Genomic DNA, 57,153 nt, shown 5'->3' on the forward strand with positions numbered 1-57,153 from the left:
GTGGCACACGCTGGACCCGACCATAGGCAGACGGGATTTCTCAAGCATGACCCATTTGTTTCGCCCAAGTTAACCGGGGCGGGGCGCGCCGGCGGCGCCGACGAGCCCGGGGGGGGGCGCCCCCCGCCCGCGCCGGCGCCCCCCCGGCAGACCCCCGTACCTCAGGATTCACCGAGGTACGGGACTGGCTCCAGGCGCATCGCTTTCGCCGGATGGTGTGCCGGCGGAGGAAAGAGGAGCCGAGGGGCGGAGGGTTTCGGCCGCCGCTGCCGCCACGTTCCGTGCGTGATCGCGGGCGACGGCGGCCAGGGCGGCGTCGCCCAGGCCATCGGCCAGGCTGGCTTGCGCCGACCAGTTGTAGGAGCTGTCCGGCCGGAGCCCGATCCGTTCGCTGATGAGCGCACGGGCCAGTTCATGACGTCCGGACGTGAGCGCGGAGTCGAGAAGGGTCTTCTGGAGGGCGTCGCGCTGTGCGTGACTGCCTCCGAACTCGTGGAACCGGCGGCGCAGCGGCCACAGCAGGTCGACGACGGTGGTGTGCTTGCCTTGGGCGTGCGCGAGAAGCGCCTCACACGTGGGCAGGCCGATCTCCACGGTCATCCGGCGGTTGCTGACCGTGTCGGTACTCCCCTGGGTAAGCCACCGCCGCCGGTCGGCGATGAGCCGCGTCGCCTCCCCGAACCGCCCGGCGCCGGCATAGGACATGACGGCGTGTACGTCGTTGAACGCGTAGAAGGGGGGATCGGCTCGCGTGGCCCACGCGTCGGCCAGTGCCTCCCAGCGGGCGGTCGGCTCCGCTCCCGCGAGCCGGATCCGCCACAACAGCGCTGCGGCGTCCAGCAGTTCCATGGCCGTCCCGGCCGAATCGTCGTTGTGCAGGGCGGCGTCGTAGATGCTCAAGGCGGTGTCGGTGTCTCCGGCCTCCAGCGCGTAGAGGGCGTAGTGCCACCAGTTGTGGACGTTGAGGTAGTTGCCCCGCGCCCAGTCGTCACGGCGGGAGTCGAGATAGCGGATCCCTTCGGACACGCGTCCCTGCATCTCGTAGGTGTGGACGACGGCGTGGATCGCCCAGACGTCACGGGGGTTCTGCTCGACCGCGGCGAGACCCGCCTCCTCGGCAAGGCGGTAGTGGCCCGACTCTTCCAGCCCGAACGCGTACATGCCCAGCATCAGACCCCGGTGGTGTTCGTCGGCGTCCCAGGCGCCGAGGGCTCCACCGATGCGGTCACGCAGGCGGACCGCGTCACCGGTGAAGAAGTCCAACTGGTGCCCGACGGCCAGGGCGAGCGCGTCTGTCGGGTACACCAGGGACAGCTCCTCCAGCAGCCCGCCCGGTGCAGGTCCCCGGCCAGCCATGCCCCGGCCGCGGCAAGATGCATGCGCTCCCGTACGGGCAGGGACGGGACGTCCACACCGGCCGCGTACCGGTCGAAACGCCGGCGTGCCGTGACGGCCTCGCCCGGCTCGGTCCCCAGCATCCCCAGATAGACGGCGAAGGACTGGGCGACGGGTGAGGCCGGCCCACTGCCGAGGGCGTCGTCGACTGCCTGCTCCACGTCGGGGCTGAAGTGGAGCAGCGCCTCGACGGCCCGGTCCAGGTGCGCGGCTGTCTCCTGGGTGCACTCGTGAAGTGGATTGCCGTACCGGTCTGTCACCATCAGAGATCACCTCGGCGCGCCTGCGGGGGTGGTGGGGAACCGCGGCGGGCGTGAACGCACCCGCGACCACCATGAAGCCACCGACGGCCCGTCCGACACCACCCCGACATGCGCCATCTGCCGAAGTGCCATGATCCGCCCTGCCGTTCCACGGGTGGATCCTTGTGGGCCGGGACCGCTCTCCGCCGACTCCAGAGGCAGCCGGGGAGTGCTGTCGGCCTCCGAGCGGCTGGACGAGCAGCGCACCCTACGGGACTGGTGGTGCCGGCGGCTCACGGCGCGAGGCGCATGTGTCCACGTACCCGAGGCGTCTGCTCGCTCCGACGGCGCCCGCCTGCTCACCCCGCGGGCCCCTGCCATGCCGCTACTTGGCGTGCCAAAGCCCGAGGTTGTTCACGCCCCCGTCCGCGGCGCGTTGCAGCGCGTCCGTGCGGCCCAGGATGCCGTGCGGGAGGTAGCCGGAGCGGACTTCCAACGGCCACCCGTGCACCTGAACCGCGAGCGCGGCCAGAGCGAGGGTGTCGAGCGGCAGCAGCGACCGTGGGGCGGGGTCACCGCCCACGCTCTCCCGGTACTCGACGAGCCGGGACGCAAGGGCGCGCTCGAAGGCGCTCCGATCGTCGTCGAGCAGCACGCGCAGAAGCCGCTGATCCGGCGTCAGGGCGCCGACCGCGTCCAGCCGCCCCGCCGCCTCGGCGCACTCCGCCGCGTCCGGCTTGCGCAGGGGCACGGTCGGCCAGTCGCGGGGCAGGTGTCCCTTCGCCTCTGTCAGGTAGATGCACAGCGCCTCCATCGCGGCCAGGTCGGCCGGCTCCGACGTCGACGTCAGCTTCGAGTACGGCACTCCGTCGCGGATCGCGTGAGCGAGGTCGCCGCGCAGCAGCAGTCCGGTGACTCGCTGCCAATCCCACACCATGCCGCTGACCACTGTGGCCGCGAACGTGTCGAGCCACGTCCGGGCCGTGGGCGCCTCGTCGACGACGTCCTGGAAGGCGATCTCCTCGCTCGTCAGCTCCTGGCCGACGAGCGGAAAAGGAATCTCCTGGTCGCCGTTGGGCCAGCAGCCGAGGCTGATCACTCCCAAGGAACATTCCGCCGCCGTCCGCAGCACGGTGCGCGAGGGCTCGTCGAGCGCGGGATCCTCCAGAGCACGCGCGGCAACGTGGTCGAGCAACTCGTCGCCCATCTCCCGCAGCCGCCCGAGGGAGAAGGTGTCGTAGCACATGCGGTGCCACCGGGTGAACGCCCGCCCTTCGATGTCGTCGAGCGCCTGGGTCAGGCGTTCTTCGCTCACCTCGTGCTGTGCCACATCCTGCACGGCTCCGCCCCTTCATGATCGATCAAACCAGAAGCGGCCCGCTACCAACGGCCGACGAGCGGAGTGCGACTCCCCTACCGCCGGCCCGGGTCAGTCGGCTCGGGCGGCGGCGAGGGCCTGTGCGCGCCGCGGCTCTCGGTCGCCGCTTGGTACCTCCGCATCAAACTGGTGATCGAAATCGGGTGCGGCTGTGGCTATGATCGTCCGCAGCAAGGCCGTAGCGCAGAGGTCGTCGCGCCCACGCATCGAGCTGGAGGACGTCGGTTCGAATCCGACCGGTCTTGCGCCTACCTATATGTCGACGCGGACGCCGGGCCCCGGCGGAGGACCGGTGGAGTGGTGATGACCCAGCCGACAACGCCCGTACGCTGTCCCGCGATCGAGCACCCGGATCTGCCACTCGCCGACCCGGCGGAGCTCGGGCCGTTGATGACCCGTCTCACGGACACGCGTCCCGTGGCCGACGACGAGACCTTCCCGCTCGGCACCCTGCGCGTCGGCGGCCGGGTGGACCTGTGCAAGCAGGGCCTCGGCCCTGAGGGCGCCGCCCGGCTGCTGCCCGTCGCCGTCGCCTCCCCGCACTCCGCCCATCTGCTCCTCGGCACCAACTCCCTCGGCGACGACGGCGCCCGCTCGGTCGCCGAATCCCTGGTCGCCGCGCGGGACGCCGGCGCCTCCCACGGGATCCACACCCTCTACCTCGGCTGCAACCGCATCGGGCCGGCCGGCGTGACCACCCTCGCCGATGCGCTCGCCGACGACACCACGCTCCGCGCACTGTGGCTCAAGCGGAACCCCGTCCTGGAGTCCGGTGCCCGCACCCTCGCGGGGCTGCTGCGCCGTAACACGTCCCTGCGCACCCTCGACCTCGTCAACTCCGGCATCGGCCCCGCAGGCGTACGGGTTCTCCTCGACGCCCTCCTGGATCGCGAAGCCCCGCTCGAACGTCTCTTCCTCGGCGGCAACGGACTGACCGCCGCCGACGCGCCGTTGCTCGCCGCCCTCGTCCGCGACGCCGGCGTCCGCGAGCTCTACTTGCCGGCCAACCACCTCGGAGACGAGGGCACCGCCGTCCTGGCCGCCGCGACCGACCCCGCCCGGCCCGTGCGGCTCGGTCTCGGCGGCAACGGCATCGGTCCCGAGGGCGCGCGTGCGCTCGCCGACGCCCTCGACGGCATCGAGGCGCTCGACCTCGGCCGGGCCATGTCCGAACGCAGCCTCGGCTCCCTCGGCAACACCACCGGCGACGACGGCGCACGGGCCCTGGCCGCGGGCCTGTCCGGCAGCCCGCTGCGCCGTCTCGAACTGCGGCACACCGGCATCACCGGCCGCGGTGCGAAGAGCCTGCTGGCCGCTCTGCCCGACGGGCACCGTCTCGAGTACGTGGGCCTCGGCCCCGGCCTGCCCCGGCGCGTGAAGCGGTCCTTCGCCGAGCGGCTGCGCCCCGCCCGGCCGACCCATCCCGACCTGCATGCGATCGGCAGTGTGTACCGATGAGCCCGCGACCGGTGCCGCCCGGGGCCCTCTCGCCCGAGGACGCCGCGGCCTGGGCCCGCGTCCGCCGCTACGCCGTCCCGCGCTGGATGATCGAGCGCGCCACGGAAGCACGCGTGGCCGGCGACTGGAAGGCCGCCTGCGCCGCGGCCGCGTTCGACGTCCCGGACGCTCTCGACCCCGAGCGGATCGCCGACCGGTACGGGCCGGACGTAGCCGCCCGGGTGGCCGACGATCTGCGCCACCTGGTCCCGGACCTGCTGCGCTGGCACCTGCCCCGCAACCTCGGCGGTCACACGACGCTCACTCCCTGCCGGCGGATCGTCCTCGCCTCGTACGGGAGGTCCGGCCCCGTCCTGTCGGTCACCACCTCCCCGATGCTGGCGGGACCGCAGCGGCTTCCCCTGCATTTCGGACCCGTGCCCGCGCCCGACCTGCTCCACGGCCTGACATACGCCACCGAGGACTGGACCGCCGCCCGCCGCTTCTGGGACGACCGCCACACCGGCGAACTGCGGTACAGCGCGGGCTCCGCCGGCTCCGGCCGCCTGCCGTTCCTGCGCCCCGACGGCACACCGCTCAGCGCCGAGGAGCTGCCGGCCGAGGACCCGGGGACCGCCGACCCGGCCGCCCGCGCCGAGTGGGTCGCCGTACTCCAGGCCCGCGGCCACCACGCCGGGGCGTACGCCGCCGCCGGGCTGGACCTCGACCTCACTCCCCCACCACGGGGCCCTCGCTCCTACCGCGAGCTCGACGTCACCCAGCTGATCGGGTCCTCCACTCCCGACCTCACCCGCGTCGCCCCTGAGATCCGCCTCCTGGAACGGGCCGGACGCGGCACGCGTTTCCGCGTTCCCGTGGAGTGGCGTGGCCATCTGCGGATCGAACTCGACGCAGCGGACGCCGAGGGGGCCCCGGCTCGCGTCGTCGGCCGCGAACGGGACCAGGAGGACGGCGTCCCCCTGCTGCCCGGATATGCCTGGCAGCGACTGCCCGACATCGGTCTGCTGCGTGCGGGCAGGATCCGGCCCGAGGATCTGCACCCGCTGGTCACTGCCGCCCTGTTCCCCTGGGCCGGAACCACCGTCGGCCCGCCCGGGCCGAGGACGCCCGCGCCGGTCCGCGTCCGCTGCGGCGGCGCGTGGCACCAGGTCGAATCCCGAGGCGGTGTGCTCGACATCCCGCACACCGAGCAGGAGCGGCAGCGCGAACTGGCCCTGCGCGCCTTCGGTGGAACCGTCACCGGATGCTTCGCCGCCCAACATGCGTGGACCAGCGGTGAAGGACGGCTTCCGCGCGCTCTGCGGGAGCAGCGGCGCGAGCTGTTCCAGCACGTCCAGCACGGGGACACCCCCGCCGTCCTGGCGCTGCTCGACGCCGGAACGGACCCGCGCGTCCGCGACCGCATGGGACGCGGACTGCTGCATGTCCTGCACCTGCTCGACCACCGGAAGCTGCTGCCGCGTCTGCTGGCCGCCGGGCTGGATCTGGAGGCGAAGGACGGTACGGGCCGCACCCCGCTCCAGAACGCCGTCCACAACGGCGGGTCCGCCGTCCTGGTCAGGGACTTCCTCGGCGCCGGTGCCAGGATCGACGTGATCGACGAGATGGAGCTCTCCCTCGCCCAGGTCATCCGCCGTTACGAACGGAACGACCTGATGTTCCTGCGTCGCCGCGTGCTGAGCGAACACCCCGGCATCGGCTCCGAGTGGTTCGACGAGTACATGAGCGAGCGGGACTCCGAACCCGACTGGGACGAGGACGAGGCGCCGTCCGAGGAACCGGACCCGCTCCAGGACCGGGACAGCTCCGGCGAGACGGACCCGTTCGGTGAGCCGGATCCGTTCGGCGATCGGGACAGCTCCGGGGAGGCGGACCTGTCCGTTGAACCGGATCCGTTCGAGGAGCCGGATCCGTTCGCGGAGCCCCAGGGTTCCGGGCGGCCCGGCCAGGGCAGCTCGGCAGCAGAGGACGAGGACGTTCACGCATGACCGGTTCCCCTTCCGTTCCCGCGGTCCTCGCGGCCGCCGACGCCCTCAACGCACGCCTGCGCGTCACGCGCAGCGAACCGGCCGCCAATCCCCAACTGGAGGCCCTCGCGCTGGCCGTGACGGCGAACCAGCCCGTCCTCCTGTGGGGCGAGCCCGGCATCGGCAAGTCCGCCGGCATGGAACAGCTCGCCGCCGCCCTCGGCGTCCACCTCGAGACGGTCGTCGCCAGCGTCCACGAGCCGTCCGACTTCGCCGGGCTGCCCATCGTCGGCGACGACCCGGCCGCCTCGGGCGTTCCGATGGCCCCGCCGGACTGGGCCGTCCGACTCGCTCGTACCGGGCACGGACTGCTGTTCTTCGACGAGTTGTCCTCGGCGCCGCCCGCCGTGCAGGCCGCTCTGCTGAGGGTGGTCCTCGAGCGCAGGGTCGGCAGCCTGTCGCTGCCTGAGTCGGTGCGGATCGTCGCCGCCGCCAACCCGCCTTCCAGCGCTGCCGACGGCTGGCACCTCAGCCCTCCGCTCGCCAACCGTTTCGTCCACCTCGACTGGACACACGACCCGCGCACCGTGGCCCGCGGCATGGCCGGTACATGGCCCGAAACCGTCCTGCCCACAGTGGACCCCGGGCGCACGTCCGGCGCTGTCGCCCGTGCCCGCGGAGTGATCTCCGGTTTCCTGACCGCCCGCCCCGGCCTGGTCCACCACATGCCGAAGGAGGCCGAGGGCCGAGGGCGCGCCTGGCCCTCCCCGCGCACCTGGGAGATGGCGCTGCGCCTGCTCGCCGTCGCGTACGCGTCCGGCGCCGGACGCGAGGCGCAGGCCGCCGCCCTGATGGGCGCCGTCGGCGAGGCGGCCGGCATCGAGCTGCTGTCGTACCTGGAGAACCTCGACCTGCCGGACCCCGATCGCGTGCTCGCCGACCCCTCCGCCTTCGCGCTGCCCGAACGCGGCGACCGCCAGCTGGCCTTCCTCATCGCCGTGGTCGCCGCCGTGCAGAGCGAACCCACCCGAGCCCGTTGGGAGGCGGGCTGGGACGTCCTCGCCAAGGCCGTGGACGCCGGTGTGCCCGACGTGGCCGCGCGAGCCGCCCGCGACCTTGCCGTGATGCGCGAGCCCGGGTGGCCGATCCCGTCCGGGATCGATGCCTTCCTGGAACTGCTCCAGCTCGCCGGCGCCCTGCCGGGCGCGCGCTGAGCGGCCGCGCCATGCCCGTCTCCGGAGGGCCGGCCGACGGGCTGGACCGCGCCAAGCTGCTGGCCGCGCGCTACAAGGCGGCCGAGGCCCGCCCGTACCTCGCCTCCGCTCTCTACGCCTTGACGGTCGTCCCCTCGGCGCAGGTACGCACCATGGCCGTCGACCGCTGTTGGCGCTGCTACGTCGCACCCGCTTTCGTCGAGGCCACGGACATCGAGGAGCTGGCCGGGGTGTGGATCCACGAAGCGTCGCACCTCCTGCGCGACCACCACGGGCGGGCCGACCAACTGCCCGCGGCCGACCAGCGCGACCGCCTGCGGGTCAACATCGCCCAGGACTGCGAGATCAACGACGACCTGATCTCCGACGGACTACGACTGCCCGAAGGCCGCATGGAGCCGCGCCTGTTCGGGCTGCATGTGGGCCAACTCTTCGAGGAGTACCTGCCCGGCATCCCGGCCGCGTCTCTCCTCCCGGTGGACTGCGGGTCCGGCGCGCACGGCGTCCCGTCACCCTGGGACCTGGGGGAAGGCGGGGGCGACGGGGTGGCCGGCATGGGCCCCGTGGAGGCCGAGGCCCTCCGCCGCCAGACCGCCCAGGCCGTCCGCGCCCACCAGCGCTCCCGGGGATCGGTTCCGGCGGGCTGGCGGCGCTGGGCCGAGGAGGTCCTGGAGCCCACCATCGACTGGCGCAAGGCGCTGACCGGCGCCGTCCGCGAGGCTGCCGCGTGGGCAGGCGGTGCGGTCGACTACACCTACCGGCGCCCGTCGCGCCGTACTCCGGCCCTTGGCGGCCGGGTGGTACTGCCCAGCCTGCGCCGACCGCTGCCGCGCGTGGCGATCGTCGTCGACACCTCTGGTTCGATGGGCGAGGACGATCTGGCGGCCGCGCTGGCCGAGGTGTCGGGCGTGTTGCGCGAGGTAGGGGTCGGCGGCAATCGGGTCGCCGTCCTGGCCTGTGACGCCGACGTCCACGCCGTAGCCAGGGTGACCGCCGTGGACCAGGTCGAACTGGCAGGCGGTGGTGGGACGAACATGACCGTCGGCATCCAGACGGCGCTCGCCGCCCCCGAACCGCCGAACATCGTCGTCGTCCTCACCGACGGGTACACGCCCTGGCCCCCGGAACCCGTCTCCTGCCGCCTCATCGTTGCCCTGATCGGCCATGACGCACCCCAACCACCGGCCTGGGCAGAGACCGTGCGGGTGACTCCCTCCCCCTCCTGAAGGAGAGGAACTCCCCCAGGAGCGGGTTCAGCCGGTCATCCGGCCCATGGGTTCCTGCTCACACGGACCGGCTGACGCCGAGGGCGGCGGTCTGGAACCCGGGCCTCGCCGCAGGCGACGACATCGCACACCTTCGTCAGGGCGACTGGTCGGCTTCGAGACCGTATGGCTGGACGCACGGCGGACCTTCGGCGCCACCCGTCGCAGCGCCCCCGAACACAGACAGGTGACGACCGCCCCGCGTACCTGTTGTCGCTGGCCATACCGTCCGGGTCAGTCGCAGCTGCCCTCGCCGAGCCAACCCGTGATGCAGCCTCATGTCCGGATCTGCAGGGGATTCGTCATGGCGGCCTGGCAGTTCAGAACTGACGATGAAGGCCGTACCGGGCTCGCCGCGCAGCGAGGAAGGGAACCGTGGACGGCTCCACGAGTTCGCTTTCCGCTCCTTCGGCGCGCCCAGAGAACCCGACCCGTAAGGAGACATCAATGCAAGCCAAGGCAAGGAACATCACCGCGGTTGTGGCTGCCATGACTTCGGTTGCCTTGCTGGCAGCCTGCTCGGCCGGCGCCGAGGCCAAGGACGGCCAGGAGAGCAAGGGGACCAGCGGCACGGCTGCGGCGGCGCCCCCTGCAGTCACGGCGTCGGCGAGCCCGACGGCGACGAAGGGCTCGTCCGAGTTCCTCTCCTTCCCCTCGCCCAGCCGCACGTGGAAGGAACTTCCGGGGTCGGGTGGCGTGAAGTACGCGAACGTGCGCGGCGATCTCGCGGGGAACGGCAGCTACGAGGCGTTCGTGTCCTTCCCCGCCGGGAAGGACAATCCGATGCATGTCCACAGCCAGGACCTCCCGACCGTCGTCCTGAAGGGCACCTTCTACGCGGAGATCGACGGGAAGCGCGTCGAGTACCCGACCGGCTCCTACTACCGCCTCCCTGCGGACAATCCGCACCTGAGCGGCTGCGAGAAGGGAGAGGACTGCCTCCTCTTCCAGTACCAGGACGACCATTTCGACCTGGTGCCCGCCAAGACAGGGCAGTAGGCAAGGCCCGTCGAGGCCGACTCGGCCCTGCCTGCCTTTAGTTACACAGCCACGAAAGGAGAGCCGGCAATTGTCGTCCGCGAGGCTAGGCCATGCCGAGGGCGAGCTGGGCTGGGGCGTCGCGGTCGGCTCCACCACCCCACCGCCCGCCGGGCTGAGTCTCCCTGCTTCACAGTGCGGGCGCGTCCGCCGCCGGCGTCGGGCCCGCACTCCCGGCCGCCTGCTCAGGCCGAGCCGACGGCACGGCCTGAAGCTGCTGGGCGGCCTCGGTCGCGGTGTACGAGGACGCGAAGGTGAACGCGCGCGGGGACGGCCCGTGCGCCCGCAGGTCCGCCAGTCGCTCCAAGGCCTCGCCGACGGTGGGGAGATGCCCTGCGGGGACCCACCAGAGCACCATGTGGGCCTCGACGTGCCGTTCGAACCATTCGCGGCGCCGTCGCATGACGTCCAGGTGCCCCGTGCGGTAGGCGAAGTCCCACAGGGCCTCCTGGGTCTCCCACACCGACATGTTGATGATGACGTCCTCGCCCGCAGGGCGCAGGCCGGTTGCGTCGGCCGTCCCCTCTTCCACGAGCCGCCACACGAAGCCGGGCGTGCCGTCGGCGGCGGCGTTGACCGGATCGAGCATCTCGACGAACGGCGCCAGGCGCGGGTCGTCGAGGGGGTAGCGGAGTGTGGCGACGTTGAGTTGGGCGAGATGGTGAGCGGCATGCGTGGATGCGGTCATGGCCTCATCCCAGCACGGGGCGCTTTTCTATGTCAATCATCATTGTCTTTAGAAGACTCGACCACCACGCAACACTCTCCCGGGCGGGCGTCCATGCGGGCACGGACGGGACCGTCCGTGCCGAGCAGCCCCTCCAGCAACGCGAGGTTCATGCCGCAGACGAGCGGCGGGAAGCGTTCGGCGACGGCATGGAAGGGGCAGTTACGCATTCGTACGACGCTTGCGGCCTCCTCGGCCGCCTCCTCGCCACCTTCGGCGCCCTCGACGGATTCCAGGTGTGGCTCGTAGCCGCGGGCGGCCAGCATCTCCATGGCTTCTTCGAGGCCGCCGCAGGGCGCCGCCGAGCCGCGCAGGGCCTCGCCCTTGCTGCGCGCGGCCGCGCAGAGCCCGGCGTCCAGCCCGGCCTGCTCGGCGGCCTCGGCGAGCAGCTCGGCGGCGGTTCGGTAGTCGCGAGCGGGCAGCGACACCGACCGCTCCGCCCGTGACCGCGTGTACACCTTGGCGGGACGGCCCGCCCCCGGCCCCGAGCGGCCCGTCAGACGACGGCTACCACTCTCCAGCAGCCCGGCCTCAGTCAGCTTGTCCAGATGATGCGCAGCGAGCGCGCGCGCCACCCCGGCCGCCTCGGCGGCTTCATTGCGGCCGACCTCACGGCCCTGTGCCGCCACGTACTCGTACAGGCGGCGCCGCACCGGATCCTGCAACACGGCAATCGCATCGATGTCCTTCACCCGGCCATTCTAGGAACAACACAGGTTGGAGATAGAAAGGCGGGCCGCCTCGCCGATCCCGCCCGCAGCGCACCCCCCAGCCGCTCGCCCTGGCGACCGGCGAGCACGGCCACGAAGGACCGGCCATGAGCGGGCCAGAGCATCGAACTCGGCTAGACCGCGCGTGAGATGTCAGCGTGACGGCACAGGCATGGCGAAAACCGGTTGACCTGTGGTGAAGGATGAGATCGTGATCTCCAAGGAACGCGCCGTCGAACTCATCGAGTCCTTCCTGGTCAGAGAGCTGCCGACGTGGCAATGGAGTGGCCCTGCCCCCACGCCGGACATCTACCACGTGCGGGAAAGCGCGGTCGGCTGGCTCGTCTTCTGGCGCTCGGCGGAACAGGCCCGTGCCCGCGACGTGCGCGGCAGCTTCGTCGGCGGTCACTATCTGGTGGACCGGAACGACGGGAGCATCCACTTCGTGCCCGCCGCGTGTTCGCAGGACGAGGGCTGGGAGGAGGACTACCTCCTGCAGACAAAGGGCCTCAGGCCGCCTGATCCACTGGCCTCCGATGTCCGCGCGCTCGTCCGCTCCGCCGGCGTCGTGGCCGCGATGAACCACCTGCGCAAGCAGGCACCGCGGATGAGCTTGCAGGAAGCGAAGGTCTACGTCACGACCGTTCGGGACGGTGCCGAACCACCGGAGGAGCTGGCGAGCCTTACCCGGAAGGAGCCGAAGTGGCCCCTGCTGCCCATCGAAACGCTGGCTGGTCCGATCCAGGAAGGGTCTGGTTGACCTCCGGCTTCAGGCCTGCGCTCACCGCAACGTAGGGACGCGCCGCAGGCACGGGGGCCTTCACCCAAGCGAGCGGTGACCATTCACCACCCACCGACCAAACGGACAGTGTCGCGAGGCTCCGACTCCGACTCGGGACTCATCGGCCGCGAGTCCGGAGGTGGGCACGAGGCACGTCTGCGGCTCACGCACCGGAGGCAGGCAGCACCGGCACCAGCGCATTCCACCTGGCGACCTGGCAGCCGTCGGTCCTCGCGAAGCTCGCGCCCACCGGAACGCCCTTGTCATGTACCGGTGATGTGCGCCGTCTGCGGTCCGCCATACACCTGAATGCACATCGCATCCCGCGCCACAGGCTTGAAGGGTCCGTGCCCTCGCTCGCGAGCTGGTCGAGCCGTTCAGAGGCGTCGTGCGGCGAGGGGTGGCCACCCCCGGCAGGAGCGCAGTCCAGCTCGTACGCCGTGGCAGCGCCGGCTCCCTCCGAGACGGTGACCGTCAGATGATCCCGCCCGACGGCCGAACCGGGAACAGCGGGCAGCAACACAGCCGCGACGACGAACGCGGTGAAAGCAGTGATCCTCATGCCCGGCCAAACGATCCGAGCAAGACCAGGACATCCTCCAGCAGGTGCGGGTCCGCGTTTCACGAAGGGAGATCATCTTCCGTCAACTGCCTGACGGGCCACGTCGGCGGCTGGGACGATCCGTGACGTGATCGCTTGGATGTACCGCACCCCACTCTGGGCGGTAGTGGTGTGCGTGACCACAGCCGGCCTGTTCCTCGTCGGCGCCGTCGTGCATGTCAACGACCTTCTTCAGCACGGCCTTCAGGCTTGCGACTGGGCTCCGAGGTGGCTCAACTTCTACTGGTCCTCGCTGGCGCTCCTCGACCTGCTCGCAGCGGCGATTCTGATCAGCGGCAAGCGTCGGGGGACCGACCTCGCCTGCGTCATCATGACGACCGACCTCATCGCCAATTGGTACGCGACCTATGGCATCCAGCACAGCAGCCTCGCCGCTCAGCCCGGCCTCCAACGACTCTTAGCCTTCACTGCATTTGTCCTGGGAACGGCGCCTTTCGTCCGACGGCACCTCACCAGTTGAGCTGACGTGAGACACCCACTTCGCGCACACGACATCGGCAGCCCGGGACTCGATACCCGACAGGCACCGATCCGTCCTGTGCGCTCCGCCGCGTCGCGCGGGACCGAAGGGGTGTGCTCGAACGGGCACACCCCTTCCGGCACGTGTGATGTCGGCTCATCACCAACTGCGGTCCAGCATGTACGTGAACAACGCGTCCAAGTCCCCGGCGGCTTCGGGCTCGAGTGACGCCTCCCGCAGGCCCCGGCGGGCGGTGTCCAGATGCCGGCGCGCCTCGTCACGGGTCGCGGCCCGCCCGCCCGCCTCCTCCACGAGCGCAGCGGCATGTACCACTGCCGTGCCGTGCAGTTGCCCGGGAGATTCGAGCAGCGCCGCCAGCTCGCGGGCGGCGGTTCCGCCTGTGGCCAGCGCGGCGAGGACCGGGTAGGTCTTCTTGCCCTGCCGCAGGTCGCTGTGGACGGGCTTGCCAGTCACGGCCGGGTCACCCCAGATCCCGAGCAGATCGTCCACCGCTTGGAAGGCGATGCCCAGGTGACGCCCGGCCTGCTCCAGTACCGACACGGTGCCGGCAGGAGCGCCGCCGAGCACCGCCCCCAGCCCGATCGCACCGCCCAGCAAGGCCCCCGTCTTCTGTTCCGCCATCGACCGGTACTGCTCCGGCTCCACCGCACCGGATCCGACCCACGGGCGCTGCTCGAACCGCAGGTCGTCCGCCTGCCCGCACACCAGCGCGTTGAGCGTCCCGCACAAGTGCCGGACCGCGGCCGCTGCCCAGGGGCTCGGCGCCTCGGCCAGAGTCTGTACGGCCAGGGCGTGGAGGGCGTCGCCGGTCAGGACGGCCGGACCGGTCCCGTACGCCTTCCATACCGCCGGACGCTGCCGCCGCAGGCCGTCGCCGTCCATGATGTCGTCGTGGAGCAAGGAGAAGGTGTGCACCAGTTCAGTGGCCACCGCGCCGGCGACGGCGACGCTGCCGTCCGCTCCCACGGCCTCGGCCCCCAGCACGGCGAGCGCCTGCCGCACTCCCTTGCCCTCGGAACCGCTCGGATCAGGCGTTCCGGCCGCATCGCTCCAGCCCAGCGCGTACGCCGCCATCTCGCCGGTCCAGGGATGCAGGCGCCCCACCGCCTCCACCAGTGCGGGCCGCACCAGCTCACGACAGCGCGCTACGACACCGGGCACAGCGCTGTGGCGGCCGTCGGACGCGCCTGCTACGGCACAGGCCGCGGCGCCCTGCGAATCGATGGGCGAGGAGACCGTCGACGCCACCGGCGCCGATGACGTCGTTGTCAGGGAGGAACTCACCGCAGCCCCTCCGCATCGGCCGCCCGCAGCGCCTCCAGCCCTACCGCCGGCGGCACCGGCTCCCGGGCCCCCGGCCTGTCTCCGGCCTCGTCCGGCAGTGGGCCCACGCCCAGCTCGGCCGCCGCCTTCTCCACCATGTCCCGGGCGTGCCGCAGCCCGATGCGGTCCAGCACCGAGCGCAGCTCGGCCAGCTCGGCGGCGCTCTGCGCGGCGTCCCGACCCAGCCGGGCCCGCGCCTTGACCAGCCCGAGCCTCGAGAGCGCCGTCCCCCGCGGCTCCTCCATCTCGCGGAACTCCTCGAGGGCTCGCGCATACAGCTCGCGGGCCTCCTCGTACCGGCCCGCCCGGTACAGCACGTTGCCCCGCATCTTGTGGTTGTAGGCGAGCGCGCTGGACAGCCGCATCTCCAGGCAGGCCTCCTCCGCCTGCGAGAGCAGAGACAGGGCACGCTCCACTTCCCCGTCCCGCGCGGAAACGACATCGGCGACGCCTCGCAGCGCCCATGCCCACCCGCGCCGGTCCTCGGCACGCAACGCCGTCTCGGCCGCCTCCTCGAAGAGCGCCAATGCCTTGTCGTAGGCCCCGGTGTTGCGGTGCATCTGCGCGATGCCCTCCAGCGCCCACACCGTATGCCGGGCCTCACCGCGCCGACGGGCCTCGGCCAGCAACTGCTCGTGCAGCCTGCCCACAGCCGCGTAGTCGCCCTGTATGCGTCCCGTCTCGGCAAGCCCGGCCAGGGAGTAGCCCCGTACGACGACGTCACCGCCCCGCTCGCCCATCTCGGCCGCCAGCCGCAGCAACCGGTACGCCAGCCGGAACGCCCCCCGCTGCCGGGCCAGCGTGCCACCGCTCCACAGCGCCCACGCCATCGCACCCTCGTGCCCGGCCGAACGCGCCGCCCGATAGCTCGCCTTCCACGCCTGGTCGGCCTCCTCGATCCGCCCCAGCCTCCGGCAGGCCTCCGCGACGGCGAGCCCGCAGCGCGCCGCCTCCTGCCGGTCACCGGCACGCTCCGCCGCCTGCAACTCCTCCACGCCCCGGGCGAGCACCTCGGCCAACGGAGCGTTGACCGACATGGACCCGAGAACGCCCTGGTACTCCGGCGCGGACGCCTTCGTCCGTCCCGCTTCACATACTTGACCTGCCATCAGAACCCTCCTGCAGCCGAACTTGGTGATCAAGACGACGAGGGAAGGCTGAGGTTCCTTGCGGGCTGGAAAGTCCATCTCCGTATGGGCGCCGGGTCATCCCGAAGTGCTACACAGCCCACCATGGAGTCCCCAGTAAGACGTACGACACCGCCACCGACGCCTGCGGCCGGCGGGTCAAGCAGCTCGGAGCCATCTCCCGGCCTGTCATGTCAGAAGAGGCGCTTGCTCTGGCCGCCTGCTTCGGCCGAGGCGACTGCTACGGCGTCGCGTGGTCGCTGTCGCACCTGATCGAGACCGGCCCGGACCCGGTTCCGCGCGTGTCGCGGCCCGGACCCATCTCTGACGAATGGCAACACACGCTCTGGAATCGGTGGGGAACCCTGGGCCTCTCCGACGACCGCAGGCGAGTGCCCGCAGGTGTCCTCCTGATGCTCGCTTTCGAACCGCCGACCCGGCAATCGGCGTCGACGCCTCGTGGTGGGATCCATTCCCCACGAGTCCGGCCGTCCGGTCAGACGGTGCGGCCGAAGTAGGCGGCGAGCCGGTCGAGCGCGGGGGCGTCCTGTGCTGCGACCTTTGATGGGCCGAACATGCCCGTCTGGGGGCGGATCTCGTCGGGGTAGTTGCCATACCAGGTCCGGAACACCGCCTCGACGGCGTCCGCGTCGCCGCCGCGGTGCTGGCCGGTGGCCGTGGCGAGGTCCCAGCCGTGCAGGACGGCCTCCAGCAGGTGCAGGTCGGCCAGACGCGGCCCCGGCACGCCGCCCGGCAGCGGCATCTGCCGCGCGAGCGCGCCCTCGAACTGCCAGGCGCCGAGGACCTCCTTGGCGCCCTCGCCGTAGACCTCCCCGGCCTGCCGCTCGCCGATGTGGTCCTGGGCGAACAGGGAGAAGTCGGGAGCGCCACCCTGGGCCAGGGTCACGTAGTAGGGGTTGCCGGCCACGAGGTGGTTGGCCAGGGCCCGCACGTCGAAGTCATCACACGGCGTGGGCCACGCGTACTGGTCCGGGGTGACGTTTCCCAGCAGCTGCGTCGTGTGGGTCAGAGCCTTCTCCAACAGCTGGATGTCCTGGAACATGATGATCGCGCCTCTCCGTCGAATGGGGTGTGGACGCCTGCACGGCTGAAGGCCATCAGGCATGCCGAGCACCTCCCGCCCCTGCTCCGGGGCCCAGGTGCGCCGACAACCCCACCGTGCACCCACTTGCGGACAGTTACCGTCCGCATCGGGATGGACAGCGCCGTTGATCCGTCGACCGCCGGCCTGCGTATCTCGATGGCCTCCAGGCTCTCGCGCGTCGCACGATCGACACCTGCTACCGCGGGTTCCTCGGCGACGAGGCGGTGGACTGGTTCATCGGCAGTGGTGCTTCGGACGCGCACGTGAAGAGTCATCTGGAACGGGGCGGAGTGAGCTGCCTCTGCCAGGACGGCCGGATCGTCGGCTTCTCCACCGGCTGGAGGGCGAAGGGCCGGCCAAAGTCGAGTAACCCAAGAACGGCACGGGCGGCTGAGGGCTGCCCGCTGGCGGCGCCCCCACGAAGACGACGGCCGCGGCCACTGGGCATCGAAGGTCTTGAGAGCCGTGCGTTGGTCCCTGTGCGACCCGCGCAGCGACTGCCGCCGACCACGGCCCAGATCCTGTCGGCGGCGGGGGGGGGGGGGGCGGGCGGGGGGGGGGGGCGCGCCGCCGGGCGGGGGCCACTCTCGGGGGGAAAGAGAGATGTGAGCTGGGGGGGACCGCGCGGCGTGCCACGGGCTCGCCCAGGACGGAGCGGTAGCGGGCCGCCCCGCCCCGCCCGGCCGCCCGCGGCCCCCCCCCTGGGGGCGGCGCCGCCCGGGCGTGGCCCGGGCGGCAGCTGCGGCTTGGATCAGATCAGCACGTTCTTGTAGAAGATGCTGGAGCGGCGGTCGCCCTCCACGCCGGTGGCGAAGCCGATGAACAGGCGGGCCTCGCCGGCGTCGGTGCGGTAGATCGCCAGGCCCTCGGGCTCGCGGTGGTGGAGGGTGGAGCCGGCCTTGGTGAGGACGGGGCCCTGCTTCACGGTGCCCGTGTTGATGTCGATGCTGGTGACGTAGGAGTTGCCGTCGCCGGTGGGGGTGCCGTCGCCGGGGTAGGCGTCACCCGTCAGGAAGTACATGTACGAGCCGTAGAGCGTGTAACCCTGCGGCGTGCCGGAGATCGTCGGCTGCTTGAAGTCGACCAGCGGCGAGCCGAAGTTGCGCGTCTCGAAGGCGGAGAGCGGGTACACGGCGATGCGCTTGCCCCCACTGGTGTGGTAGCGCACGATCATGCGCCGGTAGACCGGATCGACGGAGCAGGTGTACTCGGTGGCCCCGGAGATCGGCTGGTAGGCGGCCGAGGCGGCCGGCGAGCCGAGAGTGGTGTTGGCGGTGTAACGGATGGGAGCGAGCGCGGTGCCGTACCCGCCGGTGTTCGCGGCGCACTCGATCCACAGCTCGGTGTCGGAACCGTTCGGCAGCGCGGCGAAGGCGACGCCGTGGCCGAAGCCGTTGAGGTGCATGTACGAGATGTAGTTCCCGTCGAAGTCCATCTTGTTGATGCACAGGTCACCGGCGGACTCGGGGCTTCCACTCCGCTTGGTCGCCACGTACAGGAACTTGTTCTCCCAGTCGAAGGCGAAGCTCTGCTGGACCCGCGCACCGTGCGTGTTCGCGGACCGGAACAGGTCGTGCGACGGCTGCGTGAGATCGAATCGCTTGGTCGCGGCCACATCGGCCGAGGCGGACTGCGCGCCGACACCAAGCCCGAGCACGGCGAGCGAGGCGCCGGCACCGGTGCGTATGAGGCTGCGGCGGGAGAGAGGGGAACCCGGGGTGCGGTTCAAGGGGGCACTCCATTTGCATGTGTGTGTTGCAGGGACAGGCGATCCTATCCACAACGGAGTTGGGGTCCTCAACGGGCCAAGCCGAGCGGCTGGCCGGCGACCGCGCGGACCGTACTGGGACAGGGCGACCCGGGAACTCGTACGGCCGCCCGCCGCGCGGAGTCGAAGCCGGCCCTGCACTGCTGCACCTGCAGACCCGAAGACGAGGTGTTCCGCTCAAACCGAGAGGGAGTCTGCTCCACCGTCCGCGTAGCACCAGGTAAGCAAGGTCACCTGGCGGCCCTTGGCCTCGCGTGTGATGGGCTCGTCCTCGGTGAGCTGGAAGCCAGTTGCGCGGGCGACAGCCATGCTCGGGGAGTTCTCCGGTTCGATGCGCAGCAGCACTCGCCTCGCTCCCAGTCGGCGACAGGCGTAGTCGGCGGTCAACTTGACGGACCGTGAGGCCAGACCCTGCCGCCGATGTCGGCTGCCGACGCCATAAGCGAGCTCGACATCTCGCGCGTCGATCTCGCACCGAAAGACGAGGACCTCACCACGAGGCTGCTCACCGTCGGTAGTGATCGCCAGTTGCGCCTTCTTGCGGCCGTCTCCACGGCCTTCACGAGCCTTGGTCAGGTACTCACGCGCCGCCCTGGAGTCGAACGGAGAGGGCACCGGAGTCCATCGGTCGATCTCAGGATCGTCATAGAGCTCCACCAACGGCAGCAGGTCGGACTCGCTCCATTCCCTCAGATGTATCCCGTCACCTGAAATCCGAATGCTTGACGGCAGAACGATCTCACTCTTGGACATGCACCCGATCTTGCCGCGTCAGGGAGTCGGACTCCAGAGCGGGAACCCTCACTTGAGTCGTGTGCCCTATGGGCGGCCGTCTATCTGAACGCCTCGCCCAAGTGGATCGCGCCCTCTGCCCGGACGCCGGATTCGGTCACCTCGACCGCCACCACACGGGCTCGAAGCGCGGCGCGCCCGCAAGCCGGTCGAGCCCCTTCGTGCTCTCTCAGCCGTTGTGGAGGATCCGGAAGCGATCTGGTTGCGCCGGGTCTCGATCGACGACGTGAATCGGCGGCCAAGCCCATTGCCACACGCTGATCCCTGGCGTGCGGGAGAACCGGATCTGCCCGCGGGTGCCTTCGATATCGAGGCGCGACCAGGATTCGGCGGTGCGCGCCCGGTCCGTGCCGTGAGAGCGCAGTGCTTCGGCGAGGACGGTGATCGTGTCGTAGCCCTCGAATGCGACGAAGGAGGGTGCTTCGGACAGCCGCTCACGCAGGGCCGAATCGACGCGTACGCCGAGTGGGCCGAGGTGCTCGGGCAGGTAGCGCAGGAACGGGATCGCAGAGCCGTCGTCGCCCAGCAACGTCGCCCATTCGGCGAACTCCGGTTGCCCGGCCGGAGCACCGATCATGATCTCGGCGAGGCGCTGGTCGCGGCGTACGGACTTGACGATCGACACTGCCGGCTCCGGATGGCCGACCAGGAGCAGAAGGGCTGTCGCCCGGCTGTCGACGAGTTCGTCGCACATCACGGTGGGGGCGAGCGCGCGCGTGTCGAGTTCGATGACGGTGCCGCCGCGGGAAGCGAGGCAGTCCCGCAGAATGCCGACCCCGGACGCCCAGTAGACACCCGGTTCGGTTGCCACGGCGATTCGACCGTGGCCTGCGCCGAGGAGGAAGTCCGCGTAGATCCGCCAGCCGTTGGACTGTGCCGGGGCAAGGCGCGCGACCCATTGCGTCGGCTGTTCGGTGAGCGCGTCGAGAACCGCTGACGAGCAGAGGAACGGCAGTCCGAGGGCATCGGCCCTGGCAGCAGCGGCACGAGCGACGACGCTGTGGTACTCCCCCGCCAAGGCGGCCACGCCCAGGCGAGCCAGTTCGTCCACGGCCGCCGCGGCCCTCTGCGGATCAGCCGCGGTGTCCCGGACCACCAACTCGAGTGGTCTTCCGTCGATCCCGCCCGCCTGATTGACGTCGCGTACGGCCATCTCGAATCCAGCGAGCAGGTGTCGGCCTGCCTCGACCCAGCCGGGCCGGGTCAGCGGAACGAGCGCGCCGATCCGGATGGCGGCTGATGCGTCCACCCGCTTCGCTCCAGGCTTCGATGATGGCGTCGTCATGCCTCGGCGTCTCCCAAGTGGGCGATCCAGTCGCAGTTTGCCCGGATCACGGAATCAACGTCAGTGACGCCGAGCGTAGTTGAACCGTGATGACCAGGCACCCGTCCCAAGGATCCTCAGCAACCGACCGAGCATGGCGACCAGCAGCCCGGACGCAGCCTTGCCCGGCAACCGACATCAGTTCACGAGTCGTCCTCTTCAGTGGACCGTCGTCGATGAGTTGCGGGCCGAGTGGACGGTGCGGTGCGGCGGTTTCGGACGGCATGGCGTGCTCCGTACGGCAATTGACAGCTCGAACGCAGCACGTCAGAGTCCCGGGGTGAGCGAGACAAACGATCTGACGCCGGCCGAGGTGCGCGTATGGCAGGCCTTTCCGCGAGGCGAGTCCGTGGACTTTCGGGCCGCCGAGGACGAGGATCCGGCACTCGGCGACACCTGGGGCGCTGAGCGGACCGTACGGGCGAGTGTGCTGCGCGCGCTGCTGATCAAGGCTCCGCAGGAGGAGGGGGAAGTCGCCTCGCTCAAGATCGCGGGGGCGCGGATCACCGGCGTACTGAACCTGAAGTACGCGACGATCGACGCCGCCGTCCGGCTGAGTCACTGCCGGTTCGACGACGTCCCCGACCTGTACGGCGCCCAGCTGCGTCAGCTCAATCTGAGCAAGTCCGTTCTGCCGGGCCTGGCCTCGGCCACCATGCGGGTCGAGGGTGTGTTGCGGTTGACGGGTTGCCGAATGCGGGGGCCGGTGCGGCTCGGCGGGGCGCAGATCTCCGGGGCGCTGTTCATGGAGCAGGCGGAGTTCACGGCACCGGCCGACTCCGAGCCGGTGCTGCAGCTCAACCAGGCGGTGATCGGGGCCGACTTGTGGGCGCCGGAGATGCGCGCGCATGGACAGGTACGACTCACCGGCGCCTCCATCGCCGGGCGGATCAACGTTCAGGACGCCGAATTCGACGCGCCCGATGGCACCGCGGTGGACGCACAGAACCTCAACGTGGGAGCCCATGTTCGCGCGCGGTGCATCCGTACGCGGGGTCGGGTCGAGCTTCGAGGCTCGCGCATCACGGGCCGTCTCGACCTGCTCCACGCCCACCTGTCGCATCCAGGTGACACGGCATTGCGGGCGAGCAGTTGTGTCATCGGTGAACTCTGGCTGCGCGGTGGCGATCGCATCGAGGGAGCCCTGAATCTACGGCGTTCCCAGATAGAGATCCTGACCCTTGAACCGGAGATGCTGCCGGACCAGGTGTATCTCAGCAATCTCACCTACACCGTACTCGCCCCGCACGAGCCCGCCGAGAACCGCCTTCCGATGCTGGAGCGGGACGGTGAGCGGTATGAGCCGTACGGCTACGAGCAGTTGACGGCGGCCTATCGCCACGTCGGCGACGATGACGCGGCGCGGCTCGTCCAACTCGCCAAGCAGCGCCGCCGACGTGCCACTCTCACCTGGTACGGACGACTGTGGGGGTACGTCCAGGACGCCACCGTCGGCTACGGCTTCCGTCCGCTGCGCGCGGCCGTGTGGCTGCTGTCCCTGATGACCATCGGGTCGATCGCGTACGGCCTGGACCACCCACGCCCGATCAAGCCCGACGAGACACCTGACTTCAACCCCGTCTTCTACACCCTCGACCTGCTCCTGCCGGTCATCAACTTCGGCCAGGAGTCGGCATTCGCCCCCGACGGCTGGCACCAGTGGTTGTCGTACGCCCTGATCATCACCGGCTGGATCCTGGCGACCACGATCGTCGCCGGCGTGACCCGCACGGTCAACCGCCAATGACCCCGTCCGGGACCGGGCGATCCCTGCCGTGGTCATCCGGTCACGCTGGAGGAAGTACACGAGCGGCCTGTGGATTCACTCATCGCACAGGACGTGGCCCGATTCAGGTTGCGTGGCGTATGTCCTAGAGCTCTTCGGCCCGCGCTGCACCGGTGCCGGATTGCCGCCCTGCCCAGCATTCGAACTCCGCCTGCAAACACCTGACCGTACAGGCCCGATACCGGGCCCCTTCGGGGCCGGAGATGGCGCCCGTGAGCAGGTCTCGAAAGGGTGGCCCCGGACAAAGCCCACCCATATGGCTTCCGCGGTGAGTAGCATCCGGCAGCAACACACCCAGGCGAAGGAGAATCAGCTGCCATGGCCGACAACATTCAGATCGTGTACGCCGAGCGGTTCGCCGAGGACATCGAGAAGAACCGTTCCGAGCAGGAGGACATCGCCCGGCAACTCGCCGAACTCCAGTCACGGTTGGACCAGCTCAAGACGGACGAGAAGTGGCTGGCCGAGATGCTGGGAACAGTGCCACCGGCCGTGGATTCGACGCCCGAAGCCTCCGAGGTGACACCCGCAACTGTTGAGGCACCCCTCACCACCCCGTCGCCCGCCGAGCCGGACGTCGCCGTTCCGCAGCCCAGGCAGGAGAAGCCCAGGCAGGAGAAGGCCACCAGCAAGCCCGCCCAGAAGGCCGCGTCGAAGAAGCCCGTCGCCAAGACGCCGGTCGCGAAGAAGCCGGTCGCCAGGAAGACCGTCGCGAAGAAGGCCACTCCCGACAAGGCCGCATCGCCCCAGGCGTCCGTCGCGAAGAAGACCGACGAGCCTCCCCTGCGCAGTCTCATCGAAAGCATCCTGACCAAGCACGCTGGTGAGCCCCGCCTGGTCAGCGAGATCCGCACCGAACTCGTGGAGACATATCCCGAGCGCACGACATCTATCCAGGTCGTCCGCAACAACCTGGAAAGCCTGACGAAGAAGGGCATCGTCGCGAAGGGAACCCAGCAGGGCTCCGTGATGTACTCCAAGCCCGCACCCGCCGAAACTCCGGACGAGGAGAACGTGAAGGCTCCCACGAACGCCTAGCCATTCGGGCACGGCGCCCCAGGACCATCGTCGCAAGCGAAGCCCGCGGACCGCGGTGGTGTACGTTCGAGACGACCTCCCCGACTTCCTCATACCGAAAGTCGATCAGGACGCCGCATGCATGGCGGCCCTTCCGCTTTCAGCCACCACCGCGCGTACTCCTGAGCCACAGAAGCCCTCGCGCCGTCCGGTTCCTCGCCCCACAGACCGTTGTTCGGGCCGCACGGCCCGAATGCCCGATCGGGCCATGGGCGTAGGCGCCGGCGGTCACGAGGGTGGACGCACGGCTCGGCAGCGGCCGCGACGGCGCGGTCCGCCGCGGCGGCCCCGGCCCCACCCCGTCCCGGAGGATCGCGCGGCCGTTGCGGGAGCCCATTTCATCCGCCGTACATGGAACCGCCGTTCCCCTTCGCCTACTGTCGTGGGCATGGCAGCAGGAATCCTCACTGCGCGCCGTCACGTCGACCACGGGCGTGCGGCGAGCGCCCTCTGTACGGTCGCCCCGGCGCGCTGATCGCGCCCTCTCCCCCACGGGATCCCCACCTGGCGCTCCCCGCCTGACTCCCGTCTCTTCCCCTTCCGCATCGCGGCCGACGGCTCGTCCCACAGTCCGTCCGCTGCGCCCCCCTGTGCAGACGCACCCCGGAGGAATGGACATCATGAGCGAGAAACAACGCCCGCCGGTGAGCCGACGGGGCTTCCTCGGCGGCGCCGCCGCTGTGGCGGCCGCGACCGCTGTACCCGCCTTCGCGCAGATCGCCGGAGCCGGCCCCGCCGCTGCCGCCGGCCGTCCGAACATCCTGCTGATCGTCACCGACGACCAGCCCAAGCACACCGAGTGGGCCCTGCCCAAGGCCGTCGCCTGGCTCGCCGGCCAGGGCGTGAAGTTCACCAACGGCCACGTCACCACCCCGTTGTGCTCTCCCTCGCGCTCCAGCGTCTTCTCCGGCCGCCACGCCCACAACCACGGCGTGCGCAACAACAAGGCCTCGCTCTCGCTCGACCAGAGCACCACCGTGCAGAAGTACCTCAAGCAGGCGGGCTACCGCACCGGCCTGTTCGGCAAGTACCTCAACTCCTGGCCCCTGTCGGACAACCCGCCGCACTTCGAGGAGTTCGCCCTCCTCCAGCCCGGATACGTCGACGCCCAGTGGAACGTCAACGGAACCGTCCAGACGATCAACGGCTACACCACCACCATCGTCAAGAACCGCACGCTGAGCTTCCTCGACAAGGCCACCACGGATTCCCGGCCCTGGTTCGCGTACGTCACTCCCTACGCCTCCCACGGCCCGCGCACCCCCGAGGCGAAGTACGCCGGCGCTCCGGTCCCGGACTGGAACGGCCGCCCCTCCGTTCCCGAGAGCGACCGCAGCGACAAGCCAGCCTACATCAGGAACGCCACCGGCACGCTCGCCGAAGGCCGGACCATCCGCGCCGAGCAATTGCGCACGCTGCTCTCCGTCGACGACGCGGTGCAGGCCTTCAAGGACAAGCTCCAAGCCCTGGGGCAGCTGGACAACACCCTCGTCATCTACATCGGCGACAACGGCTTCAGCTGGGGGGATCACGGCTGGACCGCGAAGTCCGTGCCCTACCGCCCGGCGCACGAGGTGCCGTTCTACCTCTCCTGGCCGGCCGGCGGACTGGGCGCGGGAACCGTGGACAGCCGTATCGTCGCCAACATCGACATCGCGCCGACCATCCTTGATGCGGCGGGCATCACTCCGAGCGCTCCGCAGGACGGCAGGTCCCTGCTCTCCTCCCACAGCCGTGATCACCTGCTGGTGGAGTGGTGGAAGCAGGGCGCCGGTACCGGCGGGGCCCCGACGTGGTCCTCGTACGTGGCCAAGGACGAGCAGTACACGGAGTACTACGACCTGACGACCGACGGGAACGGCACGGTGTCCGGCACCGGCCAGGTGAAGTTCCGCGAGTACTACGACCTGGTGAACGATCCGTACCAGCTGACCAACAAGCTGTACCAGGCCACCCCGGCCCAGGAGCAGGCTCTCGGCATCCCCGCCCTGGCCGCCCAGCTCGCCGCCGACCGGGTGTCCTGACCCGCGCTCGGTATCGCTCGCCGTCACCCGTGTCGCCGGGCACGGGTGACGGCCGCCCATCGTTCCGACGGAGCCGTCATGCCCGAATGCTGCACCCCTGGTCACGCCCACGTCCCGGTAGTGACCCTCGCACCGCCCCGCCCCTCGCTCCAGTCCTCCCGGGTGGCTCGGCAGCTGCTCACCCTGCCGGGAGGGCGCTTTCTCATGGGCACCGACGACCCGGAGGGCTTCCCCGCGGACGCTGAGGGGCCGGTGCGCGAGGTGGCCGTGGAGCCCTTCCGTATCGCGGCCACGACCGTCACGAACGCCCAGTTCGCCACGTTCGTCAAGGCCACCGGACACGTCACCGAGGCCGAGCGCTTCGGCTTCTCCTTCACCTTCGGCGCGTTCCTCGCCGACTCGGTCGCCGACATCTCCCCGCCCGTGACGGCCGTCCCCTGGTGGCGGGCGGTGGAGGGAGCCGACTGGCGCCACCCCGAGGGGCCCGGCTCGCACATCACCGACCGTCAGAACCACCCCGTCGTCCACGTGTCCTGGAACGACGCCCAGGCCTACTGCGCCTGGTCGGGCACCCGCCTTCCCACCGAGGCCGAGTGGGAGTACGCGGCCCGCGGCGGACTGGAGCAGCGCCGCTACCCGTGGGGTGACGAGCTCACGCCCGGTGGCCGGCACATGTGCAACATCTGGCAGGGCGAGTTCCCCACCGTCAACACCGCGGCCGACGGCTACGTCGGAACGGCTCCCGTGAAGTCCTTCCGCCCCAACGGTTTCGGGCTCTACAACACGGTCGGCAACGTCTGGGAGTGGTGCGCGGACCGGTTCGGCGGCGAGGAGACCTCCCGGGCGATGCGGGGCGGCTCGTACCTGTGCCACGACTCCTACTGCAACCGCTACCGGGTGGCCGCCCGCAGCTCCAACACGCCCGACAGTTCGACCGGCAACATCGGGTTCCGAGTGGCCGCCGACCCCGCGTAGCGCCGTCCGCCCGCAAGGGCAGAGGCCGTTGCGGAGTGTTCCGCAACGGCCTCTGTCATGTGGGCACGGGAGATCGGCCCCAGGGTGAAGACGGGCCGGAGTCCGGGTCCCGAACCGTGCTTCCTCCGAAATTACTTGGCGCCGAGACCGGCGTCGGAGACCTCGGGCTTGCCGGCGGCCTTCAGGACCTTGTTGAGCAGCGTCAGGTCGTAGATGCCGTTGAGGTCGGGCTCCTTGAGCAGACCGGTCTTGACCGCGTAGTCGGCCTGCGTCTTCAGCGTGGCGGCCAGCGGGTCGTCGAGGATCTGGATGCTCGGCCACGCCGGGTCGATGACCGCGGCGCCGAGCTCCTTGCCGGTCTCGGCCTTCAGGGCGGCGTTGGCCGACGCCTTGGCCTTGTCCGGGTTGGCGTTGATCCACTCATTGGTCTTCACCGTGCCGCGCAGCACGGCTTCGACCACGTCCGGGTGCTCCTTCAGGAAGGTCTGCGACACGATGATGTTCGTGATCACGAACTTCTTGTCGGGCCACAGCGTGGACTCGTCGAGCAGCACCTTCCCGCCCTCGCTGACCAGCTTGGACGCGGTCGGCTCCGGCACCCAGGCACCGTCGATCGACCCGGACTTGTACGCGTTGGGGGTCACCTTGTTGTCGCTGCGGACCACGGAGACGTCGCCCTTGCCGCTCTCGGAGTCGACCTTCCAGCCCTTCTCCGAGATCCAGTTGAGGAACGCGACGTCCTGCGTGTTGCCCTTCTGCGGAGTGGCGATCTTCTTGCCCTTGAGGTCGTCGAGGGTCTTGATCTTGGCCGGGTTGACGACGAGCTTCACGCCGCCGGATGCGGAGCCGGAGATGATCCGCAGGTTCTTGCCCTTGGACTTCACGTAGCCGTTGATGGACGGGGAGGGGCCGATGAAGCCGATGTCGAGCGAGCCGCCGTTGAGCGCCTCGATCTCGGACGGGCCGGCGTTGAAGGTCTGCGGCTTGATCGTGGTGCCGCCGAGCTCCTTCTGGATCAGGCCTTCCTGGATGCCGACGAGGGCCGTGGCGTGGGTGAGGTTCGGGAAGTATCCGATGCGGACGGTGTCGGCGGAGAGCTTGTCGCCCTTGGCGGCCACCTCGGTCTTCTTGCTGTCGTCGGCCTGGGAGCCGTAACCGCAGGCGGTGAGCAGAAGGGGAAGCGCCGCAGTGACGGCGATGGTGCGCAGGGTGGTGAGCGGTCTTGCGGCAGACACGGAGGTGCCCTTTCACGGGACGGGATGGGTGTTCGGGGAGGTACGGAATCGCGCGACGCAGAGCCGTCGGCATGCGTTGCATTCGCCCTCCGCCGGCGGCGACGGGATCGCCGTCGTGGGCTGAGAGTCTGGTGTGCGCCGGATACGGCGGAGGTACATGTCGAGCTGCGGTCGATGCCACGCCGCGCCAGACGACTTGCGGTCCATGGAGATGCGGGGCGCCCGGCCGACGGAGGGCGGGGCGGCGAGCAGTGCAGGAGTGCGCTCTGCGGAGCCGGCTCTATGGCCAGGGTCAGACAGGCTGACAGATGGCGCTGGACGTACGGCCGAGGTCGATATGGCGGCGAGAGGTCAGAAGGGGAAGCGGACGGCGTGCGTTGTTCAGCGTTCGCATGGCCACCTCTCCCCATCCCTAGTTTTCCCACCTGGTTGGTAGGCATGGTGGCAGAGGGTGGCCTTTACCCCAAGAGGTCGACCATATTATGGACAGTTCCGTCTCGCCTTGCGAGAATCCGCTGGTGGCGACCTCGAAGCCCGTGGCCATCCGCCCTGCCAACGCGGGCAAGGTACGGTGCGGCAGGTACGGCGTCGGCCGGTGTCCGCCGCGTGCGGCCCTCGGCCGCCGGACAGGGACATCTGCCCGGCGGCCGAGGGGGTTCAGCCGGCCGCAGGCGTGTAGTGGGCGGCGTCGTCGCCCTCGATGACGTAGCTGAGGATGCCGTCGGCACCGGCCGGGACATCCCCCGCGACCGTCACCCGGTGCAGCAGTCGAGGCAGGTCGCCGTAGTCGTCGGGGGCGTAGTGCTGGGTGATGCGGTTGTCGAACAGGACGAGGTCGCCCGGCCGCCACGCCACGCGCACGATGTTCTCGGGGCGGGTGACGTACGCCTGGAAGATGCGCAGCAGGTCGCGGGAGTCGGAGGGACCGAGGCCGATGATGCTCTGGGCGAAGCCTCCGATGAACAGCCCGCGCTCCCCGGTCTCGGGGTGGACCCGGACGACCGGGTGGGCGGTGCGGTACTTCCGGGAGACGAACCGCTTGCGGTGCTCGGCAGCCTTCTCGCTCCTCGGGGCCGCGTAGTCGTAGTCGTTGGTGTGCACCGCCCACAGCTTGTCGGCCAGCTCGCGCAGCGGCTCGGGCAGATCCCGGTACGCGGCACCCGCGTTGGCGATGAGGGTGTTGCCGCCGTAGGGCGGGACCACGATGCTGCGCAGCGTGGACGCCTTCGGCGGCGTACGGACGAAGGTGACGTCCGTGTGCCAGTGGTTGGCGCGGATGCCCTCGTCGCCGTCGACGGGCAGGATCTGGGGCCGGCCGTCGACGGACGGCACGGTGGGGTGCGCGGTGGTCAGCTCGCCGAAGAGGGAGGCGAAGCGGAGCTGGCCCGCGTCGTCGAGCTGCTGGTCCCGGAAGACGAGCGCCTTGTGTTCCAGGAGCGCGGAGTTGATCTCGGTGACGACGGCGGGGTCGAGTTCGGCGCCGAGGTCCACGCCGAGGATCTCCGCGCCGATGCGGCCGCCGATCCTGCGGATGTCGAAGCCGGTGCTGGTGGTCATGTGCGGGGTTCCCTTCGGGAGGTGATCAGGAGGTGATGGGCAGTGAGGCGCCCTTGGCCCCTGGGGGGCCGAGGGAAGGGCCGACGGCTCGCAGCGCGCCGGGCGTGCGCCCTCGCCCCCAGCCGATGTGCCGGCGATAGCTGCCGAGCAGGCCGGTACGGGCCAGGTGCTCCTCGTCGCGGGCGGTGGGGTCGTCGGGAAGCGGGCGGGTCTGGGGCGCGACGTACAGCGCGTCGGCCGGGCAGTTCGCCTCGCACTGGAAGCAGGTCTGGCAGTCGTCGCGGCGGGCGAGCACCGGGATGCCGTCCGCACCCCGGTCGAACACGTCGGTGGGGCAGACCTCGATGCACTTGTCGCAGGTGATACAGCGTTCCGCCGAGACCAGTTCGATCACGAAGCCACCTCCATGGGTACGTCCGCTGTGGTCGTCAGGGGCTCGGGCCGGGTCCACACCCGGTCGAGGCCGCCCGTGACGATGCGGTGGTGCTGCCGGGGATCCTGCGTCGGGAAGTCGAGTCGCTTGGCCATGCCGCGGGTCTCGGTGCGGGCCAGCGCCGCGGCGTACATCCAGCGGGCGTGCGCCGCCATCGCCGACGCCTGCCGGGCCCGCACCACGTCCCCGCCCTCGGCATGCAGCGTGGCGCGCAGGTCCTGCCAGACGCTGTCGAGCACCCGCAGGGAGGCGGTGAGCTGCTCGCCGTGGCGCAGATAGTTCTTCTCGTACGGCAGCACTTGGGCCTGGACCGCGGTGATGACGTCCCGGAATCCGTCGGCGGGGCCGGGGGTGCCGGTCGGCCTGAGCCCGGCTCCGCCCGCGGCCGCGAGGCGCCTCGTACCGGCGCGGACGCCGAGCGAGCGGGCGTGGCGGGCCGCGCCTTGACCTGCCCACGTGCCGGAGGAGATGGCCCACGCGGCGTTGTGGCTGCCACCGCCGGTGAAGCCACCACAGATCAGCTCACGGGTGGCGGCGTCCCCGGCCGCGTACAGCCCCGGGACGGTGGTGGAGCAGTCGTCGCCGGCGATGCGGATGCCGCCGGTGCCGCGCACGGTGCCCTCGGCGAGCAGGGTGACGGCGAAACGCTGCGTGAAGGGGTCGATGCCGAGCCGGTCGAAGGTGAGGAAGAAGTTCGGCTGCGCCAGCCGCATCGCCTGCCGGGCGGCCGGGTCCGCCCGGTCCAGGCGGCAGTACACCTTCTCGCTGAGCAGTGTCCTCGCGATCACGGAGCGGCCGCCCTGGCTGGCCGCGCCTTCCAGGACCGTGTCGTCCTCGCGGTAGAAGGTCGCGAAGGAGTAGAACGCGGTCTTGGTGACGGAGGTGCCCTCGGGCGCGATGCCGTAGGCGTTGGAGAACTCCATGCCGGACAGTTCCGCGCCCGCTTCGGCGGCGAACAGGGCGCCGTCGCCGGTGTTGACGTTGCAGCCCAGCGCACCGCTGAGGAATGCGCAGCCGCCGGTGGCCAGAACGACCGCTCCGGCGCGCACCCGGTACGGCCGCCCGGCCTGACGCTGGTGACCCCCGGCTCCGGCGACTGCCCCGGAGGGGTCGGTGAGCAGCTCGGTGACCGGGCTGTGGTCGAGGATGCGTGCCCCGGCCCGCTGGACGCGGATCCGCATCCTGCGCATGTACTCCGGCCCCTGCAGGCCGTTCCTGAGCTGCCTTCCGTCCGGCCCTGCCGGGAAGGGATAGCGTCCGGCCGTCGCCAGCTCGTTCATCCCTGCGTACGTCTGGTCCAGCACCCGTGCCATCCAGCGCCGGTCGGCGAGAAACCCGCCCAGCGCCTCCCGGCTCGCCATGGCGGCCTCGCGCGCGGCGGTCTCCGGCGGGACGTACCAGACCCCGGTACCACTGGAGGCGGTGGCACCGCTCGTGCCGCAGTAGCCCTTGTCGGCGAGGATCACGTCCGCGCCGGCCTGGGCCGCCTTGAGCGCGGCCCACGTCGCCGCGGGGCCGCCGCCGACCACCAGGACGTCCGTGGTGAGTTCGAGCCCGGTCATGCGGGCCGTCCCTCTGCAGCGGCCGCCGACGCCAGCCGGTTGGCGGGGCGCGTCAGGCCGTAGTGTTCGCGCAGGGTGCGGCCGGTGTACTCGGTGCGGAACAGGCCGCGGCGCTGCAGGATCGGTACGACGTGGTCGACGAAGTCCTCCAGGCCGCCCGGCAGATGGGGCGGCATGATGTTGAAGCCGTCGGCGGCACCGTGGGTGAACCACTCCTGGATCTGGTCGGCTATCTGCTCGGGGGTGCCGGCGAGCACCCGGTGGCCGCGGCCGGCACCGAGGCGGGCGATGAGCTCACGCAGGGTGAGGCCGTCGCGGCGGCCCAGTTCGGCGACCAGCGTGAAGCGGCTCTTGTTGCCGTTGATGTCCCGCTCCTCGGGCAGCTCGGGCAGTGGCCCGTCCAGCGGCAGCCCTGTCAGATCGGTGCCGAGCATCCCGGACAGCTGGGCGAGTCCGTACTCGGGGATCTGCAGCTCCGTGAGCTCCCGCTCCAGCTCGCGTGCCTCGGCCTCGGTCGAGCCGATGACGGGGGCGATACCGGGAAGTACGAGCAGCTGGTCCTCGGCACGGCCGTGGCGCGCGAGCCGGGACTTGAGGTCCTTGTAGAAGGCCTGGCCGTCCGCCAGGGTCTGCTGGGCGGTGAACACCGCCTCGGCGTACTGGGCGGCGAACTCCTTGCCGTCCTCCGACGAACCGGCCTGGACCAGCAGTGGATGGCCCTGCGGGCTGCGCGGAACGTTCAGCGGACCCTGCACCCCGAAGTACTCCCCGCGGTGATTGATCTCCCGCACCCGGTCGGTGTCCGCGTAGACACCGCGCTCGCGGTCGAGCAGGATCGCGTCGTCCTCCCAGCTGTCCCACAGTTTCGTGGCGACGTCGACGAACTCCCGAGCCCGCTCGTAGCGCAGCCGGTGCTCCAGGTGCTCGTCCTGGCCGAAGTTGCGGGCCTCGTTCACGGTGCCGGAGGTGACGATGTTCCAGCCGGCCCGGCCGCCGCTGATGTGGTCCAGAGAGGCGAACTTGCGGGCGGTGTGGAAGGGCTCGTTGAAGGTGGTGGAGACGGTGGCGATCAGTCCGACGTGCTCGGTGACCGCCGCCAGCGCGGACAGCAGGGTGAGCGGTTCGAAGCCGCCGACCGTGTTGTACCGGGCGTTCCCCCACAGGGCGAGACCGTCGGCGAGGAAGACCGAGTCGAGCAGACCGCGCTCTGCGGTCTGGGCGAGCTGCTGGAAGTAGCGGAGATCGGTGACCCTCTCCGGCTGGGTACGGGGGTGGCGCCAGGCGGCGTCGTGATGGCCGGCGTTCATCAGAAACGCGTTGAGATGCAGTCGGCGTGGGCTGGTCGCGGTCATGGGCTTCCTCGGATCCGGGGCGGTGGGACGATCGGGGGCAGCGAGGCCGGAGGGCGGCGGGATCAGTCGGGTTGCGGTTCAGTCGTCGCGGGATCAGTCGTCGGCGGACACGCGCCAGGAGCTGAGCCGGCGTTCCACGGCCACCAGGAGCTGGTTGAAGGTCACGCCGATGGCGGAGATCGTGATGATGCCCGCGTACATCTGCGGGATCGCGAAGTTGAACTGCGAGGCGTTGATCAGATAGCCGAGCCCCGCCTTCGCCCCGATCATCTCGGCGGCGACCAGCACCAGGATCGACACAGCCCCGGCCAGCCGGACGCCCGTGAACATCACCGGCACGGCGGACGGCAGGATGACCTTCTGGAACAGACGCGGCGTGGACAGGTCCATCGACTTCGCGAGCTTCAGCAGCGTGGGGTCGACATGGCGGACGGCGCTGATCGTGTTGAGCAGGATCGGCCAGGTGCACGCGTACACCACGATGGAGATCTTCGAGGTCTCCCCGATGCCCAGCAGCAGGACGAAGACCGGGAGCAGGGCCAGCGCCGCGGTGTTGCGGAACACCTCCAGCAGCGGACCGAGCAGAGCGGCCACAGGCCGGTACCAGCCGATCAGCAGACCGAGAGGTACGGCGACGGCCAGGGCCAGACCGAATCCGCTGAACGAGCGCACCAGGCTGGCGTAGGTGTTGTCGGCGAGCTGACCGTCGGCCGCCAGCTCCCACCAGGCGGCGGCGACCTCGCTGAACGGCGGCAGGAAGGTCCGATCGACCAGTCCGAGCCGCGGCGCGGTCTCCCACAGCACCAGCAGAGCCACGATCGCCGCGGACTTGGTGGCCCCGGCCGCCAGGAGGGACAGCAGTCGGTGGGCCGCCCGGTGGACGCGGGCCCTCCGATCGAGGGCCCGGCGCGGCTTCGTGGAGGGTGCCGACGGTGGCGCCGTCGAGGGGAGGGAGGGGGTGTGGATGTCCTCGGCGAGGCTCGCCGGTCCCGGTGAGTGATTCACTTCGGTGGACGTGCCGGTCGTGAGGCTCATACGGAAGCCTCCTCCTTCTCCAACTGCTGAGCTCTGGCCACTTCGTCGTGGAGCAGCGACCAGATCTCGTGCCGGTGGTGTGCGAACTCGGGGCTGGAACGGATGTCGTCGGTGCTGGTACGGGAGTCGAGGGCGACCGGCACGATCTGCTTGATGCGGCCCGGCCTTGACGTCATGACGGCGACGCGCTGCCCCAGGTAGACGGCTTCGTCGATGCTGTGCGTGATGAAGACGACGGTCTTTCCGGTGCGCTGCCAGATGCGGAGCAGTTCGTCCTGCAACGACTCACGGGTCTGGGCGTCCAGCGCGGCGAACGGCTCGTCCATGAGCAGCACGTCCGGGTCGTAGGCGAGGCTGCGGGCGATCGCCACCCGCTGCCGCATCCCGCCCGACAGCTCATGCGGATGCCGGCTCTCGAACCCGGACAGGCCGACCAGGTCCAGGAACTCCCGGGCCCGCGCGGCCCGTTCGCGGCGTGGCATGCCGATGGCCTCCAGGCCGAACTCGACATTTCCCTGTGCTGTGCGCCAGGGCAGCAGGGCGTACTGCTGGAAGACGATGCCGCGGTTCAGGCCGGGACCGGTGACGGGTGCGCCGTCCAGCAGGATCTGTCCGCCGGTGGGCCGGGCAAGGCCGCCGAGGAGATCCAGCAGTGTCGACTTGCCGCAGCCGCTGGGGCCGACCAGGGCGACGAACTCGCCCGCCGCTATCTCCAGGTCGATGCCGTCGACGGCCGTGAACTCCCTGGACTTCCGTGTTCCCGAACCTCCCTTCGCCGTCGAGCCCTTGACCTTGAAGACCTTCCGGACGCCCTCGAACACGATCTTGGGTGTGGTGGATGCCGGCATGGGATCAGCTCCCGCTCTTCGAGGCGGAGGAGGACGGTGAGGCAGGCGCTGCGCCGCCCCCACCGGCGGTGTTGAACTCATTGGTGTAGAGGTCGCCCAAGGTGACCTGGCCCTTCCGGATGTCGCCGCGCGCGCCCAACCAGTCGATCCAGAGCTGGAGTTCCTTGCCGGTGATCCGGCCTGCCGTCTCGGCGACGCCGTAGGACCGCCAGTACTTCAGAGGTGCCGTGTCCTCGTTGCGTCCGCGCTTCTTCACGATCTCCGTCATCCGGGCGATGACCTCCGCGTGCGGAGTGCTGCGCGACCACTCGATGGCCCGCCCCACCGCGGTGGCGAACGTCCGGGCCGTGTCGGGGTTCTGCTTGAGGAAGCGGTCCGTCATCACGTAGGTGCCGGCGCTGAAGGCGCCGAGCAGTTCGAAGTCCGTGAAGAGCGGCCGGATTCCTCCGGTCTCGAGGGCCTTGTCGCGCAGAATGCCGCCGAGTACGGCCACGTCGATCTGCTTCTGGCGCAGCGACTGCTCGGTGTTCACCGGAGGCACCACCAGAGACTCGACCTTGTCGATGTCCGCCCGGGGCAGACCGCCTCGCTGGAGATAGATGTCGAGCATGGCCTCCGCGTGTGCTCCGAGGGTGTTCATCCCGACCTTCTTGCCGGTCAGATCGCGGGCGGAGCGGATCGGGCTGTCCTCGAGGACGTAGTAGCCGTTGTAGGCGTGCTTGTCGGAGCCGTAGTAGCTGATGACAGCCTTGATGGGGGCCTTGTTCGCGGCCAGTTTGACGACCGCGCCGTTGAAGGCACCGCCGAAGTCCGTCTGCCCGGTGGCCGCGGACTGGATGTCCTGCGGCCCGCTGATCGTGTTGCCGACCCACTCCAGCTTCACGTCCTCCAGATAGCCGAGGTCCTCGGCCAGCTCCGGCAACGTGACCTGTCCTGCCCAGCCCTGATACCGCAGCGTCCGGGTCTGGCCCTTGCCGGCGGCGCCTGTCGCAGTCGTGCCGCAACCGACCGCGACCGCGGAGAGACCGAGCAGAGTGAGGAACTGTCGTCGGGTCGACGCCGTCGTAGTCATGGAAATCCTGTTCACATTCGATGGGGCGGCTGGAGTGTGTTTCTACGGAGTTCTTCTGCTGCGATTCTTTGCTCAGACTCTTTGCCGAGTTCTTTTACGTAAGCTGCGAGAATCGTCATCGAGCAGGGCTGGCCCTGGGCAGCCTGGTCAGAAATGGGCGCCAGGATTTCGGGACAGTGCATGGAAAGCACCGGACGACGGAAAGGAACCTCACCTGAAATGTCGGCGAGGAGTCCGGTCAGCTACCGCAGTGGCGCGGCACAGCAATCCACAGCGCAGAGAGCAGGAAGAAGGCGGCTTTCGGCCGACTTATCGACCGACGGAACAGATGGCGCCGGCTTGACGTCGCAGTTCGACGTGGAGCCGCGCGGCGAGGTTCTCGTACGTGCTCATGGCCAAGAGGCTTGCAGCGAAAACCGGACACGTCAATGTCTCTTCCCGCTGCGTCTCGCATATTGAATCTCGTGACATACGCGCGAAGTGCGGCGTTCACAAATTGCCTGACGCGGGGCGCTGGGAGCACGCTTCATACGACGGGCCGCCCACAGCCCCGCCGCTTCGGAGGCCCGCGGGCGAAGCCGGGGAGCACGCGGGCAAGGGCCCCCGGAGTCGCCAAGGCTCACGACGCAGCCGGTGCTCCCTCAAGAAGCGGGAGGCACGGGGCGCTCGCCCGGGAGGTGCGTCGGTCGTTCGGCCTCGGCTACGCCTTGGCGCACAGGTACGGACGGGCGAGCAGCAGCCCCGTGCCGGTCATGGCGATGCCGAGGTAGACCGGCGCGAGGTGGATGAAGTCCGTGTAGTGGATCGCGCCGTGCACCACGACAGCGGGCAGGAAGCCGGCCGCCGCCGCCACGCCCAGGGTCCAGAACACCCAGGCCTCGCCCCGCCGCCAGCCCCACGCGCTCAGCAGAAGGATCGCCACCGCGGCGGACATCAGGGCGCCGCCGAACCCCGCACGGTCGTGCGCGACGAACGGCACGAGCCGGGGATTGACGGACTCCAGCATCTGCGTGCTGGTGCCCAGGAAGGTCAGATCGGTCGGCACGAAGACACCGGTCAGACCGACCAGCGAGATCACCGCCCCGCCGGCGAACAGCCCCGCTCCCGTGACGATCAGCATCAACTGGCCCACCAGCGCGCGTCGGCGCTCGCGCTCCGGGCCCTCGGGCGCCAGACGCCACCGCGGTACGCGCCCGGTCCGACGGACCGCGGCCACGAACATCGGGAACAACACGACCGTGGTGGCCGTGTGCAGGGGCTCCACGAAACCGGTGACCAGGAAGTAGAACAAGGTGGGGAAACCGATCGCCCCCGAAAGCAGATACACCTCGCGAGCCCAGGGCCAGCCACGTCTGATCCCGCCCACCGCAAGGCCTGTGTAGAGGGCGCCGATCGCCACCATCGTGCCGGCCATGGTGATCCGGTCATGCTGGAGGAAGTGGACGAGGTGGTGGTTGGCGGCATGCAGTTCGTGCAGCGTCATACCGAGGTAGTCGCGGTCGTACCAGAGCAGTACCGGGCCCAGTGTGATCGCCGCGGCGCCGAGGCCGGCGCCCGTCATACCGAGCCCGACGAGCAGCGCCCACCACCAGGCGGGCCAGCGCCGGGGATCGCGGCCGACATCCCTGAGCACCGGAGCGGGCGCGGTGGGCGTGGCGGCCTCGGTGACCCGTGCGAACCAGCCCGGTCCGGCCTCGACGAGCACCCCGGGCCGGGCGAGCACGACAGCGCCCGCTTCCACGACCGCGGCGGCGGCGGTGACCGATGGGTCGGACACATGGACCACATGCGGGTCGTCGCTGCTGGTGAACCCGTCGACATGAGCCTTGAGGGCTTCCTCGGCCTGCGGATCGCAAGCGCGGACGACCAGGGGGATCGAGCGGCCGGCGGCGGCCTCGCGTACGGTCTCCACGTCGGCCGCCGAGACGGGCGACACCTCGACGACACCGGCACCCAGCGGGGCCATGGCGCGGACCGCCTCACGGGCGAGCGAGGGCGGGACGGATATACCGATGCGAACGCGCACCGGCACGCCCGCGATCTCACCGGCAAGGCTCTTGGGCGGATGACGGTGGCCGAACCCGCGGGCGATCAGCCGCGCGCCGGCGGGACGCGAGCCGATCCAGGCCAGCAGACGCAGTGCCGATCGCTGCGAACGGCGCCGGCCGAGGACGGCAGCGGCCGCGCCGCGCAGCGGGTGATACGTCCAGTCCGGCATCAGTGGCTCTCACTCTTCGTCGCGGCCGACGGGGCACCGGGGGCGGTCCAGCCGAGCACCGGCGTCATGGAACGCAGCGTCGCCCGCGTCGGCATCAACCGTGCGGCAGTGTCGCGCAGCAGCACGGCAGGCGGCCACGACAGCTGGCCGACAGTGCCGAGCCGGGCGGAGCGGCGCGTGATGGCCCGGGTCCGCGGGCGGCGCAGCCGGTCGTACGAACGGAGCGCGGCCGCCACGTCCGGCGCGCCGTCGAGGCAGTGGGCGAGGGTGACCGCGTCCTCCAGCGCCTGGCACGCGCCCTGGCCCAGATTCGGGGTCATGGCATGGGCGGCATCGCCCAGAAGCGCGACCCGGCCGCAGGCGAAGGAGGCCAGCGGCGGCAGGTCGTAGAGGTCGTGCCGTAGCACCGCGTCCACGGGCACGGCAGCCAGCAGAGCCGGAACGGGGTCCGGCCACGACCCGAACCGGCGCACCAGCTCGGCGTACTCGGACGCGGACGAGCCTGAGGCCCCTCCCGCCGGCAGCGACGCGGTCGCGAAGCAGTACATCCGCCCGCCCGGCAGCGCCGTGTAGCCGAACCGCTCCCCACGGCCCCAGATTGCCGCGCCCTCCGCGGGTGGCTCGGCCAGGGACTCGGTGATCATGCGCCAGGCGGTGTATCCGGCATACCGCGGACCGGCCGCCTCCGGCCACACAGTGCGGCGGACCACACTGCGCAGCCCGTCCGCGCCGACGATGAGTTCGGGTCGCGACTCACCCCCGCGGTGATCCACGACCAAGCCCTGTCCGTCGTCGCGGACCGCGTACACCTCGCTGCCCGACCGCAGGCTGTCGGCGGGCAGCGCCTCGGTGAGCGCCCGCAACAGATCCGCGCGATGCAGGACCACCAAGGGGTGGCCGAAACGGCGCGTCAGCTCCGCGTTGTCCGTACGCGACAGCCAACGGCCCTGGCGGTCGCGTACGCCGCCGCCGGCCTCGACCGCGCCCCGTGCCCGGACTTCCCCGGCCAGGCCGAGCGCCTCGAGCGCATGCAGCGCATTCGGCCACAGGGAGATGCCGGCGCCGATCTCGGTGAACGCCGGGGCCCGTTCAAGCACCTCGACGTGCCAGCCCCGGCGGTGCAGGGCGACGGCCGCCGCGAGGCCGCCGATCCCGCCGCCGACGATGGTCGCGGCGCGCTGCGGCATGAGTCCTCGCTTGGGTTCGGGGGCGCCGCCCCCCGGTCAGGCGGCCATCGATCCGGTGCCCGAGCGGCACGCGACGATGGCGCACGTCCGGCTGAGCAGCGCCTCATAGCAACATGCCAACAGATACCTGTCAACGCGCCACCCGCGTGGACCGGAGATCCCAGGACACTGCCTGCCGGGCAGGCCATGGCCCCTGTGCAGCGGACCGACGCCGGAAGGGGGATCAAGGTCGAAATCCGTGCAGGCACGGCCCCCAGGTCGGCCTTGCCGGGCATCCGGTGTCGAGTGCGTGCGGTTCACGAGCCACGGTGAGCGACAGGTCGCACAAAATCGGGTGACTCCTGCAAGCCGGCTCCGCGATCATCGACCGATGGCCACAGAACCTGACGTCCTCAGCCTGCGCATCGTCTGCCCACCGCCCGGCCAGGGTGCGGTGGAGGTCCGCCCGATCGTCAGTGGCCGGGATCTGCTGGCCGACGTGTTCCCTCGTGGAACGGGTGTGAGCCCCCGGTATCTGTTGACCCCGGACGGGCTGCTGCATGCCACTGCGACACCCCGCGAGATTCGGCTCGCCGGGGCCGGGTGTGGTGAGGAGTGGTGCTGTGGTGCTCTCTACGCGACTGTCAGGCGCGAGGGGGAGCACGTGGTCTGGGCGGGCTGGCACGACCCGGCCGATCAGGGTGTCGACCTGCCGGAGCTCCGGTTCGCCGCCGATCAGTACGAGGACGAGGTCCATCGAGCTGAAGAGGACCGCCGTTGGGAATGGCCTGCCGGAGCGGTCGCGCGAATGCTGGAGGCGAGGCTGCGAGGACACGAAGCCTGGCTGTCCGGGTGGAAGTGCGAGTTGGAAGGCGTCTGGGCCTCCCGCACCGAGCCCGATCGGATCCACGTCGTCCTGATCCATCCCTGCATCCGGGCCGAGGCTGACCGACCCTGGCTCCAGTTCGGAATGACCCTGCCCATCTCTGCGGACGTCGACGCGGCAGAGCAGGCCGAGCGTCTTGAGGCTCGTCTCACCGCAGGCGATCCCCGTGCCACCGCCGAGGTCTGGGGAGGCTCCCATGACGCCGAGCGACTCGGGTACCCGTGGCCGCCGGTCCACCCATCGGGCACGTGAGCAGGAGGGGCGGCGAAGTGTCGAAGACACGGTCGGCGCAGCTCTCCACCACCGGTCCCCGCCTCGCCTAGAACCGATCAGCCCCGTTCCGCGTCCTTCTCGCAGAGTCATCTCCGGCCGGCCGGTGCGGAGCATCGCCGGCCCTGGAGGGCATCATCGCCACGTTCACCCCTGACCGTCCTGCCGAGACCGCACGGCCTCGCCGGAGGGCCCGCATCGGCTGGGCACTGCTGGGCGTCGTGGCGGGTGTCCTGCTGACCGTCGTGGTCATGACGGTTCTGTGGTGGCCGCGGACGGAGGTGACGTACCGGAGCAGTGCTCCCTCATCGGTGGTCTACGACGACCAGTCACCGCACTTCCTGGGGCTGGTACACAGATACACCCTGTCCGGGGAGCACTCCTACAGGATGGTGATCAGCAGGAGTCCCGGTGAGGCCTACGGACACTGGCTGGACGTCGACGCTGCTCTGGCCACGAAGGGGATCGAATCCACCACATGGACGGAGTCGGGGGTACGTGTCCGCTTCCTGACCGGTCACGAGGTCTTCGTCCCCGCCCGTTTCTTCCTGTTCGGCAGGTAGCACGGAGGGGCCGGCACGGCGCGGAGGGACCGAGGAGGCCTGGAGAGGGGCACCACTGCATCCGCGACCGCCGGCCCACAAGAGAGAACCACCACGGAACCATCGACTCGAGTCACTGACCGTGGGCCGGCATGTCCCAGGATCGGGGTCGGGTGAGTGCCTGCCACTCGTCCCGGAGAAGGGCGAGCACCTCGACGTCGTAACGGCGCCCTCGGTGCAGGCACGCGGAGCGGCGCACCCCTTCCCGGACGAACCCCGCCCTGGTCAGGACGCCGAGGGCCGCGCTGTTGGTGGCGTGGGTGACGGCTTGGACGCGGTGCATCGGCAGTTCGCCGAAGGCCAGGTCGACCAGCGCGTCCACCGCGTCCACGCCGTACCCCTGTCCCCGGTGGCCGGGGTCGAGCATCAGCATGATCTCGGCCGTTCCGTCGACCAAGTCCTGGTCGATCAGGGCGATGTGGCCGATCGGCGTGCCATCGGGAAGCAGGACGAGGAAGTCGTCGCGGTCGTTGTCGTCGCGGTCGCGCTCGATGCGCTCGCGCACGGCGGAGAGGGAGCGTGGCCACATGCCGATCTCATGGGCGGCCACGGGGTCGGCACGCCAGGAATTGACCAGCTCCGCGTCGTCGACGTCGAGCGGTGAGAAGGCGACGCCCCTGCCCCGCCAGCAAACCTCCCGGAGCGACCCGGCCTCGCCGCTCTCCTTCTCGACATGTCCCGTCACAGCCGCTGCCGCTTCCTCGATCATGGGCGGATGCTACGCGCCCACAGGACCGGTGAACCATGCAATTCCGTTCCCCGGACGGCCCCATACGGGCAGGAGCAGCGCGGCGCACCTCCAGAGTCCACGTGCGGACACACCTGCCGGCGTTCTGGGTACGGCGACGGCGCGGAGTTGAGTACGAGCGCTCAACCCGGCGTTCCTCCCGACGTCCACGATGGGAGTCATCGTCGACACGAAGGAGGCGCCAGATGCTCAGCCGCATCGCCGACGTCCTGGTACCCGCAGTAGGGCGCCTCGGCGTGACCGTGAGCACCCGAGCCGAACTGGCGCCGGGCAGCATCATCGCCGCGAACCACACCTCGCTCGCCGACCCCGCGATCGTGCTCGCCGCACTCCGCCGGCTCGGCGTCTCGCCCGTGGTCATGGCCGCCGCGGGTCTGTGGCGCATCCCCTTGCTCGGCCAGGCGCTGGCCCGCGAAGGCCACATCCCCGTGATCCGCAACGACCGCCGTGCCTCGGACGCCCTCGAACTCGCCGCGAAGACCCTTGAACAGGGACGCCTCGTCCTCATCTACGCCGAGGGTGGCCTCCCCCACCGCGCCGACGCCGGCGAAGCACCTCCCGGTGCCTTCCGCAGCGGGCTCTCGCGTCTCGCGCACCGCACCGGCGCGCCCGTCGTCCCGGTGGGTCAGGCCGGTGCCCGCCGTGTCACCTCGGGCAACACGGCGAAGCAGCTCGCCGGAGTGGCCACCGCGCCGCTACGCCGACCGGGACTGCACGTCCACGTGGACGCACCGCTCACGCTGACCGGGGACAGCGCGGCGCGCACGGCACAGGCCCACACCGCGGTGACGGCGGCATGGAGAACCGCGGCCGACCACCTGGGGTGATCCTCTCGCTCCGGCAGATGCACTTGGCCGCTGGACACCTACCGCGAGCCGAGGAACTCGATCGCCCGCTGAGTAAGGAGCTTGGCAGCGTCCGGGTCGTAGGACGGCAGCGAATTGTCCGCGAACAGGTGCTGGTCTCCGGGATACAGGAACATCTCCGCGTCAGGGCAGTCGGAGACGAGGGCGCGGGCGGCGTCGATGTCCTCGGCGAAGAACGGATCGGCTTCCTTCGCATGCACCTGCACCGGCACACTGTCAGGCCATGCCACACCGAACTCCGACACGGGGATGCAGGCGTGGACCAGGAGCGCGCCCCGCGCGCCCGCCCGCGTCTGCGCCAGCTTCTGGGCGGGCAGCACGCCGAGCGAGAAGCCGACGTAAACGGCATCCCGCGGCAGCAGTTCGGCCGCGCGGACACCGCGCTCGGTGATCTCGCCGAAGCCGATCTGCTCGACGTAGCCGAGGCCCTCCTCGGAGGAGCCGAAGATCCGCCCGTCGAAGAGGTCAGGCGTGTGGACGGTGTGGCCGGCCACACGGAGCTCGTCGGCGAAAGCGGCGACTCCGGGGGTCAGCCCCTGCACGTGATGGAACAGTACGACCTCTGCCATGCCCGAACCCCTTGCTTGCCGGTAGCCAATGATCCGGAAGTTTAGAATAATCGAGAAGTGTCGAACAATACCCGCCTCCCCGACTACGACCTCGCCGACGTCACGGAGGTGACAGCACCGGCTCAACTCCGTGCGCTCGCCAACCCGTTGCGCAATGCCATCCTCGAACTGCTCCTCGAACGGGCCGCGACGGTGAGTGAACTGGCTGCCGCACTCGGCCGCCCGAAGAGCACCGTCGCGCACCATGTGAATGTCCTGGTGGATGCCCGGCTGATGAAGGTGGTGCGGACCCGCCGGGTGCGGGCCATCGACGAGCGCCGCTACGGCCGCACCGCGCGCATCGTCCGCGTCGGCACGGTCAGCCCCACCGACGGGGCCGAGGCGCCCTACTGCAACAACGATCTCGCCACGGCGGCGGCCGAGTCGGCCTCCGCACATCAGGCAGATCAACTCTCCTCGATCGTGCGGCACGTGCGGATCCCCCGGGAGCAGGCCCGTGAGTTCTGGACGCGGGTCCTGGAGCTCGCCGACGACTACGCGCAGCTCCCGCGCGCAGGCGATGTGGTGTACGGCTTCGCAGCCGGGCTCTACCCGACCGACTATCCGGCGCTGCCGGAGGCTGAATCTGCCGCAACGGACGCGGACTGACCTTTACGGCAGGTCATGGCATCCCCAACCACGACCTACACCACCCGATCCTTCACCGCCCGAACCTTCACCACACTCACCCCGACAGCCCGCCACCTCGCGTAATCCGTCGGGCAGGCCCTAGAACGCCTCCGCCCGCGTTCGGTCACCAGGGCCAGGGTCCGGGCCCGGGCGCCGACTTGGAGGAGTGGCGGCCCGTCGCCGTAGGCCGGTACTGCCCAGCCGGCCCAGGAGGAAGGCGACGGGTATCGACACGAGGACGACCGTCTGGAGCGGGAACCAGTCGACGTGCCAGTCCGGGAAGAGGGCCAAGGGGTTGCCGGAGAAGACCGGGCCGGACAACTGCAGCCCGACGGCGCTGCCCAGACCTCCGTACAACGTCCAGAGCAGGCCGGTGCGGGTGTAGCCCTTCCAGAAGAGGGAGTACACGAGTGCCGGTAGCAGGGAGGAGGCGGCCACCGCCAGGGAGAGTGCCGTCAGGAACTGGACGTTCCACCCCTGGACCCAGACCGCCAGGGCGATGCTCAGTACGCCGACACCTGCGGACGCCAGGCGTGCGGCTGCCACTTCCCGGCCCTCGGTGGTACGCCCACGGCGCAGAACATGGGTGTAAAGGTCGTGGGCGATCGTCCCCGCTGCGGCGAGGGTGACGCTCGCGACGACGGCCAGCGTCGTGAGAAAGACACCGGAGGCGACCAGGACGATGAGCAGCGCTCCGCCGGTGTCCGCGTCCGAACCCCCTGCCAGTTCGCCGGCGAGCATCACCAGTGCACTGTTTCCGCCCGGATCGGCGGCCAGGATCGCCGGTGCGCCGATCAACGCCGAGGCCGCGAAGCCAATGAGAACCGTGGTGAAGCAGAACGCGCCGACGATCGTGACGGTGTGGCGCACGGTACGGCGGGCGGTGGCGGCGTCGGGAGCGGTGCCGAGTTGCAGGGCGACGTGAGGCAGGCAGGCCACGCCGAGGACGATGGTGGTCATGAGACCGATGAAGTCCAGGGTGGCCGCGGGTTCGGCGCCGGCGGCGAAGCGGAGACCGGGGCGCAGGTAGTCGGCGGGACGACCGCTTCCTTGTCCTGCCGCGGCGATCAGGGAGTCGGCGCTCCAGTGGAAGCGGTGCAGCAGTACGGCGGACACTCCCAGGGCCACGCAGAGCAGCACCACCGTCTTGATCACCTGGATCACGACCGTACCGCGCATGCCGCCGAACGCCGTGGTGCAGACGACGAGGGCACCGATCATGACGACGGCCGTCTTCTCGGTGCCCGGACCGGACAGCCCCAGCAGCGCCGCGGTGGTCACTCCCGCACCGGAGAGCTGCACGACGAGATAGGGGACGCAGATGCAGAGGGTGACGACGGCGACCGCGATCCTCACCGCGCGCCCCGGGGCCCGCGGGCCGAACGTGTCGCCCAGGGTGTAGCCGGCGCGCTCGCGCAGGGGCGCGGCGAGCAGCAGCAGTACCCCGAGGGAGAGCACGGTACAGAGCGCGATGAACAGGCCGTCGTATCCGAAGACGGCGACGCTTCCTGTGGTCCCGAGCACCGTGGCCGAGGAGAGGTACACGCCGGAGAGGACGAGGGCCCCTCGCAGGGGACGCAGTGTGCGACCCGCCGTGTAGAAGTCGTTGACGCGGTCCCTCGGGGGCCGCTGAGGACGCACAGGAACAGGATGGGGACGATGAACGCCACGAAGCAGCCGAGGATCAGTGCCTGGGTGTCCGTGTCGAGGGTGCCGGGCGCGGCGAGCGGGATCTCGGGTCTCATCAGTACTCCCCGAGCTCGTGCGCGGTGCGCGGGCCGCCCGTCCCGGACTGGTCCGCGCGGCGGTCGTAGCGCGCCGCCGTCCACACCAGCAGCACGGCCTGGAGGAGGAGTGCGAGCATTCCGATGCCGGTTCCGCCCTCGACAGGGGCGGCCATGAAGTCGGGGGCGGAGCAGACGAGCAGCAGATGCGCGGCGAAGGCTGTCGTGTTGACCACGGCGAAGGACAGGCCTGGACGACGAGGCCGGGAGGGGTGAGGGGAGTGATGGGGGGAGTTGGGGACGTGCGGGTAGGTCATCGCGGTCTCTCCTGGCGGGCCTGGGTGCGGGTGGATCGCCTCTGAACGAGGCTCACCAGAGCACCGGCCCCCTCCGCCCGTCCATGCGGTCGGCATGCGTCGGTGTCCGTTCCCAATACCCGGCAGGTATGACTGTGCCGAGGCCCAGAGAGAGGCGGGTGAGGGAGGGTCAGGCCAATGGGCGACGCCGCTGAGCGTCGTCGGTGGAGCCCGTTGCCACGGCCGGCCCCAGCAGGCGGTGGGCGTCGAGCGCGAGAGTGAGTTGCACCAGGTCGCGAGGGCGGGACAGCGCGAGGCCGGTAATCTGCTCGACACGGCGCAGGCGGTTCAGGACGGTGTTGCGATGGCAGAACATGCGTCGAGCCGCCTGGACGGTGGAGCCACCGCATTCGATCCAGACGCCGATGCTGTCGAACAGCAGGTCGCGGTCGACGGGTTCCAGGTCGTACAGGGGCCGCAGCACCTGGCGGACGAGTTCGTTGGACAGGTCGGGCCGCGAGACCAGGAGTCCGTCGGGCAGGCGGGAGTCGAGACGGGCGACCTCCCCGTCGCCCCGACAGGTACGGAGAGCGAGCCCGGCCATGTCGCGCGCGCGGGCAAGGCTCTCCAGGCCGGGGACCACCAAGCTGATCCCGATGCGGAGCCCCGGACCACCGACCAGACCGGAGGCGAACGCATCCAGCGGGCGGTCGTCCAAGTGCGCGACGAAGACGGCCCGTTGACCCCAGGAATACCGCAGGACGCGTATTCCCCTCAGCTCTGGAGCGGCCCCGGGCACGCGGCCGTACGGTGGTGTCGCCTCCGCCACCGCCACCGCGTACCGGCCACCGAGCGGCAGATCGAGGATGTCGGCCGCGCTCCGGGTGAACTCAGGTTCGGGCCGCTCCTCCAGCAGGGCGGCGAGGATCAGACGGACGCGTTCGGCGTGCCGGCCGGCGACCCCGTCGATGACCTGCCGATAGGCATCGGCGACCAGGACGGCGTCGCGGTCGTTGCTCTTCCACACCAGCTCGGCGACGTGTACGAGCCGGTGCATGTCGCCCAGGCCCTCCCGCTCCACCACGCCGATCATCCCGCTCCAGACTTCGGATCCGGCGACACGGAAGGCATGCAGGACTTCGTCGAGGGGGCGGCCCTGTTCCGCGCGCCGCATACCCAGCTCTCGGGTGAAGCGTTCGACGTCCACGATCCTGCTCGGATCCACCCCGGTCTCCAACCCGTGGCGGATGCCGGTCCCCACGGTCTCGCGCACGTCGGGCGGCGCGAGCACCGGGTCGGCGTAGTACGGCACCTCGGCGCGGATGGTCTCCAGAACAGCGTCCGTGAAATCCGTGCCGTACCCGAGAAGCCGCCGGCAGGCGCGGTCGAAGAGCTCGACGGAGGACGGGTCCGTGGCACTGCCGGGGGCGGAACTACGGTACATGGACGCTCCTGATGGACGGGGTGCCAGAGCACCACGCGAGGCGGCGGCATGCGGCGGCGCCGTGAGCCGGCGACGACCAGGGCCGCCGACGCGCGGCCGCCGACGAGCACTGCCGGCGCGCGGCCGACGACGTGAGCTGCGCGGAGCGCGGGGAGGCCGTCGCCGGGCCGGTCGCCCTAAGCGAAAGCCGGCAGCGGCCTTCCCGGCGGGCATCATGCTAAGCGGTCGGTCAGGAAGTGGTGAGGTCTCAGCCGGATCGTGATGTTTCCGGATCCGAATCAGAGAGACCCCCCCCGCAGCACCGCCCCGACGTGGACTCGGACGCTCCCGGACGGACCTGTGTGTCACTGCGGCAGCGATCCGACTCTGGCTTGGCACATGGACCGCCGGACAGAAGCTAGACGCAGGTGCTCGTCCCTGGGGTGCAGAACTTGACCTGGGGGTACTGCTCGGATGGCTTGTCCAGGAGGCGCTGGGGTCGGTGGCGCAAGTGCAGGTCGAGGAACGCGCGGGTGTACCTGCGGATGATCTCTGAGGCACGGGCCGCCGGCAGGTCGGCACCCATGTCGATTCCGAATTGCTCGGCCAGCAGTCCGACGTCGGTGAAGGTGGCGTGTTCGGCGCCGGCCACCACGAGCCACCGCTTCCACCCGGTGAGGCGCTGCCAGTCGCGTTCCCAGGTGGCGGCCGCGCCGCCGCTGCCCGGGCTGTACTGGGCCTGCCTGCCGAGGAACAGGAACGGACGGGACTGGCCGCTGTCCGGGATCGGGACGTGGGTCGTGCCGTCGATGTCGATTCCGGCGCGCACCCGGGAGTCGGCCAGCATGGACGTGACCGTGCTCGCGCCGCCGACGGAGTGGCCCACCATCGCGATCCGCGACGGGTCGAGGAGCGGGGCGCCGTCCCATGGCGCGTGTGCCCCGGTCAGTTCGTCCAGTACGAAGGAGACGTCGGCGGCCCGGCCCGTGACCAGCCGTTTCCAGAACTCTTCGTCATGCGTGACCTCGGAGGCGGTGCACGTGGTGACCCGCCCGTCCGGGAAGGTGGTGGCAACACTTTCGTAGGTGTGGTCGATCGCGGCCACTATGTAGCCGTGGCTCGCCAGGTCCTCGGCGAGGGCGGTCAGCGTGGTGCGGGGCTTGGTGAAGCCGGGAGAGAGCACGACCAGCGGCAGACCGCACGAGGGCCCCGCCGGTCGGGCGTCGGCGAAGGCGTTGGTCCGTGTCCTGCTCAACACGTCCAACGGCACGCCGGTGATGCCCCCTTCCTTGAGGAGCAGCTCCGACTCCGTCGGTGTCATGTACTGCGCCCGCCGCCCGTTCGGCGAGGCCGTCGGGTACCACAGGGAGACCATGAGTTCGCGCGCGCTCACCCCGGAAGCCCAGGGATCGGGGCGGGAGTCGTCCGTGAGGTGCAGGGACGTGGTGCCGACCGGATGGGTGCCGGTCGGTCTGGGCAGGGACGGTGTGCTTCCCGGCGCACTGGCCGCGGCCGAAGGAGGCCCGCCGATGTCAACGGCGAACGTGAGCAATGTAGTGGCCATAGCCAGGCCGTAACGGAAGAGCGCGTGGTTCATGCGGGATGTCCGTTCTCTACTCAGGGCGGGCAGTGGGACGGTGGATGACGACGCCGTCGCTCCGTCTACGGTTCCCACGCAGGAGCCATTCGGTTCCCCGAACTGGATCGTGCCCGCCGGACCACGCCGGCCTCGGTTCCGAGCTCGGCTCGGACGGCTTCGTACTCCATGGCGGCTCCTACGTGAGGTGCTTGTCGGGCCAGCAGAGAGGAGATGGGTGGCATCAGGCCCGCGGAACACCACGATCCGGCCGTCGGGGCCCCGCTGAATCGTGGTGTCGTGCCGATCGGGGACTGCACGGCGTTGGCCGCCCGATGTCCGGCAGATCCGGTCAGCGACGAAGGTGAAGCCAGTGGCGCGCGGTGGACATTGTCACCTCGACGTCGTCGCTCCATGAACAGACTTCCAGCCACGACAGATAGCCGCCCTGCGTGAAGACCAGGACTTCACCAGGGCACTCGCCTGTCTCGGTGACCAGCTGTGCTTCGGCCGCCACGACGGTGCTGGGGCCGGTGGGCGCGGGCTCCGCGTTCCGACGAACCCCGGCAGATGGCGGTCGGTCGGCCGGCGTGGGAAGGCGTCCAGGACCAGGTCGGTGCGAGCAAGTCCGCCGCCGGCAGGCTCGTTGGGCGGCTGCGCTGTCAGTGGGCGGGAGGCGTTGGCGCGAAGGGGCCGTCCAGGGCTGCCCATTGCAGGAGCAGGATGGTCTTGCCGTCGGTGATGCGTCCGTCGCGGGTCATGGCGAGGGCTTCGGCGAAGGGCAGTTCGAGGACCTCGATGTCTTCGCCGTCCTCTTCGAGTCCGCCGCCGGTCCCGGTCCGGTCGGCCGGGGTGTAGGGGGCGGCGAAGAAGTGGAGGCGCTCGGTGACGGAACCGGGGCTCATGAAGGCGTCGAGGACGTGGGTGAGCGGGCCGAGGGTGACGCCGAGTTCCTCGGCGCTCTCGCGTCGTACGGCGGCCGGCGGATCGTCCGCGTCGAGCAGCCCGGCGGCTGCTTCGACCAGCATGCCGTCGGGGTGGTCGTTGACATAGGTCGGGTAGCGGAACTGACGGGTGAGCAGAACGCAGCGACGCTCGGTGTCGTAGGGCAGGACGACCGCTCCGTTACCGCGGTCGTAGGTCTCGCGCTGCTCGGTGACCCAGCGTCCGTCGCGGCGGCGGTAGTCGAAGGTGGTGCGTCGCAGGACGTGCCAGCCCTGGGAGGTGAGTTCGACGTCGCGGATCACGATGTCGGGGTTGCGGTCCAGGTCGCGTCCCGCGCGGTCGAGACCGGTGCGACCGCGGTGGTCAGGGGCGTCGAGACCGGGGCGACCGCGGCGGTCGGGGGCGTCGAGACCGGGGCGGGGGCTCATGCGTCCACCTGCGGGGTACGGGGCGGGATCTGCGCGATGTCGTGATAGACGGGCAGGCCGCGGCGGCGGGCGGTGGCGACGTCCTGGTCGGCTCCGGTGGAGTCGCCGGGCAGGCGCAGTACGGCGTCGCAGTGGGCGAGCAGGCGCTCGGCGGCCGGGTACAGCACCTGGTCGGCGAGCGGGTCGGTGGGGCCCGCGCCGGCCGAGTGCAGCACGGGCAGGGCGATCCATTCCCCGATCACGGGGAGGTGACCTGCGGCGAAGACCGGCCACGCGGCCGCTTCGAGGCGGGCGAGGTTGGCGGCCATGGCCTGCGGGTCGCCATCAGTGCCGGAGCGATAGGGCCCGGCGATGAGGATGAGCATGGGCTTGTCGGTCATGGCGCGCTACGATACATGCAGAAACGTGCAAGAACAGGAGAGAGTACGGATGCTGGCTGCCGAACGGCGTGACCATCTGCTGGATCTGCTCGCCCGCGAGGGCAAGATCGTCGCCAAGGACGTCGCCGCCGCGTTGGGGATCTCCGAGGACAGCGTGCGGCGCGACCTGCGTGATCTCGCGAGCGAGGGCCTGTGCCAGCGGGTCTACGGTGGGGCGCTGCCCGCTTCGCCGGCTGTGGCGGACTACCACGCCAGGCAGACCGTCGCCCCGGACGGCAAGCGGAAGGTCGCGTCGGTAGCCGCCGGGCTGGTGCGACCGGGCGGCGCCCTGATCCTCGACGGCGGCACGACAGCTCTCGCCGTCGTCCACGCGCTCCCCCAGGATCTGGCCTGCACCGTGATCACTCACAGTCCGACGATCGCCGCGGCCCTGCTCGACCACCCGCGGGCGGAGGTCTTCCTGCTCGGTGGCCGCATCTTCAAGCACTCTGCGGTCGCCTGCGGTGCGGCCGCGGTCGAGGCCGCGCAGAACATCTCCGCCGACCTCTGCTTCCTCGGCGTCACCGGCGTACACCCGGAAGCGGGCCTGACCACCGGCGACGCCGAGGAGGCGGCGATGAAGCGCGCCCTGGCCGCACGGGCCGCGGACACCTACGTCCTCGCCTCCTCCGAGAAGATCGGCACCGCCTCACGGTTCCGCGTCCTTCCCTGGGAAGAGATCAGCGGACTGATCACCGACGCCGCCCCTGACAACCCGGTGATCGAGCAGCTCACGGCGCGCGGCATCGAGGTTCTCGCGGCCGACTGACAGACGCGCCGGCCGCCGGCCTGACCGGCCGTCAAGCGCTCCGGCGCGGCGAGCCGGGGATCGACCGAGGCGCGCTCAGCGCATACACCCGGGCAGGGCGGCCGCGGTCCGCGGACGGCGTCTGGGGCGTAGCGGATCAACGTACCGGCCGACACTGTTCACGGACTGTCGCCGTGCAACTGTCAACTACTTCATCAGAGTTGCGCTTGATGGGCGATATCAATAGATTTGTGGTAGGTGCCGATTCTCCGGTGCGCATTCACCTGTCCCGTCGTGACCCGGCCGACGCCGTGTCTGGCAGACCCGACGTTCGACTGAGAGGGCCACGACGCTGAGCGGTCCCGGTCCGACCCGACCGCGGATTCGCAGGTGCCAGTACGACTGTCCGACGCGCGGTCGCGATGCCACATCCATGCTCCGGCCCCGCGAGAGAGCCACGCGGCAGCCTGGCTCCCAGTGGACTGAGAGAAGAGCCGAACCATGGCCAAGATCAAGGTGCTGCTCGAAACCGAAGCGTCACAGACCCAGTCCGAGGGATTCGGTGCCTTCCGGGAAGCCGTTGCCTCCGAGACCTCGGCGCTCGACCAGGTACTTCCCGACCTCGACCGGGTGGCCGGGCTCGGTGTCGAGCCCGGCGAGAACTTCGTACCCGTCCCCATGTTCAGCACACCCCGCGAAGGAGGCGAGACTCCCGAGCCGCTGCGCTCCCTGCGGGAGTTCGCCGTTCCGGAAACCAACCCCGACATGGCACCGACTTCGGTCGTGATGCCGGTGGAAGTCGACCCCACCAAACTGACGGAGCTGCGCGAGCGCGAAGGCGTGCGCGTGTGGGCGAGCTCTGCGCTGCACCTCTACGAGGACGAAGACAGCCCGGACGCGCCGGGCGCGGACGTCGAGGCGAACGCGTTCGACCTCGCCCGCTCGCGCACCGGCCTCGACTGCCGGCCGTTCCGCCCCGGTGCCACCCTTGAAACCATCCGGGCACTGCTGGGCGTCGCCCGGCCGTGGCAGGAGGGCTTCCGAGGGCAGAACATCGTCGTCGGCATCATCGACGAGGGCGTGAACGGGCACGTCTACCCCGTCTCCGGCGGCTTCGCCCGTCCGGGAGCGACCCTCCAGCCCGGGGCCGCTCCGATCACCAGCCACGGCTCGATGTGCGCCGCCGACATCCTCGTCGCGGCACCAGCGGCCCGGCTGTACGACTACCCCTTCCTCGGGCAGCCCGACTCCGGAGGGGCTCTGACCATGTTCCAGGCGGTGCTGGAGCACCGCAGGCTCGACGGCACGCCGCACCTGACGAACAACAGTTACGGGTTCACCGGCGTCCCTCGCCGTGAGCTGGCGCCCGGACACGAGATCTGGGATCTCGACCACCCGCTCCATCGCAAGGTGCGCGAGGTCGTGGCCTCCGGCGCGGCGGCGTTCTTCGCGGCCGGCAACTGCGGCGCCCACTGCCCGAGCGGCGCCTGCGACCGCTCCGGTATCGGCCCCGGCCGCTCCGTCCACGCCTCCAACAGCCTTCTGGAGGTCATCTCGGTCGCCGCGGTCAACAGCCACCAGGAGCGTGTCGGCTACTCCTCACAGGGGCCCGGCATGTTCGAGTCGCAGAAGCCGGACTTCGCGTCGTACACGCACCTCTTCGGGAACTTCGGCCCGGGCCGCCCCGGCGGAGTGCCGGCGCCCCCGAGGTCTCCCTTCGACAACGGTACGTCGGCGGCCACACCGGTCGCGGCGGGAGTCGCGGCGCTGCTGCTGTCCGCGTTCCCGAGGCTCAACCCGGAGGAGCTGCGCGAGGCCCTGCTGGCCGGGCTGGTCAACACGACGGGCAAGGCCTGGGATCCGGGCTATGGGCGTGGGATCGTGAACGCCGCGGCATCGTACTCCTTCCTGCTGCGCAAGCCCTGAGGCGCGGCCCCCGAGCGGCTGGAGGCTCTTGGCGGAGGGTGACCTCGGTATGACCGAGAACGAGAACTCGTGGATCGCGTGACCCGAGAGGGTGTTGACGAAGTGGCGCTTGGATGAAGTGGCTCTTGACGGTGCCGATCGGCACCGACCTCGGCGACCTGGCGACCTGGCTGTCCACCGCCGGCGGCACCCTGCTGGATGTCGAACCGGTGCCGATCGGTGACGACGAGATGGTGGTGCAGGCCGAAGGGCCACACGACCTGCCCACGCGGGTGGCCGGCCTCGGCCTGCCCATCAAGGTGAACCCGAGCTCTGAGTTCGACTTGGGCGGCTAGGTCGGCTGGGTCGGCCAGGTCGGAGTGAGGCCGCGTAGACGGTGGCGGTCTTGTCCCAGCGGTGACCAGGACGCCCCACTGCTTGATCTTGCCGATGCAGCACTCCCGACAGATCGGGCATATGGGGCGGCTGGGCCGGGCATCACGCGCGGCCGCTCTGTCATCCTTCTCTCCGTGCAGCCACCCTCCTCCGTGACGCCCGACGCCCCCGCCCCCATACGCGACCCGCTCCTCACCCAGGAGTGGCTCGACCTCACCTTCATCCACTGGGCCGTCGACCCCGGCGTCGTAGCCCCGCTCCTGCCGAGCGGGACGATGCCCGACACGCACGACGGGGTCACTTACGTCGGGCTCGTGGCCTTCCGGATGCATCGGGTCGGCTGGCTCCGGCTGCCGGGAGTGCCGTACCTCGGGTCGTTCCCCGAGACCAACGTGCGCCTGTACTCGGTCGACGCGCACGGGCGGCGCGGTGTCGTGTTCCGGTCGATGGACGCGTCACGGCTGATCCCGGTCGTGATGGGGCGGGTCGGCTTCCGACTGCCGTACGTGTGGTCCCGAATGAGCGTGAGTACCGACGGCGACACCGTCGACTACGCCAGTTCCCGCCGCTGGCCCGGCCCGCGCGGGGCACACAGCCGCATCACGGTGGCCAGGGGCGAGCGGATCGAGGAGCCCACCGAGCTGGAGCACTTCCTCACCGCCCGATGGGGCATGCACAACCCCTTCTTCGGTGGGGCGGCGTATCTGCCCAACGACCATCCGCGCTGGCCGCTGTACCGCGCGGAACTGCTCGCATACGAGGAGAACCTGCTCGCCTCGGCCGGCCTCCCGACACCACGCGAGGACCCGGTCAGCGTCCTGTACTCCCCCGGAGTCCCGGTGCGCCTCGGCCGGCCGTCCCGCTCCGCCCCCACCGTCCCGCCCCCGCGCCGGCCTCTCTAGACCGCAACCCGCTCCGCCCCGAATTTCCTGGGCCGGTTCACCCGGGTGAACCTTCCGCGCTCGTGACCGTCAACGGCGGTGCTTGGCAGGGTCGTTCCGCGCAACTGCGCGCCATCGGCGTCGGCCTGCTGCCGCCCTGCGGGGCCGCGCGGGGCGCCGTCAAGGCGAGGTCGAAGTTACTCGGAGCGAGACGGATAGACCTCATCCTCGTCCCAATCACCGACTACGGCATCCCTATGCACCTTGCCCGGATGCCCTGCCGGCAGGACGCACTCGGCCTCGTACCCCTCGTCGTTCGAAGAACCGTGCCCAGGCACCACACTTCTGCGCCGTCATGAAGTCTTCCCCCGTCGAGCGTCAGCCTGTCAGGAGGCTACCCTCGGCGCCGTCACCGATCACATGACGTCTCCCAAGCGGTTGGGGGCTTCCTGTGCGCGCGTCACCCAGGTCTGTGTCGGCGTCCTGTGCCATCACATTCGGATAGATGCCAACAGACCCCGACCGCCTTGATCACCTTCCGTAGCAGCGGGCTATCGTGGGCGACGCTATGGAACGGTGTGATGCCGAGGCAGCGTCCGCTGGGGAGCAAGCTGCAAGTGGCGACAGGACTTTGGGGGCGGAGTGCAGCCGGACAGTGGACCAGGTGTCGGTCCCAGCCCGAGGGAGGCAGCGGCCTTCCTGCTGGACAGGATTCGTCAGGGCAACAGCTACGCCCACAGCCGGAAGAAGCGGTTCGGCCGAAGTGCCTCCCTCACCAAGGTGGCGACGCTCGTACTGTCCGCTGCGTCCACCGTCATCCTGGGCCTGCAGAATCTCAACGCGTGGGCGGGTCTGGCCTTGGCTTGCATGGCGCTGGTGACGTTGTTGGGAGCCGTCGAACCGTTCTTCAACTGGCGCTCCCGGTGGGTTCTGATGGAGGAAGCGCAGTATCGGTTCCAGCGGCTTGCCGATGACCTCGAATACCTGCTGGCGACGACGGCCGGCGACGATCTCACCTTCGATCAGCTCGGCGAGATCTTCGGTCGGTATCAAACGATCTGGGACGACCTGAGCCGCACCTGGCTGGAACATCGCCGGGAACCCGCCTCATCAACCCATGCCTAGAGGTGCGCGCGCTTCGCTGTGCTTCCAACCACTCACCTGACGTGTGGCCATGGTGACGATGGGCTGTCTAGGGTGTGCTGGTCGGTGGCTTCGGCTCGTGCGTTCCCGACGCACGGCCGCAGGTGGCGGCCCCCGCCGCTCTGCATCGAGCTGGACTGTGTGGGTGTCGGCCTTCGCCGAGCGGCTTCTGCGGCTTCTGCGGCGGCTCCGCTTCGGTGACCTCCACCCCGCCCTCCAGGCTGAGGGCGCCAGGTATCCGGCCCATGCGCCCGGAACTGACCGGCGGTGATCATCGCCTCGCCACACAACGCTGACCTGCATGATGAACGACGGCGTGCCTACCACGGCCCGGGGGGCAGACCCGGCTCCGGCCGTCGGTCGAGAGGCATCCCCCTCGGCTCCGGCCAGCCGGTCATCCGGGTGTCCGGGTGTCCGGCACGGCTTCCGGGTTGGGTAGCCGGCCGCTGCCTGAGGGATTCGCGGTTGTTTGCCCGGGAGGGGTCGGGTGCGGCGCCCGCCGGCGGACAAACGAGGCGTGATCGACATCACACTGCCCGGTGGCAGGATCGACAACCTCGGTTCGGGGTCAGCCGGAGTGCGGTCCGGCGCGTGCTCGGTGCGGCGGGAAGGACCACGCGACCTCGAGGTCGCCAACGCTTCGCCTTCACCGTCAGCCGTAGGCTGGATTCCATCTCTCGACGGACAGGAGGCTGACGTGACCCAGACGACGGTGGCGCAGGTCATGGCTGATTTGGCCGTGCTCGAGGACCCGAAGATGCGCGCGGCGAACGAGAAGCGCGGTGACGATCACGGCGTGAACCTCGGCAAGCTGCGCGCGCTTGCGAAGCAGCTCAAGACGCAGCAGGACCTCGCGCGCGAACTCTGGGAGACCGATGACACCGCGGCGAGGCTCCTGGCGATGCTGATCTGCCGTCCGAAGGCATTCGAGCGCGTCGAGCTGGACACCATGCTGCGGGAGGCGCGCGCCCCCAAGGTGCACGACTGGCTCGTGAACTACGTGGAGAAGAAGAACCCGGCGTCCGAAGAGCTGCGCCTCACCTGGTCCGCGGACCCGGATCCAGTGGTTGCGAGTGCCGGCTGGGCGCTGACCACCGAGCGGGTGGCGAAGAAGCCCGACGGCCTCGACCTCACGGGACTGCTCGATGTCATCGAGGCGGAGATGAAGGACGCCTCGGACCGTCTGCAGTGGGCGATGAACCACTGTCTGGCTCAGATCGGGATCGAGCACACCGAGCACCGCGCCCGCGCGATCGAGATCGGCGAGCGCCTGGAAGTGCTCAAGGACTACCCGACTCCCCCGAACTGCACGTCTCCATTCGCACCCGCCTGGATTGCCGAGATGGTGCGCCGTCAGGACGACAAGTAGAGGTCCCGCCGCGGCTTCGCCGAAGGGCCCGAGACGCCGGCTCACAGCTTGCGGATGGCCTCAGCTGGGTCGGGACCGGAGGAGGCCCAGCGGACGATTGATCCGTCACTGCCGAGCTGCCCCATGCACCACTCGCCGTCGTCACGAGCGGGGCCCGCGATCTCAGCCGAGGCGCCGGCCAGTGCGGCTGAGATCGCGGACGTCGTCCCATCGGGGTGCTGACCAGCGTCCGG

Annotated in this window: 50 protein-coding genes and 1 pseudogene; 22 read left to right on the forward strand and 29 right to left on the reverse strand. The window is 70.2% G+C overall.

What is annotated here, in order from left to right; translation table 11 throughout:
* Positions 1-168: 168 nt before the first annotated feature.
* Together ACFVZW_RS06870 and ACFVZW_RS06875 are read right to left on the reverse strand one after the other, a co-directional pair.
* A complete protein-coding gene (locus ACFVZW_RS06870) occupies positions 169-1,305 on the reverse strand; it encodes a tetratricopeptide repeat protein (protein ID WP_384517783.1) in 1,137 nt (378 codons plus the stop codon).
* Positions 1,306-2,022: 717 nt separating this feature from the next.
* Positions 2,023-2,976, reverse strand: a complete 954-nt coding sequence (locus ACFVZW_RS06875) for an immunity 49 family protein (protein WP_384517786.1) — start codon at positions 2,974-2,976, stop codon at positions 2,023-2,025.
* Positions 2,977-3,187: 211 nt separating this feature from the next.
* Here ACFVZW_RS06875 and ACFVZW_RS06880 point away from each other — a divergent pair.
* The 6 genes and pseudogenes from ACFVZW_RS06880 (at position 3,188) to ACFVZW_RS06905 (ending at position 9,918) form a co-directional block, all read left to right on the forward strand.
* Positions 3,188-3,260 (forward strand): annotated as a pseudogene (locus ACFVZW_RS06880).
* 58 nt (positions 3,261-3,318) lie between these two features.
* Positions 3,319-4,473, forward strand: coding sequence for a gala protein (locus ACFVZW_RS06885; protein ID WP_384517789.1), 1,155 nt, complete (start codon positions 3,319-3,321; stop codon positions 4,471-4,473).
* A complete protein-coding gene (locus ACFVZW_RS06890; protein ID WP_384517792.1) occupies positions 4,470-6,461 on the forward strand; it encodes an ankyrin repeat domain-containing protein in 1,992 nt (663 codons plus the stop codon). Before ACFVZW_RS06885 ends, ACFVZW_RS06890 begins: the two co-directional genes overlap by 4 nt.
* Positions 6,458-7,654, forward strand: a complete 1,197-nt coding sequence (locus tag ACFVZW_RS06895; RefSeq protein WP_384517794.1) for an AAA family ATPase — start codon at positions 6,458-6,460, stop codon at positions 7,652-7,654. The genes ACFVZW_RS06890 and ACFVZW_RS06895 overlap by 4 nt, the downstream gene beginning before the upstream one ends.
* Positions 7,655-7,665: 11 nt before the next feature.
* Positions 7,666-8,880, forward strand: coding sequence for a VWA-like domain-containing protein (locus ACFVZW_RS06900; protein WP_384517797.1), 1,215 nt, complete (start codon positions 7,666-7,668; stop codon positions 8,878-8,880).
* A gap of 528 nt (positions 8,881-9,408) precedes the next feature.
* A complete protein-coding gene (locus ACFVZW_RS06905; RefSeq protein ID WP_384517800.1) occupies positions 9,409-9,918 on the forward strand; it encodes a cupin domain-containing protein in 510 nt (169 codons plus the stop codon).
* Positions 9,919-10,087: 169 nt separating this feature from the next.
* On the opposite strand, the gene ACFVZW_RS06910 is transcribed toward ACFVZW_RS06905, so the two are convergent.
* Both ACFVZW_RS06910 and ACFVZW_RS06915 read right to left on the reverse strand, forming a co-directional pair.
* Positions 10,088-10,645, reverse strand: coding sequence for a DUF3291 domain-containing protein (locus ACFVZW_RS06910; protein ID WP_384517803.1), 558 nt, complete (start codon positions 10,643-10,645; stop codon positions 10,088-10,090).
* Between the two features lie 32 nt (positions 10,646-10,677).
* Positions 10,678-11,376 (reverse strand): helix-turn-helix transcriptional regulator, encoded by a 699-nt coding sequence (locus ACFVZW_RS06915; protein WP_384517806.1) that lies wholly within the window; start codon positions 11,374-11,376, stop codon positions 10,678-10,680.
* Positions 11,377-11,605: 229 nt separating this feature from the next.
* Here ACFVZW_RS06915 and ACFVZW_RS06920 point away from each other — a divergent pair, with 229 nt between their 5' ends.
* Together ACFVZW_RS06920 and ACFVZW_RS06925 are read left to right on the forward strand one after the other, a co-directional pair.
* Positions 11,606-12,154, forward strand: a complete 549-nt coding sequence (locus ACFVZW_RS06920; protein WP_384517808.1) for a YrhB domain-containing protein — start codon at positions 11,606-11,608, stop codon at positions 12,152-12,154.
* 710 nt (positions 12,155-12,864) lie between these two features.
* Positions 12,865-13,257, forward strand: a complete 393-nt coding sequence (locus ACFVZW_RS06925; protein ID WP_384517811.1) for a hypothetical protein — start codon at positions 12,865-12,867, stop codon at positions 13,255-13,257.
* A gap of 159 nt (positions 13,258-13,416) precedes the next feature.
* On the opposite strand, the gene ACFVZW_RS06930 is transcribed toward ACFVZW_RS06925, so the two are convergent.
* The 6 genes from ACFVZW_RS06930 to ACFVZW_RS06955 all read right to left on the reverse strand — a co-directional run bounded on the left by ACFVZW_RS06930 (position 13,417) and on the right by ACFVZW_RS06955 (position 20,678).
* The gene (locus ACFVZW_RS06930) at positions 13,417-14,439 is read right to left on the reverse strand and encodes a polyprenyl synthetase family protein (RefSeq protein WP_384518074.1); all 1,023 of its coding nucleotides are present in this window, start codon (positions 14,437-14,439) and stop codon (positions 13,417-13,419) included.
* A 119-nt stretch (positions 14,440-14,558) separates the two neighbouring features.
* Positions 14,559-15,710, reverse strand: coding sequence for a tetratricopeptide repeat protein (locus ACFVZW_RS06935; protein ID WP_384517814.1), 1,152 nt, complete (start codon positions 15,708-15,710; stop codon positions 14,559-14,561).
* Positions 15,711-16,224: 514 nt separating this feature from the next.
* Positions 16,225-16,791 carry a TIGR03086 family metal-binding protein gene (locus ACFVZW_RS06940; protein WP_384517817.1) on the reverse strand — a complete coding sequence of 189 codons (567 nt, stop codon included), beginning with the start codon at positions 16,789-16,791 and terminating at the stop codon, positions 16,225-16,227.
* 793 nt (positions 16,792-17,584) lie between these two features.
* Positions 17,585-18,562 (reverse strand): teichoic acid biosynthesis protein C, encoded by a 978-nt coding sequence (locus ACFVZW_RS06945; protein WP_384517820.1) that lies wholly within the window; start codon positions 18,560-18,562, stop codon positions 17,585-17,587.
* 216 nt (positions 18,563-18,778) lie between these two features.
* Positions 18,779-19,354 carry a GNAT family N-acetyltransferase gene (locus tag ACFVZW_RS06950; RefSeq protein ID WP_384517822.1) on the reverse strand — a complete coding sequence of 192 codons (576 nt, stop codon included), beginning with the start codon at positions 19,352-19,354 and terminating at the stop codon, positions 18,779-18,781.
* A 208-nt stretch (positions 19,355-19,562) separates the two neighbouring features.
* A complete protein-coding gene (locus ACFVZW_RS06955; RefSeq protein ID WP_384517825.1) occupies positions 19,563-20,678 on the reverse strand; it encodes an ABC transporter substrate-binding protein in 1,116 nt (371 codons plus the stop codon).
* Between the two features lie 319 nt (positions 20,679-20,997).
* On the opposite strand from ACFVZW_RS06955, the gene ACFVZW_RS06960 reads away from it, so the two are divergent.
* From ACFVZW_RS06960 to ACFVZW_RS06975, 4 genes are all read left to right on the forward strand, one after another.
* Positions 20,998-22,464, forward strand: a complete 1,467-nt coding sequence (locus ACFVZW_RS06960) for a membrane-associated oxidoreductase (RefSeq protein ID WP_384517827.1) — start codon at positions 20,998-21,000, stop codon at positions 22,462-22,464.
* Between the two features lie 357 nt (positions 22,465-22,821).
* Positions 22,822-23,541, forward strand: a complete 720-nt coding sequence (locus ACFVZW_RS06965) for a hypothetical protein (RefSeq protein WP_384517830.1) — start codon at positions 22,822-22,824, stop codon at positions 23,539-23,541.
* Positions 23,542-24,200: 659 nt separating this feature from the next.
* Positions 24,201-25,604, forward strand: coding sequence for a sulfatase (locus ACFVZW_RS06970; RefSeq protein ID WP_384517833.1), 1,404 nt, complete (start codon positions 24,201-24,203; stop codon positions 25,602-25,604).
* Between the two features lie 78 nt (positions 25,605-25,682).
* A complete protein-coding gene (locus ACFVZW_RS06975; protein ID WP_384517836.1) occupies positions 25,683-26,579 on the forward strand; it encodes a formylglycine-generating enzyme family protein in 897 nt (298 codons plus the stop codon).
* Positions 26,580-26,710: 131 nt separating this feature from the next.
* Here the strand turns inward: ACFVZW_RS06975 and ACFVZW_RS06980 are convergent, their stop codons facing one another.
* The 11 genes from ACFVZW_RS06980 to ACFVZW_RS07030 form a co-directional block, all read right to left on the reverse strand.
* Positions 26,711-27,814, reverse strand: a complete 1,104-nt coding sequence (locus tag ACFVZW_RS06980; protein ID WP_384517839.1) for an ABC transporter substrate-binding protein — start codon at positions 27,812-27,814, stop codon at positions 26,711-26,713.
* Between the two features lie 292 nt (positions 27,815-28,106).
* Positions 28,107-28,208, reverse strand: a complete 102-nt coding sequence (locus ACFVZW_RS06985) for a putative leader peptide (RefSeq protein ID WP_384517842.1) — start codon at positions 28,206-28,208, stop codon at positions 28,107-28,109.
* A 263-nt stretch (positions 28,209-28,471) separates the two neighbouring features.
* Positions 28,472-29,371: a TauD/TfdA dioxygenase family protein gene (locus ACFVZW_RS06990; RefSeq protein ID WP_384517845.1), complete on the reverse strand. Its 900-nt coding sequence runs from the start codon at positions 29,369-29,371 to the stop codon at positions 28,472-28,474.
* A gap of 25 nt (positions 29,372-29,396) precedes the next feature.
* Positions 29,397-29,765, reverse strand: coding sequence for a 4Fe-4S dicluster domain-containing protein (locus tag ACFVZW_RS06995; protein ID WP_384517848.1), 369 nt, complete (start codon positions 29,763-29,765; stop codon positions 29,397-29,399).
* Positions 29,762-31,366: an FAD-binding protein gene (locus ACFVZW_RS07000; RefSeq protein WP_384517851.1), complete on the reverse strand. Its 1,605-nt coding sequence runs from the start codon at positions 31,364-31,366 to the stop codon at positions 29,762-29,764. Before ACFVZW_RS07000 ends, ACFVZW_RS06995 begins: the two co-directional genes overlap by 4 nt.
* Positions 31,363-32,718: an LLM class flavin-dependent oxidoreductase gene (locus ACFVZW_RS07005; RefSeq protein ID WP_384517853.1), complete on the reverse strand. Its 1,356-nt coding sequence runs from the start codon at positions 32,716-32,718 to the stop codon at positions 31,363-31,365. Before ACFVZW_RS07005 ends, ACFVZW_RS07000 begins: the two co-directional genes overlap by 4 nt.
* Before the next feature lie 93 nt (positions 32,719-32,811).
* On the reverse strand, positions 32,812-33,753 hold the full coding sequence (locus tag ACFVZW_RS07010; RefSeq protein ID WP_384517856.1) for an ABC transporter permease: 942 nt from the start codon (positions 33,751-33,753) through the stop codon (positions 32,812-32,814).
* Complete coding sequence (locus tag ACFVZW_RS07015; protein WP_384517859.1) at positions 33,750-34,601, reverse strand: ABC transporter ATP-binding protein; 852 nt, start codon at positions 34,599-34,601, stop codon at positions 33,750-33,752. The genes ACFVZW_RS07010 and ACFVZW_RS07015 overlap by 4 nt, the downstream gene beginning before the upstream one ends.
* A gap of 4 nt (positions 34,602-34,605) precedes the next feature.
* The gene (locus ACFVZW_RS07020) at positions 34,606-35,673 is read right to left on the reverse strand and encodes an ABC transporter substrate-binding protein (protein ID WP_384517862.1); all 1,068 of its coding nucleotides are present in this window, start codon (positions 35,671-35,673) and stop codon (positions 34,606-34,608) included.
* 700 nt (positions 35,674-36,373) lie between these two features.
* Complete coding sequence (locus ACFVZW_RS07025; protein ID WP_384517864.1) at positions 36,374-37,891, reverse strand: hypothetical protein; 1,518 nt, start codon at positions 37,889-37,891, stop codon at positions 36,374-36,376.
* Positions 37,891-39,078: an FAD-dependent monooxygenase gene (locus tag ACFVZW_RS07030; protein ID WP_384517867.1), complete on the reverse strand. Its 1,188-nt coding sequence runs from the start codon at positions 39,076-39,078 to the stop codon at positions 37,891-37,893. The genes ACFVZW_RS07025 and ACFVZW_RS07030 overlap by 1 nt, the downstream gene beginning before the upstream one ends.
* 370 nt (positions 39,079-39,448) lie before the next feature.
* On the opposite strand from ACFVZW_RS07030, the gene ACFVZW_RS07035 reads away from it, so the two are divergent.
* On the forward strand, positions 39,449-40,195 hold the full coding sequence (locus ACFVZW_RS07035) for a hypothetical protein (protein ID WP_384517869.1): 747 nt from the start codon (positions 39,449-39,451) through the stop codon (positions 40,193-40,195).
* Positions 40,196-40,464: 269 nt separating this feature from the next.
* A complete protein-coding gene (locus tag ACFVZW_RS07040) occupies positions 40,465-40,776 on the forward strand; it encodes a hypothetical protein (protein ID WP_384517872.1) in 312 nt (103 codons plus the stop codon).
* Positions 40,777-40,888: 112 nt separating this feature from the next.
* Here the strand turns inward: ACFVZW_RS07040 and ACFVZW_RS07045 are convergent, their stop codons facing one another.
* Positions 40,889-41,524, reverse strand: coding sequence for a GNAT family N-acetyltransferase (locus tag ACFVZW_RS07045; RefSeq protein ID WP_384517874.1), 636 nt, complete (start codon positions 41,522-41,524; stop codon positions 40,889-40,891).
* A gap of 224 nt (positions 41,525-41,748) precedes the next feature.
* Between ACFVZW_RS07045 and ACFVZW_RS07050 the strand changes: the two genes are divergently transcribed.
* Entirely contained in the window at positions 41,749-42,390 is a 642-nt protein-coding gene (locus ACFVZW_RS07050; RefSeq protein ID WP_384517877.1) for a lysophospholipid acyltransferase family protein, read from the forward strand.
* 38 nt (positions 42,391-42,428) lie between these two features.
* Here ACFVZW_RS07050 and ACFVZW_RS07055 read toward each other — a convergent pair whose 3' ends face one another.
* A complete protein-coding gene (locus ACFVZW_RS07055) occupies positions 42,429-42,998 on the reverse strand; it encodes a dienelactone hydrolase family protein (RefSeq protein ID WP_384517880.1) in 570 nt (189 codons plus the stop codon).
* 57 nt (positions 42,999-43,055) lie between these two features.
* Here ACFVZW_RS07055 and ACFVZW_RS07060 point away from each other — a divergent pair, with 57 nt between their 5' ends.
* Positions 43,056-43,646 (forward strand): ArsR/SmtB family transcription factor, encoded by a 591-nt coding sequence (locus ACFVZW_RS07060; protein ID WP_384517883.1) that lies wholly within the window; start codon positions 43,056-43,058, stop codon positions 43,644-43,646.
* 120 nt (positions 43,647-43,766) lie between these two features.
* Here ACFVZW_RS07060 and ACFVZW_RS07065 read toward each other — a convergent pair whose 3' ends face one another.
* From ACFVZW_RS07065 to ACFVZW_RS07090, 6 genes are all read right to left on the reverse strand, one after another.
* On the reverse strand, positions 43,767-45,308 hold the full coding sequence (locus ACFVZW_RS07065; RefSeq protein WP_384517885.1) for a cation acetate symporter: 1,542 nt from the start codon (positions 45,306-45,308) through the stop codon (positions 43,767-43,769).
* Between the two features lie 103 nt (positions 45,309-45,411).
* Positions 45,412-45,708 (reverse strand): hypothetical protein, encoded by a 297-nt coding sequence (locus tag ACFVZW_RS07070; protein ID WP_384517888.1) that lies wholly within the window; start codon positions 45,706-45,708, stop codon positions 45,412-45,414.
* Positions 45,709-45,877: 169 nt separating this feature from the next.
* Positions 45,878-47,131, reverse strand: coding sequence for a PucR family transcriptional regulator (locus ACFVZW_RS07075; RefSeq protein WP_384517891.1), 1,254 nt, complete (start codon positions 47,129-47,131; stop codon positions 45,878-45,880).
* A 397-nt stretch (positions 47,132-47,528) separates the two neighbouring features.
* Positions 47,529-48,707 (reverse strand): alpha/beta hydrolase family protein, encoded by a 1,179-nt coding sequence (locus tag ACFVZW_RS07080; protein ID WP_384517893.1) that lies wholly within the window; start codon positions 48,705-48,707, stop codon positions 47,529-47,531.
* A gap of 641 nt (positions 48,708-49,348) precedes the next feature.
* Positions 49,349-50,059, reverse strand: a complete 711-nt coding sequence (locus tag ACFVZW_RS07085) for an NUDIX domain-containing protein (RefSeq protein ID WP_384517896.1) — start codon at positions 50,057-50,059, stop codon at positions 49,349-49,351.
* A complete protein-coding gene (locus tag ACFVZW_RS07090; protein ID WP_384517899.1) occupies positions 50,056-50,439 on the reverse strand; it encodes a DUF4406 domain-containing protein in 384 nt (127 codons plus the stop codon). Before ACFVZW_RS07090 ends, ACFVZW_RS07085 begins: the two co-directional genes overlap by 4 nt.
* Positions 50,440-50,488: 49 nt before the next feature.
* On the opposite strand from ACFVZW_RS07090, the gene ACFVZW_RS07095 reads away from it, so the two are divergent.
* The 6 genes from ACFVZW_RS07095 (at position 50,489) to ACFVZW_RS07120 (ending at position 56,920) form a co-directional block, all read left to right on the forward strand.
* Positions 50,489-51,247, forward strand: coding sequence for a DeoR/GlpR family DNA-binding transcription regulator (locus ACFVZW_RS07095; protein WP_384517902.1), 759 nt, complete (start codon positions 50,489-50,491; stop codon positions 51,245-51,247).
* Between the two features lie 480 nt (positions 51,248-51,727).
* Positions 51,728-53,152, forward strand: a complete 1,425-nt coding sequence (locus tag ACFVZW_RS07100; protein ID WP_384517905.1) for a S8 family serine peptidase — start codon at positions 51,728-51,730, stop codon at positions 53,150-53,152.
* Positions 53,153-53,265: 113 nt separating this feature from the next.
* Positions 53,266-53,487, forward strand: coding sequence for a hypothetical protein (locus ACFVZW_RS07105; RefSeq protein WP_384517907.1), 222 nt, complete (start codon positions 53,266-53,268; stop codon positions 53,485-53,487).
* A gap of 174 nt (positions 53,488-53,661) precedes the next feature.
* Entirely contained in the window at positions 53,662-54,429 is a 768-nt protein-coding gene (locus ACFVZW_RS07110; protein ID WP_384517909.1) for a YqjF family protein, read from the forward strand.
* A gap of 621 nt (positions 54,430-55,050) precedes the next feature.
* Positions 55,051-55,533 carry a DUF4231 domain-containing protein gene (locus ACFVZW_RS07115; protein ID WP_384517912.1) on the forward strand — a complete coding sequence of 161 codons (483 nt, stop codon included), beginning with the start codon at positions 55,051-55,053 and terminating at the stop codon, positions 55,531-55,533.
* Positions 55,534-56,275: 742 nt separating this feature from the next.
* Positions 56,276-56,920: a DNA alkylation repair protein gene (locus ACFVZW_RS07120; RefSeq protein WP_384518077.1), complete on the forward strand. Its 645-nt coding sequence runs from the start codon at positions 56,276-56,278 to the stop codon at positions 56,918-56,920.
* The last annotated feature ends 233 nt before the right edge of the window (positions 56,921-57,153 follow it).

Origin of the sequence: Streptomyces sp. NPDC059567 (genome assembly GCF_042735655.1) — a bacterium.
Taxonomy (GTDB): Bacteria; Actinomycetota; Actinomycetes; order Streptomycetales; family Streptomycetaceae; genus Streptomyces.

Excerpts from the sequence above, each read along its gene's own strand:
- ACFVZW_RS06885 (WP_384517789.1), top strand. The coding sequence starts at position 3,319 with ATGACCCAGCCGACAACGCCCGTACGCTGTCCCGCGATCGAGCACCCG.
- ACFVZW_RS06890 (WP_384517792.1), top strand. The coding sequence starts at position 4,470 with ATGAGCCCGCGACCGGTGCCGCCCGGGGCCCTCTCGCCCGAGGACGCC.
- ACFVZW_RS06895 (WP_384517794.1), top strand. The coding sequence starts at position 6,458 with ATGACCGGTTCCCCTTCCGTTCCCGCGGTCCTCGCGGCCGCCGACGCC.
- ACFVZW_RS06900 (WP_384517797.1), top strand. The coding sequence starts at position 7,666 with ATGCCCGTCTCCGGAGGGCCGGCCGACGGGCTGGACCGCGCCAAGCTG.
- ACFVZW_RS06905 (WP_384517800.1), top strand. The coding sequence starts at position 9,409 with ATGACTTCGGTTGCCTTGCTGGCAGCCTGCTCGGCCGGCGCCGAGGCC.
- ACFVZW_RS06910 (WP_384517803.1), bottom strand. The coding sequence starts at position 10,645 with ATGACCGCATCCACGCATGCCGCTCACCATCTCGCCCAACTCAACGTC.
- ACFVZW_RS06935 (WP_384517814.1), bottom strand. The coding sequence starts at position 15,710 with ATGGCAGGTCAAGTATGTGAAGCGGGACGGACGAAGGCGTCCGCGCCG.
- ACFVZW_RS06940 (WP_384517817.1), bottom strand. The coding sequence starts at position 16,791 with ATGTTCCAGGACATCCAGCTGTTGGAGAAGGCTCTGACCCACACGACG.
- ACFVZW_RS06950 (WP_384517822.1), bottom strand. The coding sequence starts at position 19,354 with ATGTCCAAGAGTGAGATCGTTCTGCCGTCAAGCATTCGGATTTCAGGT.
- ACFVZW_RS06955 (WP_384517825.1), bottom strand. The coding sequence starts at position 20,678 with ATGACGACGCCATCATCGAAGCCTGGAGCGAAGCGGGTGGACGCATCA.
- ACFVZW_RS06965 (WP_384517830.1), top strand. The coding sequence starts at position 22,822 with ATGGCCGACAACATTCAGATCGTGTACGCCGAGCGGTTCGCCGAGGAC.
- ACFVZW_RS06970 (WP_384517833.1), top strand. The coding sequence starts at position 24,201 with ATGAGCGAGAAACAACGCCCGCCGGTGAGCCGACGGGGCTTCCTCGGC.
- ACFVZW_RS06975 (WP_384517836.1), top strand. The coding sequence starts at position 25,683 with ATGCCCGAATGCTGCACCCCTGGTCACGCCCACGTCCCGGTAGTGACC.
- ACFVZW_RS06985 (WP_384517842.1), bottom strand. The coding sequence starts at position 28,208 with ATGCGAACGCTGAACAACGCACGCCGTCCGCTTCCCCTTCTGACCTCT.
- ACFVZW_RS06990 (WP_384517845.1), bottom strand. The coding sequence starts at position 29,371 with ATGACCACCAGCACCGGCTTCGACATCCGCAGGATCGGCGGCCGCATC.
- ACFVZW_RS07000 (WP_384517851.1), bottom strand. The coding sequence starts at position 31,366 with ATGACCGGGCTCGAACTCACCACGGACGTCCTGGTGGTCGGCGGCGGC.
- ACFVZW_RS07005 (WP_384517853.1), bottom strand. The coding sequence starts at position 32,718 with ATGACCGCGACCAGCCCACGCCGACTGCATCTCAACGCGTTTCTGATG.
- ACFVZW_RS07010 (WP_384517856.1), bottom strand. The coding sequence starts at position 33,753 with ATGAGCCTCACGACCGGCACGTCCACCGAAGTGAATCACTCACCGGGA.
- ACFVZW_RS07015 (WP_384517859.1), bottom strand. The coding sequence starts at position 34,601 with ATGCCGGCATCCACCACACCCAAGATCGTGTTCGAGGGCGTCCGGAAG.
- ACFVZW_RS07020 (WP_384517862.1), bottom strand. The coding sequence starts at position 35,673 with ATGACTACGACGGCGTCGACCCGACGACAGTTCCTCACTCTGCTCGGT.
- ACFVZW_RS07025 (WP_384517864.1), bottom strand. The coding sequence starts at position 37,891 with ATGCCGGACTGGACGTATCACCCGCTGCGCGGCGCGGCCGCTGCCGTC.
- ACFVZW_RS07030 (WP_384517867.1), bottom strand. The coding sequence starts at position 39,078 with ATGCCGCAGCGCGCCGCGACCATCGTCGGCGGCGGGATCGGCGGCCTC.
- ACFVZW_RS07035 (WP_384517869.1), top strand. The coding sequence starts at position 39,449 with ATGGCCACAGAACCTGACGTCCTCAGCCTGCGCATCGTCTGCCCACCG.
- ACFVZW_RS07040 (WP_384517872.1), top strand. The coding sequence starts at position 40,465 with ATGACGGTTCTGTGGTGGCCGCGGACGGAGGTGACGTACCGGAGCAGT.
- ACFVZW_RS07045 (WP_384517874.1), bottom strand. The coding sequence starts at position 41,524 with ATGATCGAGGAAGCGGCAGCGGCTGTGACGGGACATGTCGAGAAGGAG.
- ACFVZW_RS07050 (WP_384517877.1), top strand. The coding sequence starts at position 41,749 with ATGCTCAGCCGCATCGCCGACGTCCTGGTACCCGCAGTAGGGCGCCTC.
- ACFVZW_RS07055 (WP_384517880.1), bottom strand. The coding sequence starts at position 42,998 with ATGGCAGAGGTCGTACTGTTCCATCACGTGCAGGGGCTGACCCCCGGA.
- ACFVZW_RS07070 (WP_384517888.1), bottom strand. The coding sequence starts at position 45,708 with ATGACCTACCCGCACGTCCCCAACTCCCCCCATCACTCCCCTCACCCC.
- ACFVZW_RS07075 (WP_384517891.1), bottom strand. The coding sequence starts at position 47,131 with ATGTACCGTAGTTCCGCCCCCGGCAGTGCCACGGACCCGTCCTCCGTC.
- ACFVZW_RS07080 (WP_384517893.1), bottom strand. The coding sequence starts at position 48,707 with ATGAACCACGCGCTCTTCCGTTACGGCCTGGCTATGGCCACTACATTG.
- ACFVZW_RS07085 (WP_384517896.1), bottom strand. The coding sequence starts at position 50,059 with ATGAGCCCCCGCCCCGGTCTCGACGCCCCCGACCGCCGCGGTCGCCCC.
- ACFVZW_RS07090 (WP_384517899.1), bottom strand. The coding sequence starts at position 50,439 with ATGACCGACAAGCCCATGCTCATCCTCATCGCCGGGCCCTATCGCTCC.
- ACFVZW_RS07095 (WP_384517902.1), top strand. The coding sequence starts at position 50,489 with ATGCTGGCTGCCGAACGGCGTGACCATCTGCTGGATCTGCTCGCCCGC.
- ACFVZW_RS07100 (WP_384517905.1), top strand. The coding sequence starts at position 51,728 with ATGGCCAAGATCAAGGTGCTGCTCGAAACCGAAGCGTCACAGACCCAG.
- ACFVZW_RS07105 (WP_384517907.1), top strand. The coding sequence starts at position 53,266 with ATGAAGTGGCTCTTGACGGTGCCGATCGGCACCGACCTCGGCGACCTG.
- ACFVZW_RS07120 (WP_384518077.1), top strand. The coding sequence starts at position 56,276 with ATGGCTGATTTGGCCGTGCTCGAGGACCCGAAGATGCGCGCGGCGAAC.